The following is a 55,945-nucleotide window of genomic DNA, read 5'->3' as shown; positions in this document are numbered from 1 at the left end:
TTGGCCGCGGGATCGGTGGCGAAGTGCCGCTCGATGGCGTCGAGGAGGCGGCCGCCGAGGCCGTGGCGTCGCATACGGGGATGGACGATGAGCTTGGCGATCCTCGCCGTACCGGTCTCGTCGATCTCACCCCGTACGGAGGCGACCACTTCACCTCCGAGCCGGGCCACGAGGGCGTGCCCCCGGGCGAGTTCGGCCGTCAGGTCGTCGAGCGACTGGGTGAGGGGCTCGATGGTGTAGTCGCCGTAGAGTTCGGCTTCGCTCTGGTAGCACAGGTACTGAAGCTTGAGGATCTGTTCGGCGTCCTGCGCGCCTGCCGCTGAGATGGTCACGCTCATGCCCATGTGTGCATGCCTCCGGCTCACCTGATCGCCCTGTCGGTCTACCGCACCTTTCCCCGATGTTCAGGAACGGCAACCTCTGCCGCCAGCATTCTGCGCAGGCATCCCAGGCAACGGGAACGCATTGGCCCCAGACTGCCCTGTGAGATACCCAACTCTCCTGCGATTTCGCGGTAGGTGGGGTCGTTGGGGGACAACATCGCGGTCAGCAGCCGACGGCAGTGGCCCGGGGACCTGCGGACGGCGGCCCGCAGCGCCCGGCGCCGTTCGGCGACGAGGGCGGCGTGCTCCGGCCCGGCCTCCGAGGGCGGCTCGCCGTCGTAGGGCCGTTCGCGGACGGCGGTGCGCCGCGCCCGGCGGGCCTCGTCGCGGACGGCCCGGCGCAGCCAGTCGGCGGGCCGGTCGGGGACGCCGGGACCGTCAGGGGCTTCGAGGCGCTCCAGCAGCCTGAGCCATACGGCCTGTTCGATGTCGTCGGGTTCGACGCCCGCGGCCGCGGCCTCCGCCCGCGATTCGGCGGCGAGCAGCGGGGTGAGGGCGCCGACGAGTTCGGAAACGGCGGGCGGACGGTGCGTCAGGGGCTCTTCGGCAGGGGTCATGCCGGGCACGACACGCCGAGGGCCCGGGCGGTTGCCCGGTGGGGCGCAAACCGCCCGTTGGGGCGGGCGATGAGGCGTGTGGGTGACGCGGGCCGGTTCCTCCCTGGTCGGCCCGCGCGTTGCGAACCTCCGCCGGCCGCCCCGGACGGGCGGCATCCCTCCGCCGGCACCCCTCCGACGGCCGCCCGGGGCGGCCGTCGGCGCGGGCGGGTCAGCGGTCGCGGAAGTCCGCCGCCGCCAGCAGACCGGTATCCGGGTTGTCGGTGAAGATCCCGTCTATACCGGTGGCGAAGTACGCCGCGAACGCGCCGAACGCGTCGCCGTACGCCGCCGGGTCCGTGCCGCGCCGGAACTCGGCGGGCAGGAAGGTGTTCTCGTTGCGCATCGTGTACGGGTGGAGGATCAGGCCCTTGGCGTGGGCGTCCCGTACCAGGGTGGTGGGCTTGCCCAGCTTCCCGCCCGCGTCCCTGGGGATGATCAGGTCGAGGGTCGGGCCGATGCCCTGCGCGTACGTGGCCATCCACGCCAGGCCCTCGGGCGTGACCAGGTCGGCGACCGTACGGGGGTCGCCCGCCTCGGTGAAGTCCCAGGGCCGGGAGGTCGCGCCGGACAGCAGGACCACCCGCGGCGAGGAGACCAGCCGGGCCATGCGCCGCATGCTGCTGGGCTCGAAGGACTGGAGGAAGACCGGGGAGTCGGCGCGGTGGCGGCCGTGGCGGCGCAGCAGCTTCGCGAGGGGCTCCTCCAGCCCGAGGCCGAGCTTGCGGAAGTAGGAGGGGTGCTTGGTCTCGACGTGCAGCCAGACCGGACGGCCACGGCGACGGCCCTCCCTGTCGGCCCAGCGCAGCACCTCTTCGAAGGTGGGGATCGTCCAGCGCCCGTCGTACAGGGTGTTCTCCTGCCGGGTGGCGGGGATGCGCTCCTTGGCGCGCAGCGTCCTCAGTTCGGCGAGGGTGAAGTCCTCGGTGAACCAGCCCGTGAGGGAGGTGCCGTCGACCGACTTGGTGGTCCGGCGGGAGGCGAACTCGGGGTGGTCGGCGACGTCCGTCGTCCCCGTGATGTCGTTCTCGTGCCGGCAGACCAGATGGCCGTCCTTGGTGGGCACCAGGTCCTGCTCCACGACGTGGGCGCCCATGTCGAGGGCGAGCTGGTAGGAGCCCAGGGTGTGTTCGGGGCGGTTGCCGCTGGCCCCGCGGTGCGCGATGACCGTCGGTACGGGCAGGTGCCGGTACGAGCCCGGTGCCGAGGCGGCCTCCGCGCCCGTCCCCGCCCGCGCGGTGCCCCCGGCCCCGAGGGAGAGGGCGGCCGAACCGAGCACCGCCGCCCCGAGCAGGGACCGGCGGCCCGGGCTTGTGCGCGCACCCTGTGTCATGGAGGCTCCTTCGTGGCATACATGCCTGGCGTATGGATGAGCTGGTCTTTTCCGGACTGCTGAGCGAGGCCCGATGGTAGACAGCCGCGCCCTCGATTCGGGAGACCCAGGACGAACGAGTGGAAAACACAGGTCAACAGTGCGTATCGACTCGGTGAACCCGATGTGCGATCGCAGGTGACCCGCGAGTATCGTCCTCATCTGCACTTAACAACTGCACGGACTTTCGTCGGCCGTGACCGACCGCCACGACACCGGAGGACTCGTTGTCCCGCTTCGCCCTCATCAAGGCAGTGCTCGGCCCGGTCATGCGCCTGATGTTCCGCCCACAGGTGGAAGGGGCCGAGAACATCCCCGGCACCGGGCCGGTCATCCTGGCGGGCAATCACCTGACGTTCATCGACTCGATCGTCCTGCCGATCGTCTGCGACCGCCAGGTCTGCTTCATCGGCAAGGACGAGTACGTGACCGGCAAGGGGCTCAAGGGCCGGCTGATGGCCTGGTTCTTCACCGGTGTCGGCATGGTCCCGGTGGACCGGGACGGGGCCAACGGCGGTGTGGCCGCCCTGATGACCGGCCGCCGGATCCTGGAGGACGGCCGTATGTTCGGTATCTACCCGGAGGGCACCCGCTCCCCCGACGGCCGGCTCTACCGGGGCCGTACCGGCATCGCCCGGCTGACACTGATGACGGGCGCGCCGGTGGTGCCGTTCGCGATGATCGGCACGGACAAGCTGCAGCCGGGTGGCGCGGGGCTGCCGCGTCCCGGCCGTGTGACGGTGCGCTTCGGTGAGCCGATGGAGTTCTCGCGCTATGAGGGCATGGACCGCGACCGGTATGTGCTGCGGGCGGTGACGGACTCGGTGATGGCCGAGGTCATGCGGCTCTCGGGCCAGGAGTACGTCGACATGTACGCGACGAAGGCCAAGGCCGCCTAGGAAAGGTCCGGTCAGGGCGCAAGCCTCCGGGTGGGCCCGGGAGGATCCCGGCGTGCCGCCCGGGAGACCTCCGGTCCGTACCGTCGGAGACGTCCGGGCCGTACCGTCGGAGACGTCCGGGCCGTACCGTACGGAAAAGGGCCGCGCCCCGAGGGGCGCGGCCCTTTACGTCGTCCGGTCACGGATGTCCGACGCCGTTCTCCAGCTTCTGGCCCCGCAGCAGGAACCAGGCCGCGACCGCCGTCGCCATCAGCACGGCCGCGCCGACGCCCGCCGCTATGCGCAGCCCCTCGGCGAACGCGTCCTGCGCGGCGGTGACCAGGGCGGTGGCCGTGGCGTCCGGCAGGCCCTGGGCCGCCTCCACGGCGCCCCCCAGTGACTCATGGGCCGCCGAGGCGATCGGGGCCGGCACGTCCGGCGGGGTCGCGAAGTCCCGGTAGACGCCGGTCACGATGGAGCCCAGGATCGCGATGCCGAGCGCCGCGCCCAGTTCGTACGCCGTCTCGGAGACCGCCGAGGCCGACCCCGCCTGCTCCTTGGGGACGCTGGAGAGGATCACGTCGGCGGTGACGGTGAAGGAGAAGCCGGCGCCGAGGCCGACGACCAGGAGGGCCGCGCCCAGCAGCGGGTAGCCGGTCTCCCGGTGCACGAGGGTGATGACGGCGAGCGCGACGCCGATCGCCCCCAGACCTCCGGCCACCACGGTGCGGACCGAGTACCGCCGGGCGTAGCGGCCCGCGATCAGACCGGTGACCACGGCGCCCGCGGCGGCGGGGAGTTCGGCCAGTCCGGCCTCCAGCGGCTCACGGCCCTGGACGAGCTGCAGGAACTGGGAGAGGAAGAAGACCAGTCCGGAGAGCCCGAAGACGGTGAGCAGATCGGCCAGGACGGCCCCCGAGAAACCCCGGTGCCTGAACAGCCGCATGTCGAGCAGCGGCGCGCTCAGCGCGTACTGGCGGCGGACGAAGGCGTACAGGGTGGCCACGCCGATGGCGAGGGCCACGGCGACCTCCCAGGTCGGGCCGTGGGCTGCGACTTCCTTCACCGCGTAGACGACGCCGATGACACCGACGAGCGAGAGGCCGACGCTTGCCAGGTCCCAGGGGCCGGCGACGGGGTTCTTGGACTCGGGCAGCAGCTTGACGCCGACCAGGACCAGAACGGCCATCACGGGCAGGTTGATGAGGAAGACCGAGCCCCAGTAGAAGTGCTGGAGCAGTGCTCCGCCGATCACCGGCCCGATGGCGGCACCCGCCGAGGCGGTGGCGCCCCAGATGCCGATGGCGAGGCTGCGCTCCCTGGGGTCGTGGAAGATGTTGCGGATCAGCGCGAGGGTCGACGGCATCAGGGTCGCGCCGGCCACACCGAGCAGCGCTCGGGCCACGATCATCATCTCGGGGCTGGTGGCGTACGCGTTGAGGACCGAGACGGCGCCGAAGGCGGTCGCGCCGGTCAGCAGGAGCTTCTTGCGGCCGATCCGGTCGCCGAGGGAGCCCATGGAGACGAGCAGTCCGGCGATGACGAAGGAGTAGATGTCGCCGATCCACAGGAGCTGGGTCCCCGACGGCTTGAGGTCCTCGCTGAGCGAGGGTGTGGCCAGCCCGAGCACGGTGGCGTCGACCGCGACCAGCAGGACGGCCAGGACGAGCACGGAGAGCGCGAGCCAGCGCCCGGGGCTCTTCGTCTCCGCCTCCGTCGCCGTCATCGTGCTCGCGTGCCGGGTCCCGCTCATGTCTCCACGCTCCGTCGTGCGCCGCCGAGCAGCAGCTCGGTGATCATGTACTGAAAGTCGTTGGCGGCGACCCGCCCGTCCATGACGGACCAGGCACAGGTGCCGATGAGGCCGTAGAGGGCCTCGGTGAGCCAGGCAGGGCTCAGATCGATCCGGAAGGTGCCTTCCTCCTGGCCGCGCCGGAACAGGGCGCCGACCCTGGCGTCGAGCCTGGCCCAGCCCTCGTTGACCTGGTCGCCCTCGAAGAGCTGGTTCTCGGTGACGAGGAAGGCCAGCAGCTGGGCGCAGGGCTCGGCCTCGGCGACCAGTCTGCGCAGCGCCTGGTCGGCCGGCCCCTCGTGGAGGTGCGCGGCGTCGAGGGCGGCCTCGAACTCCTGGATGCCCATCTCCTCCAGCGCCCTGACCAGCGCGTCCCGCCCGGCGAAGTGCCGGTGCAGGGTGGCACGGCCGATGCCGGCGGCCCGCGCGACCTCGTCCATGGTGGCGGTCGATTTCCGGGAGAGCAGAGCTGCGGCGGCGCGGAGCATCTGGGTACGGTCGACTGACATGAGACAACCATACACCGAATGAGACATTCATGTCTCACTCGATGCTTCGACGCCTCACCGGACCGGGGAAAGGAGCGCCCTGGGCAGGACGGAACCGCCGCGGGTACGACTCGACCCGTGTACGGGCCAGGGTGCCCGCACCCGCCACGTCTGCGATCCGGCGCGGGCGACGACCGGGAAGAGCGGAGGCGAGCCGGTGCCCCGAGCCCTCCAGGGCGCGGGGGAGGACGGGTCCGCACCTCGGGCCGCCCGGGGCCCCGGCGGCGAGCGGCCCCGGATACGCGGAAAGGCCCCTCGCGGGACCTTCCGGAAGACGCCATGTGTCGTGGAGTGCGCGGCCTCGCGGCCGTTCGCCCGGGTGGACGGCGACATCACGCCGTGTACGACCCGCGCAGGGGGAGCAGCAGGTGACGCCGGTGCGGTTACTTCTTGGCGGTGGCCCAGGCGTGCTGGATCACCAGGTCGGCCTTGACCTCGGCGAGCTGCACGGCGACGGCGGAGGGAGCGGTACCGCCCCGGCCGTCGCGGGAGGCGAGGGCGCCCGGCACGTTCAGGACGGTACGGACCTCGGGGGTGAGGTGCTCGGAGATCTTGGCGAACTGCTCGTCGGTGAGCTGGTCCAGCTCGATCCCCCGGGCCTCGCACTCCTTGACGCACTCGCCCGCGACCTCGTGCGCGACCCGGAACGGCACGCCCTGCTTGACCAGCCACTCCGCGATGTCGGTGGCGAGCGAGAACCCGGCCGGGGCCAGCTCCTCCATCCGCTCGCGGTTGACGGTCAGCGTGGCCATCATGCCGGTGAAGGCGGGCAGCAGGACCTCCAGCTGGTCGCAGGAGTCGAAGACCGGCTCCTTGTCCTCCTGGAGGTCTCGGTTGTACGCGAGCGGAAGGGCCTTGAGCGTGGCGAGCAGGCCCGTCAGGTTGCCGATGAGGCGGCCGGACTTGCCGCGCGCGAGCTCGGCGATGTCCGGGTTCTTCTTCTGCGGCATGATCGACGAGCCGGTGGAGAAGGCGTCGTGCAGGGTCACGAAGGAGAACTCCTTCGTGTTCCAGATGATGACCTCCTCGGCGATCCGGGAGAGGTTGACACCGATCATCGCGGTGATGAAGGCGAACTCGGCGACGAAGTCCCGCGAGGCCGTGCCGTCGATCGAGTTGCCCGCGCTGCCGTTCTCGAAGCCGAGGTCCTTGGCGACGGCCTCCGGGTCGAGACCCAGCGAGGAGCCGGCCAGCGCGCCGGAGCCGTAGGGCGAGACCGCCGTGCGCTTGTCCCACTGCCGCAGCCGCTCGGCGTCCCGGGAGAGGGACTGCACATGGGCGAGCACATGGTGGGCGAAGAGGACCGGCTGCGCGTGCTGGAGATGCGTACGGCCCGGCATCGCGACGTCGGGGTGGGCCTCGGCCAGGCCGACCAGCGCGTCCTGCAGCTCGGCGACGAGGCCGCCGATGATCCGGGCGTGGTCGCGCAGGTACATCCGGAAGAGCGTGGCGACCTGGTCGTTGCGGGACCGGCCGGCCCGCAGCTTGCCGCCGAGGTCCGCCCCGAGCCGCTCCAGCAGGCCCCGCTCCAGGGCGGTGTGGACGTCCTCGTCGGCGATCGTGCCGACAAAGTCGCCCGCGGCCACGTCCGCTTCGAGCCGGTCCAGCCCGGCCAGCATGCGCGTCAGTTCGTCCTCGGTGAGCAGGCCCGCCTTGTGCAGCACACGGGCGTGGGCGCGCGAACCGGCGATGTCGTACGGCGCGAGGCGCCAGTCGAAGTGCACCGACGCCGACAGCTTCGCCAGCGCCTCGGCCGGACCGTCGGCGAAGCGGCCGCCCCACAGCCGGACGTCACCGTTGTTGCTGCTCACAGCTCAAGCTCCTCAAGAGGGTGGAGGTGGGGCCCTCCCCCGCGGCCGCGCCCGGGGAGGGAGGGCCGCCTCCCCGCCGTGCGGGCCGGGAGGCGGTTGTGCACAGGGCGGATCAGGCCAGGTCGCGCTTGGCGGCGATCTTCGACGAGAGGCTGAAGATGTCGATGAAGCCCTGCGCCTTGGACTGGTCGAACGTGTCGCCCGAGTCGTACGTCGCCAGGTTGAAGTCGTACAGCGACTGGTCCGACTTCCGGCCGGTGACCACGGCGCGACCGCCGTGCAGGGTCATCCGGATGTCACCGGTGACGTGCTGGTTGGCCTCGTTGATGAAGCCGTCCAGGGCGCGCTTGAGCGGGGAGAACCACAGGCCGTCGTAGACCATCTCGCCCCAGCGCTGCTCGACCTGCCGCTTGTAGCGGGCCAGCTCGCGCTCGACGGTGACGTTCTCCAGCTCCTGGTGGGCGGTGATCAGCGCGATCGCGCCCGGCGCCTCGTACACCTCGCGGGACTTGATGCCGACGAGCCGGTCCTCCACCATGTCGATCCGGCCGATGCCCTGGGCGCCGGCCCGCTCGTTGAGCTGCTGGATCGCCTGGAGGACGCTGACGGGCTTGCCGTCGATGGCGACCGGGACACCCTCCTTGAAGGAGATGACGACCTCATCGGCCTCGCGCGGCGTGGCGGGGTTGGAGGTGTACTCGTAGATGTCCTCGATCGGCGCGTTCCAGATGTCCTCGAGGAAGCCGGTCTCGACGGCCCGGCCGAAGACGTTCTGGTCGATGGAGTACGGGGACTTCTTCGTGGTGGCGATCGGGAGGTCGGCCTTCTCGGCGAAGGCGATCGCCTTGTCCCGGGTCATCGCGTAGTCACGGACCGGGGCGATGCACTTCAGGTCGGGGCCGAGGGCGGCGATGCCGGCCTCGAAGCGGACCTGGTCGTTGCCCTTGCCGGTGCAGCCGTGGGCCACGATCGAGGCGTTGTGCTTGTGGGCCGCGGCCACCAGGTGCTTGACGATCGTGGGCCGGGAGAGCGCCGAGACCAGCGGGTAGCGGTCCATGTACAGGGCGTTGGCCTTGATCGCGGGGAGGCAGTACTCGTTCGCGAACTCGTCCCGGGCGTCCGCGACCTCGGCCTCGACCGCACCGCAGGCGAGCGCACGCTTGCGGATGACGTCCAGGTCCTCGCCGCCCTGGCCGACGTCCACGGCGACGGCGATGACCTCGGCACCCGTCTCCTCGGCGATCCAGCCGATGGCGACGGAGGTGTCCAGGCCGCCCGAGTAGGCGAGTACGACGCGCTCGGTCACGGGATTCTCCTTACGGTGCATTCACTGACGGGTATAACTATGCAGTCCTCCGTATGTTTTGTCAACGCGCCCCCTCGGAGGCCGGAACGCCCCGGAGACGGCCGCCGGTCCGCGCGAACAGCGTGACCGGCGCCGCCGCTCCCGCCGCCCCGGACCGGCCGAGGCGGCCGCCGGACGCCGCCGGTCACCCGCATCACCGGACCTTCACGTCCCCGGGGAAGTACGGGATCCCCGCATACGGAGCAGCGCGGGCGTGGTGGCGGGCGGCGGGACACGGGCGTGCGTACGGTCCTGGACCATGCGCCCCGCACTCGCACTCGGCTCCGCCCTGCTGCTCCTGGCCGCCGGAGCCGTCGCCGCCGCCGGAACCGCCACGGGGACCGCTGCCGGGACCGGCCGTCCCGGCGTGGGCGGCGAGCAGCGCCGGACGCTGCCCGAGCGGATGGACGACACCGGTGGCGGGTCGCAGCTCATCACCGCCCGGGCCGCGGGCATCCGTTCCACGACGGGGACGGTGACCTGGTGGGACCGGCACCGGGGGCGATGGGTGAGGGCCGGGTCCGCCTCGGCGCGGTTCGGCTCGGGCGGCCTGGTCGAGGGCGTCCTGCGCCGGCAGGGCACGTCCACGACCCCGACGGGCCTGTACGACCTGCCGTTCGCGTTCGGCATCGCGGCCGCACCGTCGGGCACCCGGGTCGCCCACCGCCCGGTCACCCGCGATTCCTGGTGGTGCCAGGACAACCGGTCGCTCTCCTACAACCGCTGGGTGGAAGGACTGCCCCGGCACTGCCGCGCGGCCGAGTCCGAGCGGTTGGTCTCGTACGACCCCCAGTACAGACACGCGCTGGTGATCGGCTTCAACTACCACCGGCCGGTGCGCGGCCGCGGCGCCGGGATCTTCCTGCACGTCCACGGCGAGGGCTCGACGGCCGGCTGCGTGTCCGTGTCCGAGGACGCCATGGCGCGGATCCTGGCCTGGGTCCGGCCGCACCGGAATCCGCACATCGCGATCGGCACGGACGGGGGGCCGACGGCGATCACCCGCTACTGAGTCCAGCCCCGGGGTCCGCCCCCCGTCCGGCCGCCCGGCACCGGCCGTCGGCCGAGCCGTCCACGCGCCGGCCCGGACGCGCGCCACGCAGTGCGCCGCGGAACCCTGTGTAGCAACCACATATCGAGACGGTCTTGCGCTCCCCGCCGGGACGGGCGTTGCATCACGGCGTGCAGAGCGAACAGTTGAGCCCTTCTCGGATTCCCCGCCCCGCCGACCGCGCCGCACGGCGGGCGGTGACCGTCTTCCCGGTCCTCGTGCTGGCCGCGGGCGCCGTCGGCCTCCTGACCCCGGGGACCTTCGACGGGTGGAAGACGTCCGTGCCGTATCTGCTCGGCGTCGTGATGTTCTGCATGGGCCTGACGATGTCGCCGGAGGACTTCCGGGGCGTCGCCCGCCGGCCGTGGGCGGTCGGGCTGGGCCTGGTCGCGCACTACGTGATCATGCCGGGGCTGGGCTGGCTGATCGCCCATGCCCTCGATCTGCCGCCGCAGCTGGCCGCGGGCGTGATCCTGGTCGGCTGCGCGCCCAGCGGGACCGCGTCCAACGTGGTCACCTATCTGGCCCGCGGCGACGTGGCGCTGTCCGTCTCGGTCGCCACCGTCTCGACGGTCCTCGCCCCGCTGGTCACTCCCCCGCTGACGCTGCTGCTGGCGGGCGAGTACCTGCCGGTCGACGCGGGCGCGATGGTCGCCGACATCCTCAAGACCGTGCTGCTGCCGGTGCTCGCCGGTCTCGCCGTACGGCTCCTGGCGGGCCGTCACGTGGACCGGGCGATGGGCGCCCTGCCCTGGCTGTCCGCCGCGACCATCGCGGTCATCGTGGCGGTCGTCGTGGCCGGCAGCGCGGCCGCCATCAGGTCGGCCGCGCTCGTGGTGCTGCTCGCCGTGGTGCTGCACAACGGGCTGGGGCTGACGCTCGGTTACGGGGCGGGCAGGCTCGCCGGCCTCGGAGGGCCGGCCAGCCGGGCGATGGCGTTCGAGGTGGGCATGCAGAACTCCGGTCTGGCCGCGTCGCTGGCCACCGCCCACTTCAGCCCGCTGGCCGCGCTGCCGTCGGCGGTGTTCTCCGTGTGGCACAACGTCTCGGGCGCCCTGGTGGCGGCCTGGATGGCGCACCGGGCCCGGCGGGAGGACTGACCGCCCGTCAGGAGAGGCCCCGGGTGGCGTCCGGGCCGTGCGAGCGAAAGGGCGCCCCACGCCCGGAAGGCGGGGGACGCCCGTCGCGACGGCCCGTCAGGGCCTCTCGTCCGGATCCTGCCGGGCCGGTCGAGAAGACACTCCCTAACGGTCCTTCTGGGCCAGCCGCAGCAGGTGGTCGGCGAGGGCCTGTCCGCCCGCCGGGTCACGGGAGATGAGCAGCAGCGTGTCGTCGCCCGCGATGGTACCGAGGATCGCGTGCAGTTCGGCCTGGTCGATGGCCGAGGCGAGGAACTGCGCGGCACCCGGCGGCGTACGGAGGACGACCAGGTTGGCCGACGCCTCCGCCGCGATCAGCAGTTCGCCGGAGAGGCGCCGCATGCGCTCCTCCTTGGCCGACTCGCCGAGCGGCGCCTGCGGGGTGCGGAAGCCGCCCTCGCTGGGCACCGCGTAGATCAGCTCGCCGCCGGTGTTGCGGATCTTCACCGCGCCCAGCTCGTCGAGGTCGCGTGAGAGCGTCGCCTGGGTGACGCTCAGTCCGTCGTCCGCGAGGAGCTTGGCGAGCTGGCTCTGCGAGCGCACCGGCTGCCGGTTGAGGATGTCCACGATCCGGCGGTGGCGTGCCGTGCGGGTCTGCGGAACGGACGGCCCGCCGTTCTCGGTGTCCTGCGCATCGGTCATCGTCGTCTCATTCTCCGGCTTGTCCTTCCCCGTGCACGGTGCTGAGGACGCCCGGCAGCGCCCGGAGGAAGGCGTCCACCTCTTCGTCGCCGATGATCAGCGGCGGCATGAGCCGCACGACATCGGGGGCGGGCGCATTCACCAGGAGTCCGGCGTCCTGAGCCGCCTGCTGCACCCGGGGTGCGAGGGGCTCGGTGAGCACGATACCCAGCAGAAGGCCCGCACCACGGACGTGGGAGACCAGCGGGTGGCCCAGCCCCTCGATTCCGTTGCGCAGTTTCTCGCCGAGACGCTTCACCTCGTCCAGCGCCGCCCCCGCCGCGAGCGTGTCCAGTACGGCGAGTCCGGCGGCGCACGCCACGGGGTTGCCGCCGAAGGTGGTGCCGTGCTGGCCGGGCTTCAGCAGCTCGGCCGTCTCGCCGAACGCGACGGTCGCGCCGATCGGCAGTCCGCCGCCCAGCCCCTTGGCCAGGGTGACGATGTCCGGCTCCACACCGTGCGCCTGGTGCTCGAACCACTGGCCGCAGCGGCCGATACCGGTCTGCACCTCGTCGAGGACGAGCAGGGTGCCGGTGGCCCGGGTGATCTCGCGGGCTGCCCGCAGATAGCCCTTGGGCGGCACGACCACACCGTTCTCGCCCTGGATCGGCTCGATGATCACGAACGCGGTGTCCTCGGTGACGGCCGCGCGCAGCGCGTCGGCGTCCCCGAAGGGCACATGCGTGACATCGCCGGGCAGCGGCAGGAAGGGCTGCTGTTTGCCGGGCTGGCCGGTGAGGGAGAGCGAACCCATGGTGCGGCCGTGGAAGCCCCCGGTGGTGGCGACCATACGGGTACGGCCCGTCAGCCGGCCGATCTTGAAGGCGGCCTCGTTCGCCTCGGCACCGGAGTTGCAGAAGAAGACCCGGCCCGGACGGCCGAACAGCTGGAGCAGCCGCTCGGCGAGCGCGACGGGCGGCTCGGCGACGAAGAGGTTCGAGACGTGGCCCAGGGAGGCGATCTGCGTGGAGACCGCCTCGACGACGGCGGGGTGGGCGTGGCCCAGCGCGTTCACCGCGATACCGCCGACGAAGTCGAGGTACTCGGTACCGTCCGCGTCCCAGACCCGCGCGCCCGCGCCGCGCACCAGGGAGAGCTTCGGTGTGCCGTAGTTGTCCATCAGCGCGCCCTGCCAGCGCTGCCGCAGTCCCTCGTTGCTCACTGGGCCTCCTCCTGCTCGTCCGGCACGACCATGGTGCCGATGCCCTCGTCGGTGAAGATCTCCAGAAGGATCGAGTGCTGGACACGGCCGTCGATCACCCGGGCGGTGGTGACCCCGTTGCGCACGGCGTGCAGACAGCCCTCCATCTTCGGGACCATGCCGCTGGAGAGATCGGGCAGCAGTCTCTCCAGCTGGGTGGCGGTGAGGCGGCTGATGACCTCGTCGCTGTGGGGCCAGTCCTCGTAGAGGCCCTCGACGTCCGTGAGGACCATCAGCGTCTCGGCGCCCAGCGCCGCAGCGAGTGCCGCAGCCGCCGTATCAGCATTGACGTTGTAGACATGTCCGTCGTCCTGGGAGCGGGCGATCGAGGAGACGACCGGGATGCGGCCGTCGGCGAGCAGCGCCTCGATCGCGCCGGTGTCGATGGCCGTGATCTCGCCGACCCGGCCGATGTCGACCAGTTCGCCCTCGATGCGTGGCCGGTGCTTGGTGGCGGTGATGGTGTGGGCGTCCTCACCGGTGAGACCGACGGCCAGCGGGCCGTGCTGGTTGAGCAGGCCGACGAGCTCGCGCTGGACCTGGCCGGCGAGGACCATGCGCACGACGTCCATCGCCTCGGGCGTCGTCACCCGCAGTCCGGCCTTGAACTCGCTGACCAGGCCGTGCCGGTCGAGCTGGGCGCTGATCTGCGGGCCGCCGCCGTGCACCACGACGGGCTTCAGACCGGCGTGCCGCAGGAAGACGACGTCCTGGGCGAAGGCGGCCTTCAGGTCCTCGTCGATCATGGCGTTGCCGCCGAACTTGATGACCACGGTCCTGCCGTGATGGCGGGTCAGCCAGGGCAGGGCCTCGATGAGGATCTGCGCCTTCGGCAGTGCGGTGTGCTTTCGTGTGCTCATGAGCTGTACGCGCTGTTCTCGTGGACGTAGTCGGCGGTGAGGTCGTTGGCCCAGATGACCGCCGACTCGTTTCCGGCCGCCAGGTCGGCGGTGATCCGCACCTCGCGGTAGCGCATGTCGACGAGGTCCCGGTCCTCGCCCACGGACCCGTTCCTGCAGACCCAGACGTCGTTGATGGCGACGTTCAGCCGGTCGGGCTCGAAGACGGCACCGGTCGTACCGATGGCGGACAGCACCCGTCCCCAGTTGGGGTCCTCGCCGTGGATGGCGCACTTCAGCAGGTTGTTCCGCGCGATGGAACGCCCGACCTCCACGGCGTCCTCCTCGCTGGCCGCGTTCACCACCTCGATGCGGATGTCCTTGCTGGCACCCTCCGCGTCACCGATCAGCTGGCGGGCGAGGTCGTCGCACACCGCCCGGACCGCCTCGGCGAACTCGGCGTAGGCGGGAGAGACCCCGGCCGCCCCCGACGCCAGCAGCAGCACCGTGTCGTTCGTCGACATGCAGCCGTCGGAGTCGACCCGGTCGAAGGTGAGACGGGTCGCGTCCCGCAGGGCCCGGTCCAGGGTGGGAGCGTCCAGATCGGCGTCCGTGGTGAGGACGACCAGCATGGTGGCAAGACCGGGTGCGAGCATGCCCGCGCCCTTGGCCATGCCGCCCACCGTCCAGCCGTCCCGGGTGACCACGGACGTCTTGTGCACCGTGTCGGTGGTCTTGATCGCGATGGCGGCCTTCTCGCCCCCGTGCGCGGAGAGCTCCTTCGCCGCCTTCTCCACGCCCGGCAGCAGCTTGTCCATGGGAAGCAGCACGCCGATCAGCCCGGTGGACGCGACCGCGACCTGGCCGGCGCCGACCTCCAGCACCTCGGCGGCCTTCTCGGCCGTGGCGTGGGTGTCCTGGAAGCCCTTGGGGCCGGTGCACGCGTTGGCGCCACCGGAGTTGAGCACCACCGCGGCCAGCTCGCCGCCCTTGACGACCTGCTCGGACCAGAGCACCGGCGCGGCCTTGACGCGGTTGGAGGTGAAGACGCCCGCAGCCGTGCGGCGGGGTCCGTTGTTGACCACGAGGGCCAGGTCGGGGTTGCCGCTCTCCTTGATCCCGGCGGCGATACCCGCCGCCGTGAATCCCTTGGCCGCCGTGACACTCACTGTGCTTCTCCCCTCGCCCCGCCGCGGTCACGGCCGGTGTCGCTGTCGCCGGCACGCCCCGAAGGCGCGCCCGTCGTCCTCATCAGCGGCCCGTCGGCCGCGCGTCCTCCCCCAGCTGCCGCTGGGCGGTACCCCTGGCTCACGGGGCGATCCCCACCGCGGAGAGCCCCGTGCCCTCGGGAAGCCCGAGAGCGATGTTCATGCTCTGCACCGCGCCGCCCGCGGTGCCCTTCGTCAGGTTGTCGATGGCGCTGATCGCGATCACCCGCCGCGCTGCCTCGTCGTACGCCACCTGGACGTGAACGGCGTTGGAGCCGTACACCGACGCGGTGGCGGGCCACTGGCCCTCCGGCAGGAGCTGGACGAACGGCTCGTCGGCGTACGCCTTCTCGTAGGCCGCCCGCACCGCGTCGGCCGTCGTGCCGGGCGCGGCCTTCGCGCTGCACGTGGCGAGGATGCCGCGGGCCATCGGGGCGAGTGTCGGCGTGAAGGAGACGGTGACCCGCTCGCCGGCCGACGCACTCAGGTTCTGGATCATCTCGGGGGTGTGGCGGTGGCCTCCGCCGACGCCGTACGGCGACATGGACCCCATGACCTCGGAGCCCAGCAGATGCGGTTTGAGCGCCTTGCCCGCCCCCGAGGTGCCGGTGGCGGCGACGATCACCGCGTCCGCCTCGACCAGGCCGTTCCCGTACGCGGGGCAGAGCGCCAGCGACACCGCCGTGGGGTAGCAGCCGGGCACCGCGATCCGCCTGGTCCCCGCCAGCGCGGCCCGTGCGCCGGGCAGCTCCGGGAGGCCGTAGGGCCAGGTACCGGCGTGCGGCGAGCCGTAGAAGGCTTCCCAGTCGGCCGCGTCCCGCAGCCGGAAGTCGGCGCCCATGTCGACGACGAGCACCTCGTCGCCGAGCTGTTCGGCGACTGCGGCGGACTGGCCGTGCGGCAGGGCGAGGAAGACCACGTCGTGCCCCGCCAGCACCTTGGCCTCGGTCGCCTCCAGCACACGTCCGGCGAGCGGCACCAGGTGGGGCTGGAGCGTCCCGAGCCGCTGGCCCACGTTCGAGTTGCCGGTCAGGGCGCCGATCTCGACCTCGGGGTGACCGAGGAGCAGGCGCAGCACCTCGCCGCCCGCGTACCCGCTCGCACCCGCCACTGCTGCTCGTACTGCCATCGGACCCTCCTCATCGATGGCATGACTATACGCATCTCTGCAGTTTTATGCAAAGGTATGCGGACGGTTTCCGGCCGGATCGCCGAGGGCCCGCACGGCACACGGCGTCGGGAGGCGAGGACGGGCGGCGGCCGGCCGGGACCCGTCGGGGCCATGGACCGCGTCCCCCCGGTCGCCGAGAAGCCCGGACGTCCACAGGGACATCCGGGCTTCTCCACGGCCGGGCACGGCCTCCAGGGGGTCAGGAACGCGGGGCGCCTGAACCCTCGCCGCGCTCCGCGTTCTTCTCCTTGATGCGCGCCGCTTCCTTGCGGACCTCTGCCTGGGTGGCCCGCTCCTTCTGGAGCCACTCGGGAAGGTCCTTCTTCAGCGCGTCGATCTGCTCCGTGGTGAGCGCCTCGGTGATGCCGCCGCGGGCGAGGCCGGCGATGGAGACGCCCAGCTTCGCCGCGACCACCGGGCGGGGGTGGGGGCCGTTGCGGCGCAGTTCCACCAGCCACTCGGGCGGGTCGGACTGCAGCGCGTTCAGCTCGGTGCGCGAGACGACACCCTCCTGGAACTCTGCGGGGGTGGCCTCGAGGTACACACCCAGCTTCTTCGCCGCGGTCGCGGGCTTCATCGTCTGGGCGGTCTGGTGCGACTTCATGGTGTCCAGGGTATCGAGCGTGTGCGCTATCTCCGACCACGGCCGGTAACCTGGCAGGGTGACAGGCTCGGAAGTATCCCCCTCGTTCCGGCTCGCGTACGTCCCGGGAGTGACGCCCGCCAAGTGGGTGCGGATCTGGAACGAGCGGCTGCCCGACGTCCCGCTGGCCCTCGTCCCGGTGACCGCCGGCGACGCGTGCGACCTGCTGCGGGGCCGTGACGCCGACGCGGGTTTCGTACGGTTGCCGGTCGACCGTACGGATCTCAGCGCGATCCCCCTGTACACCGAGACGACCGTGGTCGTGATCCCCAAGGATCACGTCGTGGCTGCCGTCGAGGAGGTGTCCGCCGAGGATCTCGCCGACGAGGTCCTGCTGCACCCCCTGGACGACGTCCTCGGCTGGGAGCGTCCGCCGGGGCGGCCCGCGAACGAACGCCCGGCCACGACCGCGGACGCAATCGAACTGGTGGCGGCGGGAGTGGGCCTGCTGGTCGTCCCGCAGTCGCTCGCCCGCCTGCACCACCGCAAGGACCTGATGTACCGGCCGCTCACGGACGCGCCCGAGTCGCGGGTCGCGCTGTCGTGGCCCGAGGACGAGACCACCGACCTGGTGGAACAGTTCATCGGGATCGTCCGCGGGCGGACCGTCAACAGCACCCGGGGACGCACACCGACGCCGCCGCAGCCCAAGGCCAAGCGCCCCGACAAGGACGGCGCGCGACGCAAGCCCGCGGCCGGCAAGGCGACCGGGAAGGCGACCGGCAAGAGCCCGCGAGGCGCTTCCGGCGGCCCCAAGGGTGGTTCCCGTGGCGGCTCGAAGGGCGGATCCGGCGGCGGCAGGCGCGGAAAGCCCGGCCGCCGGTCCTGACCGGCCCTTGTCCCTGATCCCCGCGGAGGACGACATGGGCGGTACGGGGATCCGATGCCCCGTACCGCCCATGTCGCGCGCCCTCCCGCCTCCGCGGCCGGTGACAGGCGGGTCCGCCGTCACGAGGTGGGCGACTCACCCGCCACCGGCGAGGAGGGGGACTCACCCGTCGTCGGCGACGCGGGCGACCGGCTCGTGCTCGGCGAGGAAGGCGACCGGCTCGCCTCGGGCGAGGACGACACCGGGACGGGCAGGTTGTACACATGCCCGGGTGTCACGATCCGTGTGATCGCCTGGCCGAAGAGGGTGCTGGGTTCCACCTGGCCCACCGTGCTGTCGGTGTTGAGGAGGACGACCAGGGTCGCCCGGGCCTCGGGCAGATAGATGGTGAGCGACTCGTACCCCGGCAGCGAACCGTTGTGGCCGATCCAGCCCTGCACATCGAAGATGCCCAGGCCGTACCCGACTCCCGTGATGGGCGTCGAGCCGGTCTTCAGACGCTCGGCCTGGGTCTGCGGGGTGAGCAGCGTGCCGGTGGCGACGGTGCGGGCCCAGGATCGCAGGTCGGTGAGGTCGGAGATCATCGCCCCCGCCGCCCAGCCCCAGGAGGGGTTCCAGTCCGTGGCGTTGCGGATCCCGCCCGACGCGGTCTCGAGCTGGTCGGTGTAGCCCTGGGGGTGGGGGTCGGGGAACGCGGCATCGGTCGGGAAGACGGTGTGGCGCAGCCCGGCCGGCTCCGTGACGTTCTGCTCGATGAACTCGTGCAGCGGCTGACCGCCGGCCTTCTCCACCACCAGGCCCACCAGGATGAGATTGGTGTTGGAGTACTCGAACCTCTCACCCGGCTGGAACTGGATCGGGTGCTTGAAGGAGTAGTCCAGCAACTCCCGCGGGCTGTAGGGCCGTCGGGGGTCGGCGGTCAGGGCCTCGACGAAGCCCTCGTCCTCCGAGTAGTTGAACAACCCGCTGCGCATGCCGGCCAGATCGCGCAGGGTGATCCGGTCGCCGTTGGGCACACCGTCGACGTACTTCGAGATCGGGTCGTCCAGGCCGACCTTCTTCCGGTCGACGAGTTCGAGCAGCGCGGTCACGGTGAAGGTCTTCGTCTCGCTGCCGATCCTGAAGTTCATATCGGTCTTCATGGGGGCGCCGGTGGCCTTGTCGGCGACGCCGAACGCGCGGACGTACTCCCCCTTGCCGGGGGCCGACAGTCCGACGACCACGCCCGGCACCCGCGTCTCGCGCATGACCGCCTGGATCGCGGCGTCCAGGCGCGCGGTGACGGCCTGGCCGAGCGGGGGGAACGCGGAGTCGGCGGACGGGGGAGCCGAGACGGAGGGGGACGGTTCGGGAACGGTTGCGCCATGGGCGCCTGCGCCGGCCGTCGGTACGGCGAGCATTCCGGCCGTGGTCAGTCCCACGCATGCCCTGCGCCAACGCGACTGAGTGCACCTCACGGGAGCCTCCTGCCAGACGAGGACGAAGTCCTTCACCAGGCTAGGCCGGGCCTGGGTCACCCGCATGGCGGCCCATCGCCGCGCGGCGCGCGGCCACGGCGCCGGCGGGCGGGGGCCCGGTCCCGGGACCACCGGTCCCGGCCGCGACGAGGGGACGCCCCGCCCGCGGTGACCGGTGCCGGCCGTGGCGGCCGGTACGGGCCGCAGGCGCGCGGCGGCCGCCGGGACGGCCGGCCCGTTCGTGATGCTGGGCGCCCTGCTGCTGGCGGCCGCGGGCCTGGGAGCCCGTCAGGGGCGGGACCCCGGCCCGCCCGGCGGGCGGGCCTCCGCCGCTCCCGGCCACCCGGCCGCCCCCGGGCGGGCCGTGAGCACCCGGGGCGCTGTCACGGGCGTCGGCCGGGCCACCGGTGCCGGCGCCGACAGCGGCGAGCGCGCCGCCGGGCGGCACCCGGGCGCGGAGCCGCGCACGGACCCGGAAGCCTCCGCTCATCGCATGTGATCACAGCCGAAACACATAGAGGGAAGCTACAAACCATGAACACCGGAGTCCGTGGTTCCCCGCATCCGTGTATACCCATCCACCTTGGCAGAGTGGGCGTCACGTTGATCAACTCCCCGCACACAAGCACGCGGGGAGTTGTATCTCCACTACAAAGGAGCCTCATATGAGTGCACGGAGCAACGATGTGGTGGTCACGGGTCTGGGAGCCACGACGCCGCTCGGCGGTGACGTCGACTCGACCTGGTCCGCGATGCTGGCCGGGCGTTCCGGCATCAGCGCCATCGAGGACGACTGGGCGGCCGCACTGCCCGTACGCATCGCCGGCCGGCTGGCGGTCGAGCCGACCGCGAGCCTGGACCGGGTGCAGGCCCGCCGGATGGACCGCTGCGAGCAGACGGCCCTGGTCGCCGCCCGTGAGGCGTGGGCCGACGCGGGTGCGCCCGTGGTCGAACCGGAGCGGCTGGCCGTGGTGATCGGCACGGGTACCGGCGGCGCGCTGACCATGCTGGGCCAGGACGATGTGCTGGAATCCTCCGGGGTACGACGTGTATCGCCGCACACCGTGCCCATGCTGATGGCGAACGGTCCCGCCGCGTGGGTCAGTATCGAGCTCGGCGCGCGCGGCGGCGCCCACACGCCCGTCAGCGCCTGCGCCTCCGGTGCCGAAGCGATCGCGATGGGCCTGGATCTCATCCGTCTCGGCCGGGCGGACGTGGTCGTGGCGGGCGGCACCGAGGCCTGCATCCACCCCCTGCCCCTGGCCGGGTTCGCCCAGGCCAGAGCCCACTCCACCCGCAACGACTCGCCCGAGCTGGCGTCCCGGCCCTTCGACGTCGACCGGGACGGATTCGTCATCGGTGAGGGCTCCGCCGTGGTCGTCCTGGAGCGGGCCGAGTTCGCCGCCGCCCGCGCCGCCCGCCGCCACGCCACCCTGGCGGGCGCCGCCGTCACGTCGGACGCCCACCACATCACGGCCGCTCACCCGGAGGGCCAGATCCGTGCCATGCGCCTGGCCGTGGCCTCGGCGGGGCTGTCCCCGGCAGACGTCGACCATGTCCATGCCCATGCGACGTCCACCCCCTCGGGCGATCTCGCCGAGGCCCGGTCGATCACCGAGGCCATCGGCACCCACCCGGCGGTCACCGCGACCAAGTCGATGACCGGCCACCTGTTCGGAGCGGCGGGGGCGATCGGCGCGATCGCGGCGATCCTCGCGGTCCGCGACGGCGTCGTCCCCGCGACCCGGAACCTCGACACCCTCGACCCGGAGGTGAAACTCGACATCGTGACGGGAGCGCCCCGGCGGGGCCCGGTGGGCGCGGCACTGACGAACTCCTTCGGGTTCGGCGGCCACAACGCCTCACTGGTCTTCACCCCCTAGGGAGGCTCCGGACAGTATCGGCGTCCGCCCGGAGGGCGGGGGCCGCGGCGTCCGGTGCGTGCGATCGCACGGCGCAGGAGGGAGTCGACGCGGCGGGGGTACCCCCGTGCCCGGAGGGCTGCGAGACGCGTCGGCGACCGTCGACCGACGACAACGCGGCGTGGGGCACCTCCCGTGCCCGGAGGGCTCCGGGGGAGAGCGTGCGGGGCGTCGCGGTCAACGCGAGACCTTCCGGACCCGGCCCAGGGATCGTCACCCCGCAGGGGGCGCTGCTCGGGCGGGGGCCGCCGGCCGTACGGCGCGGGGACCGCGGCGCGGTGGTCCCCGGACGGCCGCCCGCCTGCGGGGTCGGGCGCGCGGCACGGTGGGGGCACCGGTCCGCCGCGCCTGCCCGCCGGGGCCGGGTCCCGGGTCGTCCCGGCCCGGGGGACCGCGTCGGCCGGGTGGGCCGGGTGGGCGGGTCCGGCGCGCTCGGTTGCTGATGCGGACACGGCTGCCCGCCCCGCGGGGGCTGTTGTCCTGGCCCCAGGGGTGGCAGCCTCGGACAGGGGCGCCGGCCGGTCCACGGGGCCCGGGGGCCTTCGTCCAGGGCGGCACGGAAGCGGAAGCAGGGGTGACGATCACGGTGACCGGCACGACGGCCCGGATGGCGGATATCGCGCGCGCTGCGGCCGGCGGCCCGAGCGGCGCGCTGTGGAGTCTCGACGCCGAGGAACGGCAACTGGACGCGCGCCTGGTCCGGCTGGCTCCCGGGGCCGGGGCCGACGCGTGCGCGCGGGCCGGCACCGACGTACTGCTGTATGTCGTCGAGGGCACCGGCCGGCTGGGTGACGGCCCGGACGCCCAGCCGCTGGAGCCCGGGTGCGCGGTGTGGCTTCCGCGCGGGGAGAGCCGCGCCGTGCGGGCGGGGCCGGACGGTCTGGCCTGCCTCACGGTGCGCCGCCGCCGTCCCGGGCCCCTGGCACCGGAGGCCGGGGAGCGGGAGGGTGGTGAGCCGCCCTGTCTGCTGGACCGGGTGTGTCCCGAGTGCGGACGGCTCGCACCGGACGGGACCGATGTCGGATATTGCGGTCGGTGCGGGACGCGGCTCGCCCCGGAGTGACCGCCGTGACGCGGCGACGCGGCCGGGCTGGGCCGCGTCGCCTCGGCTCACTTCTTCACGGCCCTCAGCACGACGAACTTGGAGTCGCTGGCGACCAGCTCGCTGTTGCCGAAGATGCGCCGCAGCGTCACATGGTGGCCGAGGTGCCGGTTGCCGACGACCCACAGCTCGCCGCCGGGCCGCAGCGCGTGCCGGGCGCCCTGGAACATGCGCCGGGCCGTCATGTCGGTCATCGCCTGATGGCTGTGGAACGGCGGGTTGTTCAGGACCAGGTCGACGGAGTCCGCGGGGAAGCCCGCGAGGCCGTCACCCACCATGAACTCCGCCGTGGCGCCGGGTCGCGCGTTGACCCGGAAGGTCTCCTCCGCCGACGCCACCGCCTGGTACGACTCGTCGATGAAGGCCAGTCCGGCGTCCGGATCGGCCAGCGAGACGGCGAGGCCCACCACGCCGTTGCCGCATCCCAGGTCCACGACGCGGGCGTCGCCGAGCCCCTGCGGCAGGTGCCGCAGGAAGAAGCGGGTGCCGATGTCGAGGCGGTCGGCGCAGAAGATCCCGGCGTGGTTGACAGTGGTGCGGCCCCCGACGGTGGCGGCGTCGTCGGGCAGCTCATAGCGGTGGGGCCAGGGGCTCGGGGTCCGCGCCCGCCCCGGGTCGGGCGTACAGAAGATGAGACGCGCCTTCTTGACCGCCAGCGAGGTGCGGGTCGGCCCGATGATCCGCTCGAACAGCTTGAGGGTGGAGGTGTGGATCTCCTTGACCATGCCGGTGCCGACGACCAGCGTCCCGGCGTGCACGGCGGGGGCCAGCCGGTGCAGCTGGTCCTCCAGGAGCGCGAGGCTCTTGGGGACGCGCACCAGCAGGACGTCGATCCGCTCGGGCGGCGCGTCCCGGGTGGTCAGCAGCCGGACGGCCGACGCGTCGACACCGTTGCGCGCGAGGTTGGCGCGGGTCGCCTCGCGGGTGAGGAAGGAGTCGGTGATCTGTACGGGGTGGTGCTCGGCGAGGGAGGTGACCAGGGCGCCCCACCGGTCGCCGACCACCGCGACGGTGCCGGAGAGCCGGGGGACGTCGGGTTCGGCCAGATGCCTCAGCAGGTACTCGTCGGCCGCGTCCCAGGCGCGCAGGGTGTCGCGCGGGTCCTCGGGGAAGCGGGCGAGGTCGAAAGCGCCATAGGACGTGGTCAAGCGGTTCATCGTGCCCTCAGGCTAGCCGGTCGCCCCCCGGAGGGCCCGTCCGGGCTCGCGAGGGGGCGGCGGACTCCCCCGAGCCCGGGGGACGGACCCGAGCCCGGGGGACGGAAACCCGCGAGGGCGAGGTCCTGCTCCTCCCGGGCGCTCGGCACCCGCTCTCCGCGGGAGGGGGTGGTCAGCGGGTGAGTTCCTCGTAGGCGGTGCGCAGCCTGTGTACGCCCTCGGCGATCTCGGGCGGCCCCGCCACGCCCGCGAAGCTCAGCCGCACATGGCCGGCCGGGCGCTCCGCGCAGAAGTACGGCCGGCCGGGGGCGACGGCCACGCCAGCGCGCAGCGCAGCGGCGACCAGGGCGGGCTCGTCGGCCGTGTCGGGCAGGCGCAGCCAGAGGTGGTAGCCCCCGGAGGGGACGTGGGGCAGGAGAAGGTCGGGCAGGTTCATGGCGAGCGCGGCGGTCATGGTGTCGCGGCGGTGCTTCAGCTCGGCCGAGACGGCACGCAGGTGCCGGCTCCAGGCGGGAGAGCCCACCAGTTCGAGGGCCGCCTCCTGGAGGGGCCTCGGTACGAAGAAGCTGTCGACCACCTGGATGGCGCGCAGCCGCTCCAGCACCGGCCCCCGGGCGGTCAGCGCGCCGACCCGCAGGCTGGGGGAGGTCGGCTTGGTGAGCGAGCAGACGTGGACCACGACGCCGTCCGGGTCGTCGGCGGCGAGGGGCGCGGGGAGCTGCCCCGCGTCGTCGTGCACGAGGCGGCGGGCGAAGTCGTCCTCCACGACGAAGGCGCCCGCCTCGCGTGCGATGCGGACCACCTCGCGACGCCGCTCCCCGGCGAGGACCGCGCCGGTGGGGTTCTGGAAGAGGGGCTGGCCGACGAAGACCCGGGCGCCGGTGGCCCGGAAGGCGGCGGCGAGCAGGTCGGGGCGCACTCCCTCGGCGTCGGCCGGCACGGGAACGGGGCGCAGCCCCGCGGCGCGGGCGACCGCCAGCATGCCGGGGTAGGTGGGGGACTCGACGAGGACCGGAGCGCCGGGCGGGGCGAGGGCGCGCAGGGCGGTGGTGATCGCCGACTGGCCGCCCGCGGTGATCAGCACCTCGGCCGCGGTGACGGTGCCGCCGATCTCCCGGGCGAACCATTCGCGCAGTTCGGGCAGGCCGTCGGTGGGCGGTCGGCCCCAGGCGCCGGGGCGCCGGCCGGCTCGGGCGAGCGCGGCGGCGAGCGCCCGTTCGGGCTGGAGGGTGGGGTGGAGGTAGCCGCCGTTGAACTCGATGACACCGGTGTGGGGTGCGGCCAGGGTGACCAGGACGCCGGACGCGTCGACGGAGCGCGGGACCAGCTCCTGCGCGGAGTCGGCGCTGAGCGCCACCTCCTGCCAGGAGGTGTCACCCGGCGCGGGCGTCCCGGTGCGGGGCCGCGACCGGAAGGCTCCCGCGCCGGGCCGGGTGGTGACGAGACCCTCGGCGGCGAGCTGGGCGAGGGCGCGGGAGACCGTCACCGGCGAGACCCGGTGCCGCTCCACGAGCGTCCTGCTCGACGGTAGCTTCTCACCTGGCGAGTAGCGGTTCAGCTCTCGCCTCAGGGAATTCGCCAGTTCAGCCACACTGCTACGCTCTTGCATGACAGCACAGGATAGCGCTACTCGTACAACGCCGATAGCGGTCGGCAGCGGCACCCTGCTCGCGGGCCTGGGGGTCGTCGCCTTCTCGCTCACCTTCCCGTCCACCGTGTGGGGGCTGGAGAGTTTCGGACCCTGGTCGCTGGTGGCCGTGCGCAGCACGCTCGCCGCCCTGATCGCAGGCGGGTTCCTGCTGGCGTTGCGCGTGCCGCTCCCGGCCCGTCGCCACTGGGCAGGTCTGGCGGTGGTCGGAGGCGGAGTGGTGATCGGCTTCCCGTTGCTCACCACACTCGCGCTGCAGACCTCCAGCACGTCGCACGCCGCCGTAGTGGCGGGGCTGCTGCCGCTGACGACCGCCGCGTTCGCCGCCGTACGCACCGGGCGGCACCCCTCGCGCACCTTCTGGCTGGCGGCCCTCGCCGGGGCGGCGGTGGTCCTCACGTTCACCGTGTGGCAGAGCGGAGGCGGCCTGTCGACCGGTGACCTCTATCTGTTCGGCTCCCTGCTGGTGTGCGCCGCCGGGTACACCGAGGGCGGCCGGCTGGCCCGGGTGATGCCCGGCTGGCAGGTGATCGGCTGGGCCCTGATCATGTGCCTGCCCCTGGCCGTCGCCGGGTCGGCCGTCGCGCTCTCCTTCGAGCCGGTGCGGCTGACCGCCCACGGGGTGATCGGCCTCGTGTGGGTGGCCGCCGGGTCCACGTTCTTCGGCCTGTACGTCTGGTACCGCGGCATGGCGTCGATCGGTATCGCCAAGGCCAGCCAGCTCCAGCTGGCCCAGCCCCTGCTCACCCTCGTCTGGTCGGTGTTCCTGCTCGGCGAGCCGCTGGCCGCCGCGGCCCCGGTGGCGGCCGGAGCGGTCCTGGTGTGCATCGCGGTCACCCAGCGCACCGACGCCTGAAGTGACGCGGACCACACCTGCGGACGTAGACTCCCCCTACGGAACATGGAACGACCCACGGACCATGGAACGACTCCGAGAACGCAACCACGTACCACCGGCGCGAGGAGGTCACCCCCGATGCAAGCAACTGTGGGCGACACCTTGCTGGTCCACGGCAGGACCGTCGGCCAGCACGACAGGACCGCGGAGGTCGTCGAAGTCCTCGGGACGAACGGCACTCCCCCGTACCGCGTCCGCTTCGCGGACGACGGGCACGAAGCCCTGATGTCCCCGGGCCCCGACACCGTCGTACGCCACAAGGAACCCGGCTAGGGTCTTCCGTCTCTTCCGTTTCGGACGACTACGCGGCGAGGCGCGGTGCCGGACTTCGCGAGCCCGGCGGGAACCGACGCCCTGTCCGCGGCCCGGTCCGCCCGGGTCAGCGTTCACGCGGGCGGGCCCGGACCTCCGCCGGGTAGTGATCGGCCACCACCCTGGCCATCGCCCCGATGCGATCCGTCATGACCTCCTTGGCGGCGAAGAAGACGTGGCCGTCCACGTTCTCGTACTCGGCGGCCAGGGTGAGGTGGCGGGAGAGTTCGGCCGGGTCCTGCCAGGCTGCGGGCTGGCCGGTGGCGCCGGCCTTGTACAGCGCCTCGCCGATGCGGAGCGTGACGCCCGTGCCGTGCACCACGTCGTTCCACCAGGGCACCAGCTTGGCGTAGTCGGCGGCCGCGAAGCCGATGTTCCAGTAGAGCTGGGGCACGACGTGGTCGATCCAGCCCTCCCGGACCCATCTGCGCGTGTCCGCGTACAGGTCGTCGTAGGTCTGCACCCCGGCCCTGGTGTCCGAGCCCAACGGGTCGGTGTCGGCGTTGCGCCAGACCCCGAACGGGCTGATCCCGAACGCGACGTCCGGCTTGATCTCCTTGATCCGTACGGACATCTCGGACACCAGCAGATCGATGTTGTTCCGCCGCCAGGCCGCCCGGCCGGGGAAGCCCGAGCCGTGCTCCGCGTACGCCGCGTCGTCGTCGAAGACCTGCCCGGCGACCGGGTAGGGGTAGAAGTAGTCGTCGAAGTGCACGGCGTCGATGTCGTAGCGGCGTACCGCGTCGAGCATCGCGTCCTGGACGAACCGCCGGACCTCGGGCAGCCCGGGGTTGTAGTAGAGCTTCCCGCCGTAGGGCAGCACCCAGTGCGGACGCAGCCGGGCCGGATGGCCCTCGGCCAGCTTCGCCGGGTCGGTGTGCGTGGCCACCCGGTACGGGTTGAACCAGGCGTGCAGCTCCAGACCACGCCGGTGGGCCTCCGTGACGGCGGTGCCGAGGGGGTCCCAGCCGGGGTCCTTGCCGGGTACGCCGGTCAGGTACTGCGCCCACGGCTCGTATGACGAAGGCCACAGGGCGTCGGCGGTGGGCCGCACCTGGAAGACAAACGTGTTCAGCCGTCGCTCCACCGCCGTGTCCAGGTGGGCCAGCAGCTCCGCGCGCTGCTGGTCGGCCGTGAGCCCTGGCTTGGACGGCCAGTCGCGGTTGGCCACCGTGGCGAGCCACACACCGCGCGTCTCCGCGTCACCGGCCTGCCCTCCCCCGCCGCCGGCGCGGCGCCCGTGCGGCTTCCCGGCCCCGCCCGCCTCCCCGCCCGGCCGCCGGCCGGACGCCGCCGCGCCGGCGTCCGCGCCGGTCAGCATCGCGGCCAGCGCCCCGGCCGCGCCGGCCATGATGCCGCGCCTGCCAATTCCACCCGAACGTCGCATTCCTCACCCCTCACCGGTCGGATCGCCCCGCCGTACGCGCAGAGCATGCCCGGCCCGGGGGGCCATCCATCCGTGCGAACGGAGTAACGTCGTGGCGTCGAGGCGGGCGCCGGAATCACACGGGGGACCCGCCGCACGGAAGACCAGTGAAAGGCACGAGGTGACGGACACAATGGCCGACATTGCACGCGTCGGAGTGGTGGGCTGCGGCCAGATGGGCGCGGGCATCGCGGAGGTGTGCGCCCGCAGCGGCCTCGAGGTGAAGGTCGCCGAGACCACCGGCGAGGCCCTGGAGATCGGCCGTACAAGGCTCTTCAACTCGCTCTCCAAGGCCGCCGAACGCGGCAAGATCACCGAGGAGGAGCGCGACGCGACGCTGGCCAGGCTCAGCTTCACGACGGACCTCGGGGAGTTCGCCGACCGTGACCTGGTCATCGAGGCGGTCGTCGAGAACGAGCAGGTCAAGACCGAGATCTTCCAGATCCTGGACCAGGTGGTGACCCGGCAGGACGCCATCCTGGCCTCCAACACCTCCTCCATCCCGCTGGTGAAGCTGGCCGTCGCGACCTCCCGCCCCGACCAGGTCATCGGCATCCACTTCTTCAACCCGGCCCCGGTGCAGCAGCTCGTCGAGCTGATCCCGGCCCTGACCACCTCCGAGGGCACCATCAGCCGCGCCCAGGCCGTTGTCGAGAAGGTCCTGAACAAGCACGCGATCCGTGCCCAGGACCGCTCCGGCTTCGTCGTGAACGCGCTGCTGATCCCCTACCTCCTCTCCGCGATCCGGATGTTCGAGTCGGGCATCGCCAGCCGTGAGGACATCGACAACGGCATGGAGATGGGCTGCGCCCACCCGATGGGCCCGCTCAAGCTGTCCGACCTGATCGGCCTGGACACGGTCGCCTCGGTCGCCGACTCGATGTACGCCGAGTTCAAGGAGCCGTTGTACGCCGCTCCCCCGCTGCTCCAGCGGATGGTGGACGCGGGGCGCCTGGGCCGCAAGACCGGTTCCGGCTTCTACCCGTACCAGTAGGGCGCCCGGCCGGAGCTCCTCCGGCCGGGGGGTCGGACCGCGTTCCGCGGCTCAGGCCAGCCGCAGATGGTGCAGCATCAGCAGCCCGGCCGCCATGCCGGCGGCCGGGATCTCGCCGCGGGCGATCATGTCGGGCACCAGCTTCAGCGGTATCCACTCGCGGCGTGACGACTCGAAGTCGTCCTGCGGAGGGCCGGTGTAGGTCGCCTCCTCCGCCCAGTACAGATGGTGACGGGCGTCGGTGAGCCCGTTGGACGGCTCGACGGTGAGGAGATGCTGGAGCGGGCCGGGACGCCACCCCGTCTCCTCCTCCATCTCCCGGGCCGCCGCCGCCTCGATGTCCTCACCGTCCTCGACGACGCCGGCGGCGAGTTCCCAGCCCCAGCTGTCCGTGATGAATCGGTGCCGCCAGAGCAGTAGCACCTCGTTCGCCTCGTTGACCACCGTCGCCACGGCGACCGGCCTGAGCCGGATGAGGAAGTGGTCGAGGTGCCGGCCGTCGGGGAGAGCGACATCCGCCAGGTTGACCTTGAACCAACGGTTCTCGTACACAGTTTGTTCGTTTAGATTCGTCCACTGCACTTCTCTGCCACCTTCCGACAAGTAGATGGCAATATCGCAGCAGGCGCACGCTCACAGCGGAACGCGCAGAGCGCCGTCGATGAGCTCGGCCGCCTCGTGTGCTTCACCGCACCCGCTCGCCACCAGATGCTCACGTACCACGCGGAGCCGGTCCCTCAGTCGCTGGGACTCCATCCCTCGGGCCCTCTCTGCCATTTCGACCGCCGTCCGCGCGGCCCGGTCGTCCTCGCCCTGCCGCAACTCGATCTGGCTCAGCATGGCGAGCCGGTGGACCCTGCCCCGGTCGTGCGCCGGTGTCCGCACGGCGGCCGTGGCGTGCTCGTGCGCGGCCGCCAGATCACCCAGACACGACAGCGCTTCCGCGACCTGGACGTTGACCAGGCCCGGCTGGACGTACCCGGTCTCGTCCGGCTCATGACCCGGCCGGATCCGCTCGGCCTCCGTCTCCGCCCGCCGGATGCACCGCAACGCCCCGGTGCCGTCGCCGAGATGCGCGTACGACTTCGCCTGCATCGCGTGCAGGTCCGCGGCCAGGGCCGGGGTGATCTGCCGCCCGGCGGCGCGCAGTGCCGCCTCCGCGAAGGCCACCGCCTGCCGGTACTCCCCCATGAACAGCGACTGGTTGACCAGCAGCGCGATCACATAGGCCCCGAGCCCGCGGTCCCCGCTCGCCTTCGCCAGCCGCAGCGCCTGGTGGAAGTAGCGCTGGGCCAGTCCGTGCGCGTCGGAGTCGTACGCGCAGATGCCGGCCACCGCCACCAGGCCGCCCGTCGCCCGGTGCAGCTGCCGGCCGAGCGAGTCGCTGTAGCCGCCGCGCAGCAGGGGAGCCGTCTCCGCGTTGAGGAACCCGACGATCCGGGCCCGGGTGGCGATGCCGCCGGCCCTGCGGTACATCAACTCGTAGTGCGCGCGGGCGGCGCGCAGCATGGTGACGTCGGACATGCTGACGCGGTTCCGGCCGTCCCGCGAGACGTCCGCGTCCTCCGGCGGGTTCTCCCACTCCCAGACGGGCATCACGGCGGGCGTTCCCGTCATGGCCTGCGCCCCGAGTATGTGCGGCCGTTGCTGTTCGTCGGAGCGCCACAGGGCGGTGGCGCGTTCCACGAAGCCGCAGAGCGGCGATCCGTGGGGGACGGCCTCACCCGGCACACCGAGCCCGATGTCGTCGAGGGTGACGGCCCGGCGCAGACGGGCGGCCAGCACCTCGCAGATCAGATCCGGCACCTGGCCGCGCGGTCGCTGCCCCTTCAACCACCGGGCCACGGCCGTGTGTTCGTACCGCAACGCCAGACCCCTCGCCCGGCCCGCGTGGTTGACGTGCGCGGCCAGTCCGGCGTGAGAGATCCCCGCCTCGTCGAGCAAGGCATCGAGCAGGGTGTTGGGCTGCATGGGCCCCTCCGGTGGCTCGGCGGCCCCAGGGTAGTGGAGCCGGATTCGCACGGGGTGTGAACGGAATGCCCGTATCCGTGCCCCGTGCGCTCTGCCGCCATGCGCCCCGCACCGGTTGACTGAACCTCTCTCACGGAGGAGCTGCTTCCCTCGGAGGCACTGCCTCTACGGAGGAGCCGCCTCCCGCGGAGGCGGCCGGGCCGCCGGCTCCCCCTCGTAACAGTACGGCGGCCCGTTCGGCGCCGTCCGTCCTGCTGGTCTGCCCGACACTCCGCGGCAGGACGGACGGCGGCGGCAGGTGCCCTACGGCCCGGACCCGGCTCGCGCACGGGGGCCGGCGCGCATGGTCACGACAGGGAGAAAGGAGCCGATGCGAAGGGACGAGGCACGGCGGACGCGTGCCCGGCGACGCGTCCCGCCGGGCACGGTCCGAAAGGATGCCACCGCACCCCGTGGACGGCCCCTGGTGGGGAGCGTGCGGGGCGTCGCGGGCCCGGCACGATCGGCGAGACACCCCCCTAGCGGCTGAAGGGCGCGGGCCGGGTGCGGCACGGTCCCGGTTCCGCGGACTGCGGCGCCGCCCGGGGCCGGTCGTTCCGCAGGACCAACAGGGCCACGTCGTCGGCGAGCCGCCCGCCGGTGTGGCGCAGCAGCGCCGAGTGCACGCGGTCGATCACGGCTGCCGGAGCCGTCGGCGCGCCCAGGGCCGTCTCGGCCAGCACCTCTTCGAGGCGGAAGAACCGCCCTGCCGCGTCCCGGGCGTCCTCCGCCCCGTCGGTGTGCAGGAAGAGCGCCTCGCCGGGCAGCAGCCGCGTGCACCGGTGCTCGGGCAGGTCGTCCGGCAGCGGGAAGGTGCCGAGCGGCGGCAGCGGGTCGCCCGCCGCGAGGCGTTCGGCGCGCGTGCCCAGCCGGTAGGGCCACGGGTGCCCGCAGTTCAGGGCCAGCACATCACCGGCCTGGCAGATCTCCAGCAGCAGAACGGTGACGAACTCCTCCGCCGAGGGGCTGTTCGGATCCCGTCCCCCGGACACCGGGTGCTCGTCGCGGGCCCGCTCCCTCAGATGCCGTGCGAGGGCGCGGTCCAGCCGCCGCAGCACCCCGCCGAGTTCGGGCTCGTCGTGCGCGGCCTCGCGGAAGCTGCCGAGCACCGCGGCGACCACGCCCAGCGCCGACAGCCCGTGCCCCCGTACGTCCCCGATGACCACACGTACGCCGTAGGGGGTGATCACCGCCTCGTACAGGTCACCGCCCACCGCCGCGCCCCGGGCCGAGGAGAGCTGGCTCGCGGCGATCGACAGGCCGTCCAGACAGGGCGGCAGCGGCCGCAGCAGCACCTGCTGGGTGGCGTGGGCGATGGCCTTGACCTGCTTGAGCTCCCGGGCCGGGCCTCGCCGGATGCCCCAGACGAGGCCGGTGCCGACGGTGAAGAAGACGACGCTCGTGGCGATCCGGGTGGCCAGCCCGTCCTGCTGGGCCAGCGGACAGGTCAGCCTCCAGGTCACGGCGACGGCCCCCCAGACCGCCGGCAGGGCCAGGGGCGCCAGCCGGCCCAGCCAGGAGCGGCCTCGTACCGCTCGGCGTCGCCGCGGCGCGAGGAAGGCGTTCCAAGACCTGCAACGAATCATGCGGACGGCCCCTTCTCCAGGCGCCTTGTCGAGGCACCATCCTCAAGGCCCTGCAGCCGCAAGCCCGCCCCTGCGGCCGGGACGATTCTGTCGACCGCCCCGGCCGCGGGGGAACAGCAACCGGACATCTCACCTGAAAGAGTGAGCAACGCCGCCTGGTGCGGAAAGGCCCGAAGGGCGGGTCCGGTGGCCCGGACCCGCCCTTCGGGGACGCTCTACGACGTTCAGGCGCCGCGCAGCACCGCGCCGGTCCGCTCGGCGGCCAGGGCCACCGCGGCGTCACGGGCGGCGGACGCCTCCTCGACGGTCAGCGTGCGGTCCGCGGCACGGAACCGCAGCGCGTACGCCAGGGACTTGGCGTCCTCGCCGATCTGCTCGCCGGTGAAGACGTCGAACAGCCGGATGGACTCCAGCAGCTCGCCGGCGCCCTCGCGCAGGGCGCTCTCGACGTCGGCCGCGGGCACGTCCCGGGCGACGACCAGGGCGACGTCCTGGGTCGCGACCGGGAACGCCGAGATCCGCGGCGCGCGCACCGGGCCGGCCGAGGCCCGCTCGACGAGGTCGAGGTCGAGCTCCATCGCACTGGTGCGGGCGGGCAGGCCGAGCGCCTTGACGACGCGCGGGTGGAGCTCACCGGCGTGGCCGACGACGCGCTCGGTGCGCTCGTCGTCCTCGGTGACCACGACGGCGAGCTGGGCGCAGCGGCCCGGGTGCCACGGTCCGTACTGGCCCTGCCGCACGATCAGCTCGGCACCGGCCTCGCGGGCGACGGTCCGGGCGGCCTCGACGGCGTCGGCCCAGTCGGCCGGGCGGCCCTTGCCCCACCAGCCGGCCTGCTCGCGCGCCCCGGCCATGACCACGGCGGCGTACCGCGGCTGCTCGGGCAGGACGGCGTTGACGCCGGCGATCTCCTCGTCGGTGGGCCGGCGGTCGACGGGCAGCCGTACCGCGACACCCGGCTGCGCGGGCGCGCGGAAGACCAGACCGGTCTCGAAGAGAGCCAGGTCGTGGCTGCCACGGCCGTCGTTGCGGCGCAGCGCGCCGAGCAGGCCCGGCAGGAGCGTGGTGCGCAGCGCGGGCTCTTCGTCGGAGAGCGGGTTGACGAGCCTGACGAGCCGGCGGGCGGTGTCGTCCGCCGGGATGTCCAGCTGGTCGAGGACCTGCTCGCCGATGAACGGGTAGTTCAGCGCCTCGACGTAGCCGGCCCCGGCGAGGGCGCGGCCGACGCGGCGGTGGGTCCGCTGGCGCTCGGTGAGCCCGCGGCCGGCCGGGGGCCTGGGGAGCGTGGAGGGGAGGTTCTCGTACCCCTCCAGCCGGATGACCTCCTCGGCGAGGTCGTTCGGCTCGTTGAGGTCGGGCCGCCAGGACGGGACGGTGACGATCAGTTCGTCCTGCCCGTACACGTCGCAGCCGACCTCCTGCAGCCGGCGCACGACGGTCTCGCGGCCGTAGGCGACGCCCGCGACACGGTCCGGGTGGTCGGCGGGCATCGTGACGGTGCGCGGGGCGCCCGGCGCGATGACCTCGGTGACGCCCGCCTCGGCGGTGCCGCCGGCGAGGAGCACCAGCAGGTCGACGGTGCGCTGCGCGGCGGCGGCCGCGGCCTGCGGGTCGACGCCGCGTTCGAAGCGCTTGGACGCCTCGGAGGACAGCTTGTGGCGGCGGGCCGTGCGGGCGACGGAGATCGCGTCGAAGTGCGCGGCCTCGATGACGACCTCGGTGGTGCCCCTGACCTCGCCCGTCTCGGGGTCGGTCGCGGAGTCCGCGATCTCGGTGTTGGCGCCGCCCATGACGCCCGCGAGGCCGATGGGCCCGCGGTTGTCCGTGATGACCAGGTCGGCCGGGTCGAGGACGCGGACCGTGCCGTCGAGGGTGGTGAGCTTCTCGCCCGCCTCGGCGCGGCGGACCCCGATGGGGCCGTCGATCCGGGTGCGGTCGTAGGCGTGCAGCGGCTGGCCGAGCTCCAGCATCACGTAGTTGGTGACGTCGACGGCCAGCGAGATCGGGCGCATGCCCGCCTTCTCCAGGCGGCGGCGGAGCCAGATCGGGGAGCGGGCCTCGGGGTCGAGCCCGACCACGGTGCGCGCGGTGAAGCGGGAGCAGCCGATCGGGTCGGAGATCTTGACCGGGTAGCCGTACGCGTTGGGCGCGGGCACGTCGAGCAGCGCCGGGTCGCGCAGCGGCAGGCCGTACGCGGTGGCGGTCTCGCGGGCGACGCCCCGCAGCGACAGGCAGTAGCCGCGGTCGGGCGTGACGGCGATGTCGAGGACCTCGTCGAACAGCTCCAGCAGCGCGGTGGCGTCGGTGCCGACCTCGTGCTCCGGCGGCAGCACGATGATGCCGTGCGTGCCGTCGTCGCCCATGCCGAGCTCGTCGCCGGAGCAGATCATGCCGCGGGAGACGCGGCCGTACGTCTTGCGCTCGGCGATCCGGAAGTCGCCGGGCAGCACGGCGCCGGGCAGGGCCACGACGACCTTGTCGCCCTCGGCGAAGTTGCGCGCGCCGCAGATGATCTCCTGCGGCTCGCCGGTGCCGTTGGCCCGGCCGACGTCCACGGTGCAGAAGCGGATCGGCTTCTTGAACTCCGTCAGCTCCTCGATGGTGAGCACCTTGCCCACGACGAGGGGGCCCGTGAGGCCGGCGCCGAGCCGCTCGACGGTCTCGACCTCCAGCCCGGCGGAGACAAGCTTCGCCTGTACGTCACGGCCGGTTTCCGTCACCGGCAGGTCGACGTACTCCCGCAGCCAGGAAAGCGGGACCCGCATCAGATCTCCATCCCGAACGGCCGGGTGAACCGGACGTCACCCTCGACCATGTCTCGCATGTCTTCGACGTTGTGGCGGAACATCAGCATCCGCTCGATGCCGAACCCGAAGGCGAATCCGCTGTACTTCTCGGGGTCGACGCCGCAGGCGACGAGCACCTTCGGGTTGACCATGCCGCAGCCGCCCAGCTCGATCCAGCCCTCGCTGCCGCAGGTGCGGCAGGGCCGGTCCGCGTTGCCGACGGACTCGCCGCGGCACACGTAGCAGAGCATGTCCATCTCGGCGGACGGCTCGGTGAACGGGAAGAAGTTCGGCCGCAGCCGGGTCTTCATGCCGGGCCCGAAGAGCGCCTGGACCATGTGGTCCAGGGTGCCCTTGAGGTCGGCCATGGTGAGGCCCTCGTCGACGGCGAGCAGCTCGATCTGGTGGAAGACCGGGGTGTGCGTCGCGTCGAGCTCGTCGGTGCGGTAGACGCGGCCGGGGCACACGACGTAGACCGGCGGCTCGCGGTCGATCAGCGTGCGGGCCTGGACCGGCGAGGTGTGCGTGCGCAGCACGATGCCGGACTCGTCGCCCGTGGTGGCCTTGCCGTCCTGGGAGGCGCCCTCGACGAAGAAGGTGTCCTGCATCTGCCGGGCCGGGTGGTCCGGGACGAAGTTGAGGGCGTCGAAGTTGAACCACTCGGCCTCGACCTCGGGGCCCTCCGCGACCTCGTAGCCCATGGAGACGAAGACGTCCGCGACGCGCTCCATGAGGGTGGTCAGGGGGTGGCGGGCGCCGGCCGGTACGCGGTCGTGGGGCAGCGTGACGTCCACCGCCTCCTCGACCAGCACACGGGCGTCGCGCTCCGCCTCCAGCTCGGCCTGGCGGGCGGCGAGGGCCTTGCTGACGGCACCGCGGGCCTGGCCCACGCGCTTGCCGGCTTCGGCCTTGGCCTGCGGCGGCAGGGCGCCGATCTCGCGGTTCGCGAGGGCGAGCGGCGAGGTTCCGCCGGTGTGCGCGACCTTCGCGTGGGCGAGCGCGTCGAGGTCGCCTGCGGCGGCGAAGGCGGCGAGCGCCTCGTCCCGCATGCGCTCGATCTCATCCGGTTTCAGTGCCTCGACCTCAACAGGGTCGTACGACTTATTGGGTGCCGACATGTCTTCCCGTACTTCCGATGGGCTGGCTGGGGCCCCCGCTCGACGACCGAGGACGCAAAGGTGCCAAAGGACGAGTCTAACGGGGAGTGGGGATGCGGATGAGCCCGCGGGTCTCAGGCCAGGTAGGCCGGGGTGCCCACGGGCAGCGTAAATCGGAACTCGGCGCCGCCGCCGGGTCCGCGGCCGACGGTGATCGTTCCGCCGTGCGCCTCGACGATGCCCTTGACGATGTACAGGCCGAGCCCGGTGCCGCCGCGCTTGCTGCCCCGCCAGAAGCGGGTGAAGACGCGGCTCATCGACTCCTCGGGGATGCCGGGGCCTTCGTCGCTCACGGTGACCGCCGTTCCCTTCTGGTCGTCCTGCGCGCAGGCGGGTGCCACTTCGATGGTGACGGTTCCCTCGCCGTGCCGCACCGCATTTTCGAGCAGGTTGCCGAGCACCTGGTCGATCTTGTCGGGGTCGGCCCACAGGTCGGGCAGGGGACGGCGGACGCGGACGAAGAAGCGGTCCGGGGACTGGCCGCCGGCGGTGTGCGCCTGGATGTGGCGGCCGACGGCGGCCGCGATGTCGACGGGCTGCCGGCGCACCTCCAGGCGGCCGGAGTCGATCCGGGAGATGTCGAGGAGCTCGGCGATCAGCCGGGTGACGCGGTTGGCGTCGGCGTCGACGGTCTCCAGCATCAGCCGCTTCTGGTCGTCGGTGAACCGCTCCCACTTGGCGAGCAGGGTCGCCGTGAAGCCCTTGACGGAGGTGAGGGGGGAGCGCAGTTCATGGGCGACGGTGGCGATCAGCTCGGCGTGGCTGCGTTCGGTGCGCCGCCGCGCCTCCGTGCCGCGCAGCGTGACGATCACCTTGCGCACGGGCCCCAGAGGGTGTTCGCGCACGTAGCGGGCGGCGACCAGCACCTCGCGTCCGCCGGGCAGCAGCAGATTGCGCTCGGGCTGGCCGGCCCTGATGGCGAGCCCGCCGTACGGGTCGGTCAGCAGCCACCAGCGGCGCCCCTTGAGGTCCTCCAGCGGCAGGGCCTGGTCCAGCGGACGGCCCAGTGCCTCGTCCGGGGACACCGCGGTGATGCGGGCCGCCGCGGCGTTGAAGCAGACCACCCGGCCGTGCTCGTCGGCGACGACGAGGCCGTCGGGGAGGTCGTCGGGATCGATCCCGGTCGCGCCCGCGGCGGCGCCGTCGCGCAGTAAGGCGTTCCGCGGCTGCGCGGGCCCGCTCGTCCCGACCGTCATCCCCGTACCCCACCCCTTCGTCAGCGCAGTGGGCCCCCGAGCCCGCCACCCTACTAGCTGGAGGTGACGGAGCGGCACCCTCCGGCAGCACGCTGCGCACGGGCGGACGCGTACAGACATACGGCCGCGGCGGTCGCGAGGTTCAGGCTCTCGGCCTTCCCGTGGATCGGCACGCGCACCACGGCGTCCGCCAGGGCGCGGGTCTCCTCCGGAAGACCCCACGCCTCGTTGCCGAAGATCCAGGCGGTGGGGCCGCCCATGGTGCCCGCGTCCAGCTCGGCGTCGAGGTCGTCGTCGCCCGCCCCGTCGGCGGCCAGGATCCGCACGCCGGCGCCCTGGAGCCCGGCGACGGCCTGCTCGACGGGGACGCCGACGGCGACCGGGAGGTGGAAGAGCGAGCCGACCGAGGCGCGCACGGACTTCGGGTTGTACAGGTCGACGGAGGCGTCCGTGAGGACGACGGCGTCGGCGCCCGCCGCGTCGGCGCAGCGCAGTACGGTGCCGGCGTTGCCGGGGTCGCGCACATGGGCGAGGACGGCGACCAGCCTGGGACGGCCCCTGAGGATCTCCTCGAAGGGCGAGTCGAGGAAGCGGCAGACGCCGAGGAGGCCCTGCGGGGTGACGGTCTGGGACACCTCGGCCAGCACGGCGTCGGAGGCGTGGTGGACGCGGGCGCCGGTGGCGCGGGCGGCCTCGACGATGTCCGCGTACCGCTCGGCCGCCTCGACGGTGGTGAACAGCTCCACCAGGGTCGGCTCTCCCCCGGTGCGGTGCTCGACGGCCTCCCGCACGGCCTGGGGCCCCTCGGCGATGAACCTGCGGTCCTTGCCCCTGAAGTTGCGCTTGGCGAGCCGCCGGGCGGCGACGACGCGCGGGGAACGCGGGGAGATCAGCTCGGGGGTGCCCATGGTGGTCGGCGGCTCTCTTTTCGTACTGACGCGGGGGTGGAACACGCCGGACCCGCAGGCGCGGGGCCTGCGGGTCCGGGCGGAAGAACTGCGGCCTGCGTGATCAGGCAGCGGCCTTCGGAGCGTTGACGTCGCTCGGGAGGGCCTTCTGGGCGACCTCGACGAGGGCGGCGAACGCGTTGGCGTCGTTGACCGCGAGCTCGGCCAGGATCTTGCGGTCCACCTCGATGTTGGCGGCCTTCAGACCCTGGATGAGGCGGTTGTACGTCATGCCGTTCAGGCGGGCAGCGGCGTTGATGCGCTGGATCCACAGCTGACGGAAGTCGCCCTTGCGCTTCTTGCGGTCGTTGTAGTTGTAGACCAGGGAGTGGGTGACCTGCTCCTTGGCCTTGCGGTACAGGCGCGAACGCTGGCCGCGGTAGCCGCTGGCCTGCTCGAGGATCGCCCGGCGCTTCTTGTGGGCGTTGACTGCCCGCTTGACGCGTGCCACTTGTTAACTCCTTGCAGCGGGGCCGTGGACGGACTCACACGACCCGGAAACGAATGGGTCCCGGTTTCGGGCTCCGCCCTCGGTCACCGAGGGCGTGACAGTCAGATGCCGAGCATCTTCTTGATCTTGGCGGCGTCACCCGGGGCCATTTCGGCGTTGCCGGTGAGGCGACGCGTCAGCTTGGACGACTTGTGCTCGAGCAGGTGGCGCTTGCCGGCGCGCTCGCGGAGCACCTTGCCGGAGCCGGTGATCTTGAAGCGCTTCTTGGCACCGCTGTGCGTCTTGTTCTTCGGCATCGCGCCGTTATCTCCTCGTCAGTGGCGCTCCCGGCCGGTCCGTGGACCGGCGTACGGGAGCGTCAGTTATGTCGGTTGAAACCTGGGCGGGCTTGCCCGGGAATCACGCCTCGGCAGGCTCCTCGGCGGGCGTCTCGACGGCTTCGCCGTCCTCCGCCTGCGCGGGCTGGCCCTGGCGCTCCGCCTTGCGGGCGGCCTGCGCCTCGCGGGCCTCGGCCATTGCCTCGGTCTTCTTCTTGTGCGGACCGAGAACCATGATCATGTTTCGGCCGTCCTGCTTCGGGTTCGACTCGATGAACCCGAGGTCCTGGACATCCTCCGCCAGGCGCTGCAGCAGTCGGTAGCCGAGCTCCGGCCGGGACTGCTCGCGACCACGGAACATGATCGTGATCTTGACCTTGTCACCCTGCTTGAGGAACCGGACGACGTGACCCTTCTTGGTGTCATAGTCGTGCGGGTCGATCTTCGGCCGGAGCTTCATCTCCTTGATGACCGTGTGCGCCTGGTTCTTGCGCGCCTCACGGGCCTTCATGGCCGACTCGTACTTGAACTTCCCGTAGTCCATGAGCTTGCAGACCGGCGGACGGGCGTTCGCCGCCACCTCGACCAGGTCGAGGTCGTACTCCTGCGCAAGCTCCAGGGCCTTGGCAAGCGGGACAATCCCGACCTGCTCGCCACTGGGACCGACAAGTCGCACCTCGGGAACGCGAATCCGGTCGTTGATGCGGGGCTCGGCGCTGATGGATCCTCCTCGGTAGCACCACGCGACCGTCTGGCGGACGGACGCGTAACGTCTGTTGTAAGACCAACCGCGCCGGTACATGAAAAACGCCCCGGACGGGACACAGGCGGGGCTCCTGATGAATACCGGAGCACCGCCGCGATCAACCGCGGGGCGCACATCGGACGGCTCCATCGTCCGTACGGAACGATGGTGGCCGTCTGACCGGTGACCCGCCGCCCGCGAGGGCAGCCAGGTGGGAGATCGGAGCCTCCACTTGTGGGCCGGTCACGTGAGTGTCCGGCCGGTCGTCACACAAGGTTAGCAGCTTCCGGGGGGTGGGGCTAACGGACACGCGGGGCGCATATCGTGTGGGCATGAGTGACGCCACGCCGAGCAATGAATCGCCCGACTTCAACACCATGACCCGCGACATCGCGGAGGTCCCCGCGGTCGAGGTGATCGTGACGGTCGCCGTCAACCTGATGAGCGCCGCAGCGGTCAAGCTCGGGCTCACCGAGGAGGGCGACGCCTACAAGGACCTGGACGAGGCCCGCAAGCTGGTGCACGCGCTGGCGGGCCTGCTGGACGCCGGGGCCACCGAGATCAGCTCGTTCCACGCGGCGCCGCTGCGCGACGGTCTGAAGTCGCTGCAGCTGGCCTTCCGCGAGGCGTCGATCGTGCCGGACGAGCCGGGCCAGGGGCCGGGCGAGAAGTACACGGGCCCCGTCTTCGGCTGAGCGGCCCCCGCGCGGGACTACCCGCGTTCCCGTACGTAGAAGGGCTCGCCCGGAGGCGTGGCCTCGGCCGGCAGCAGCGCCAGGTCCAGGCCCCGCACCAGGCGGGCCCTCAGTGTCTCGTCGCCCGCCAGGGCCCCGGCGACCCGCTGGGCCGTCTCGACGGGCACCGCCCCCGGGTCCAGCACCAGGGCGAGCGTGCCGTCGGCGGTGCCCGGACCGAGGTGGGCGCGGAGCACCGCGGGCTCGGCGGCGACGACGGCCCGTACGGCGGCCGTGACGGCCGGATCGGCGAGCGGGTCCGTGCTGGTGCGGCCCTCCGCGAGGGCGAGCAGCGCGGGGCCGGTCAGCTGGTACGGCACGGGGCCGGCGAGGTCCAGCACGACGGTGTCGGCCCGTTCGTGGGCCGCGGCCTGGAGCGCCTGGTGCAGGGGCACGGCGACGGGACGGGCGGCCGGGTCCCAGCGGGCCAGTGACGCGGTGGAGGTGAAGGCGGGCAGCGCCCTGCGGTCGCCCGCGGTGAGCGTCGGCACGGCCATGTCGCTGGTCTTCTCACGCCGCAGGCCGTTCTCGTCCTCCTCGACCTCGCCGAGCACGGCGACGATCGGGACCAGCAGCCGGGCGCCCTTGAGCGCCTCCAGCACGCGCGGCTCCGCGGCCCGGTCCACGGCCCAGGCGGCGAGCGCCTCGGTGAGCCGGGGATCGGCCGAGCCGTCGTCGTCGGAGAAACCGGGATCAGGAATGTTCTTGAGCGCCACGCGACGAGCCTAGCCGCCGTCCGGGGACGCCCCGGTCAGCGGGGCGCCGTCGGGCGGCCGCCGCGCCACAGGACGGCCGCCGCGGCCAGCAGCAGGACGCCGATTCCCCCGGCGACCGGCGCGAACAGGCTCATCGGCCCGTCGTCCTGCGGGGCCGCCACGGGGCCGCTGCCGAAGTAGCGCGCCCGGTAACCGGAGGTGGACGCCTTGACGTCGGCGGGACGGAGTTTCGCGCCCGCCTCGATCGCGGCGACCGGGTCGACCGTGCCGTACCCCTTGTCGTCGTCATGGCCGTCTCCCCCGGGGCGCTCCCCGGCGGTGTCCGACAGGAGCTTCTTGATCTGCGCGGGGGTCAGTCCCGGGTGCGCGGAACGGACCAGGGCGACCGCCCCGGAGACGAACGCCGACGCGGCGCTGGTGCCCCAGCCCTGGTAGTACTTCCGGTCGGGATCGGCGATCACGATGTCGACGCCGGGCGCGTTCACCGTGGCGTACCAGCGGCTGGTGGAGAAGGCGGCGTGGGTGCCGAAGCGGTCCACCGCGGTGACCGCGATGACGCCCGGGTAGGCCGCCGGATAGGAGATGTGGTCGCCCTTCTCTCCGCCGTTGCCGGCCGAGGCGACGACGACGGCGCCCTTGGAGAGGGCGTACTGGACTGCGGCGTCCTCGCCCGCGTCGGCGTGGGCCGACTCGCTGTCGTCCCCGAGCGAGAGGTTGATGACGTCGGCGCCGTGGTCGACCGCCCAGCGGATGCCCTCCGCGAGGGCGGTGCCCCGGGTGTTGCGGGCCTTGTTGCGGGCGGGGTCGGTTCCTTCGAGGATGACCCGGACCGGCAGGATCTTCGCCTCCGGCGCGATGCCGAGCACACCGTCCTCGCCGTCCGTGCCGTGTCCGTGGCCCGCGACGATGCCCGCCATCGCGGTGCCGTGGCGGGCCCACGCGCGGTCACCGCTCTTCGCGCCGAAGCCCACGAGGTCCTTGCCGGGCAGCACGTTGCCCACCAGGTCGGGGTGGGTCGCGTCGACGCCGGTGTCCAGGACGGCGACGGTGACGCCCCCGCCCTTGGTGGTGCGCCACGCCTCGGTGGTGTGCAGGGCTTCGAGGCCCCACTGCTGGACCCGGATCCCGTCGGCGCGCGCGGGGGTCGCGGGCAGCAGGGCGAACGCGCAGGCCGCGAGGGCGGCGACGACGGCACGGGGACGGTGGTGGCCGCGGATCACCTTCGCTCCTCGGTGGCGGTGCCGGCCTCCTTGCGCAGACCGCGCTCGACGCGGTCGGCGATGCCCTTGGCCTCGTGGCCGAGGCCCGCCTGGGCGGGGGCGGTGGTCTGGCCCTCGGCCATCGCCTCGGCGGCGGGCTGGGGTTCGGCGACCGAACGGCCGTCGGCGAAGCCGGACACCGCGTAGACCACCACCGGCACCTCGGTGAGGACGCTCACCCGCCAGCTCGCGCGCTGCCGGTCGCCGAACCCGGCGGCGACCGTGCCGGGGGCGGGCAGGGTACGGGGCAGCAGGTCCGTGCGCTCGTCCAGGCTCTCGTCGGAGAAGCGGGTGTGCAGGGCGGTCATGCCGTCGGCGTCGGTCTCGGTGAAGACGATGCCGACGGTCGTGACGCTGGTGGCGGTCGCGTCGGTGTAGGTGGCGCGCAGCAGGCGCAGGCAGCCGACCGGCTGCAGGGCCCTGGCGAGCAGCGGGTCCAGCGCCTGGGCGCAGGGTCCGTCGGGTGCGACGGCGACGCGTGTCCAGACCCGGTCGGCGCCACCGGGGCCCGCGCCGTCGCCCTTGAGGGTGCGCGGGAAGAGCGTGTCGACGGGGAGGCTGTGCCACAGGGAGCGGGCCTCGGTGTAACCGGTGCGGGCGGACGGCTCGGCGGCCGGGTCGCCGACCAGCCAGGTCCCGGCGGCCGCCCCGCCGACGAGCCCGAGCCCGAGGACGACGGAGGCGACCGCCGCGGCCGTGCGCGCGGGGTGCCGGGTGCGGACGGGCCGCAGCCGGGTGGTGGTCTCGGCGGGTGCCTCGGGCGGCATCGGGTACGCGCGCGCGGACGCGGCCCCCGGCGGGACGGCGCCCGGACGCGGGGTGAGGTCCACGGCTCCGACGGGCCGCCGCCGGGTGGGCGCGGACGCGGTGGCCCCCGGCGCCCGGGGGGCGGGCGCGTCGGAGCGACCCGCGCCGGACTGCTCGGCGGGTGCCTGCGGCCGGATGGGCCGCAGGCGGGCGGTGGTCTCGGCCGGGGTGGGCGCGGTGGCACGTCCCGGTGCGGCCGGGCGGTCGGCGCCGGGCCGCTCGGCGGCGGTCTGCGGCCGGATGGGCCGCAGGCGGGCGGTGGTCTCGGCCGGGGTGGCCCGGGGCGCGGACCGGGGCGCCCGGGACGGCGTGGCCGTGCGGGCCTGCGGCTGCGGCCCGGCCGGTGGCCGCGGGTCGGGGACCCCCGGGCGGGGGGCGCCGCCGGCCGGTATGCGCGGAGGTGCGGCCGCCGCGGGAGGCCGTGCGGGCGGCAGCGGCGCGCGTACGGCGGGCGGGAGCGGACGGGACGGGGCGGGCGGGGGCACGCGGTTCGGGGCGGGCTGCGGCCGGCCGTCGGCCCCGGGCGCGGGGGCGCCGGAGGGCGCGGGAGGCGGAAGCGGACGGGACGGGGCGGGCCGCGGCTCGGACGGTGCCGCGGGGCGACGTCCTTCGGGGCGCGGTACGGCGGACGGCGGGGCCGCGGGCGCGGGCGGTTCCTCCGAGGGGTCCGGCGGAAGCAGGGCGTCCGTGATGCGCGAGGACGGGCGTCGTGCTTCGGTGCTCATACGCCCCCTCGTTGTCGTCCGGATCGCCTTTCGGGGCAGGCCCGTTCGTCAGCGTGTGGGCGTCACTCTACGGGCTGGGCGCGCTTCGGCGGGAACGAGGTCGCAGGTCGGGGCGGATCTGACCGGAACGTCCCCCTACCCCCGGGTAGTCGGTTCTGGCAGGCTCGGGCCATGACTCCCCGTGCCGCCGACCGCGCCCGGTACGACCGGGCCACCGCTCATCTCGACGCCCCCGTCGCCGTCGTGGACCTGGAGGCGTTCGACGCGAACGCCGACGATCTGGTGCGCCGCGCGGGCGGCAAGCCGATCCGGGTCGCCAGCAAGTCGGTCCGCTGCCGCGCGTTGCTGGAACGGGTGCTGGCGCGGGAGGGATTCGCCGGGATCATGTCGTTCACCCTGGCGGAGTCGATCTGGCTGGCCAGGGCGGGGTTCGACGACGTCCTGCTGGCCTACCCCTCGGCGGACCGGTCCGGCTTCGCCGAGCTCGCCGGTGACGCCAAGCTCGCGGGCGCGGTGACCGTCATGGTCGACGACCCGGTGCAGTTGGACCTGATCGACCGGGCGCGCGACGGTGGCGGTGAGGAGATCCGGGTCTGTCTGGAGCTGGACACCGGCCTGCGCCTGCTGGGCGGCCGGGTGCGGATCGGGGCCCTGCGTTCACCGCTGCGGGAGCCGGCGCACCTGGCCGAGCTCGCCAGGTCCGTCGACCGGCGGCCGGGGTTCCGGCTGGTGGGCCTGATGGCGTACGAGGGGCATGTGGCCGGGGTGGGCGACTCCGTCGCGGGGCGGCCGGTGCGGTCGCGGGCCGTCCGGCTGATGCAGTCGGCGGCCCGCAGGGAGCTGGCGGTGCGGCGGGCGGCCGTCGTGCGGGCGGTCAGGGCGGTGGCGCCCGGTCTGGAGTTCGTCAACGGCGGCGGTACCGGCAGTGTGCAGCACACGGCGGCGGAGGCAGCGGTGACCGAGATCGCGGCGGGTTCCGGGCTGTACGTGCCGCGGCTGTTCGACAACTACACCGCGTTCGCGGGCCGTCCGGCGGCCCTGTTCGCGCAGCCCGTGGTGCGCCGGCCGGGCGTCGGCGTGGTGACGGTCCTCGGCGGCGGCTACCCCGCGTCCGGGGCACCCGGGGCCGACCGGCTGCCCGTCCCGTACCTCCCGGAGGGGCTGCGCTACGACCGGGACGAGGGTGCCGGGGAGGTGCAGACGCCGCTGCTGGGCTCCGCCGCCGACGATCTGCTGATCGGTGACAAGGTGTGGTTCCGGCACGCGAAGGCCGGTGAGCTGTGCGAGCGCTTCGACGAGTTGCGGCTGATCGAGGGCGACCGGATCACGGCGACCGTGCCGACGTACCGGGGCGAGGGCCGTACGTTCCTCTAGGGGGCGTCACGTCTCGCCCTGACCGCGGCTTCCTGTGCCGCGCCGGGCCCCGCGCGGGCGGCCGGCGGCGTGCCCGGTGGCGGTGGCCGTCCTCCGTACGGCTCAGGGCCGCGCGGGGGACGCGTGGTTGCCCGGGAGCGGGTGCGCGGCCTCGCGCAGCCAGGCGTCGAGGGCGGCGAAGTCCGCGACCGTGAGGCCCTGCCAGGCGGCGACGCGGTGGAGCAGGGCCGGGCCCCGGTGGTGCGCCGCCACCCATGCCCGGTCGGCGTCGGTGATCTCGTCGTCGACCCAGGCGAAGGGGCGCCCGGCGGCCCGGTCGAGGATGGCGGGGGTCTTCCAGTGGAGCCCGGCCGGCCCGGCCTCGCCGGGCGTCTCGGTCGGGGTCAGGACGGGCAGACTCGGCAGGCCGAGCCGGGGTGCGACGCACTCGTTCGCCTCCGCCATCCACGTCGTGGCCCACACCAGCTCGCAGGGCAGGTGGCGCAGTCGGGCTCCGTGCGCCGGGTCGATCCTGGTCAGCAGCGGATGGGCGTCGGTGCCGCGGGGCGTCCCCGGCACCGGGGGGAAGGCCGGGTACCCGTCCGGCAGCTGCCGGCCCGTCGCGCCGAAGGGGATGAGCGGCCCGTCGACGTCGAGGAACAGCAGCGGCAGGGGTGCGGGGCGGGTCATCCTCGCACCGTAGCGCTCTCCCGGGCGGCGCGACGGCGGTCCGGGCGCCGGGCGGGAGCCCGGGGGTGCGAGCCGGGCACGGTGGTCAGGGGGCGATCGTGCTGCCGACGCCGCCGCCGGTGGAGCTGCCGAGGGGACGGATGCCCTTCATGATCTCGTCCATGGTGGCGAGCGGCGGTCCCTCCGGTCCGGCCTCGAAGGCGAACCGTACGACCACCGGCGCCTGGCTGCCCAGGGACGAGGGGAAGACGACCGACTGGACGTAGCCGCCGGGGCCGGTGCCGGTGGTGACCTGCCAGCGGACCAGGTGGCCGGTGCGTCCGGCGACGACGACGGGACGGGAGTCGAGCACCTTGTGCGAACGGATCCCGCCGTAGAGCTGGTTGCCGAAGGCGTCCTCGCCGAAGGCGCGTTCGGCGGCCTCCTCGATGTCCTGTCCGGCCATCGCCTCGGTCGTGGTCGCGCCGCTCCCCGTGACGGTACGGGAGGACACCGTGCCGCGCGGGCAGTCGCGCAGGGCGGCGCCGGGGCACCCGCCCTTGGCGACGGTGGTGACGGTCGGTGTGTCGTCGGCGGTGCTGCCCGGCTTCTCCCAGCCGTCGGGAATGGGCAGGGTGATGCCGTTGAGGTGGTCCACGACGACCGTCGCGTCCTCGGAGGGCGAGGGGGACGGTGCGGCCGGCGGGGCCGCGGCGGGGCTCTGCGGGGCGGACGCGGTGGCGGAGGCGCCGGGCGAGGCCGGGGGCCCGGCGCCGGCCGCGCCGTCGTCGCCGGACCCGATGAGGACGGCGGCGGCGGTGACCGCCGCCGCGAGGGCGACGCCCGCGACGGCGAGCGCGACGACGCGTCCGGTGCGCTTCGGGGGGCCGCCGGCGGAGCGGGTGTGCTCGCCCCAGTTGTTCCCGTCCCACCAGCGTTCGGTGGCGGGGACCTGGGGGTCCGGGTACCAGCCGGGCGGCGTCGTCATGCTCATCCGGCCACCATAGAGGGCCGCCGCCGGGCGTGGACGCCGAGTCCCGCCCGGGCTCCGGGCGGGCGCGTTCCCGGGCCTCCCCCTTCGCCGGGAACAGCCGGGCGTCATGACGGCGCCCGGCTGCCGGGGCGGATGGGGGCGGTCCGTCGGGGCTACAGCGGTGTGACGTACGCGCCGGCGATCCCGCCGTCGACGAGGAAGTCGGTGGCGTTGATGAACGAGGAGTCGTCGCTGGCGAGGAACGCGACGGCGGCGGCCAGCTCGTCGGCCTCGGCGAAGCGGCCGGCCGGGATGTGGACGAGGCGGCGGGCGGCCCGCTCGGGGTCCTTGGCGAACAGCTCCTGGAGCAGCGGGGTGTTCACCGGGCCGGGGCACAGCGCGTTGACGCGGATGCCCTCGCGGGCGAACTGGACGCCCAGTTCGCGTGACATCGCCAGGACGCCGCCCTTGGAGGCGGTGTACGAGATCTGGGAGGTGGCCGCTCCCATGAGCGCGACGAAGGAGGCGGTGTTGATGATGGAGCCGCGGCCCTGGCGCTGCATGTAGGGGATGGCGGCCTTGCAGCACAGGTAGACGGAGGTGAGGTTGACCTCCTGGACCCGCCTCCACGCCTCCAGGCCGGTGGTGAGGATGGAGTCGTCGTCGGGGGGTGAGATGCCCGCGTTGTTGAAGGCGATGTCGACGCTCCCGTAGGTGTCGAACGCGGTCCGGAAGAGCGCCTCGACCTGTTCGGCGTCGGTGACGTCGACCCGTACGAAGGTCCCGCCGACCTCGTCGGCCGCGGCCTTTCCGGCCGTCTCGTCGATGTCGCCGCAGACGACGCGGGCGCCCTCGGAGGCGAGACGGCGCGCGGTGGCGAGGCCGATGCCGCTGCCGGCGCCGGTGATGACGGCGGTGCGGCCGACGAGTCGGCGGCATACGTTCTCGGTGGCTCGGGGGCCTGCCCCCGGAGAAGCGACGGTCTCGGTCATGGTGGTCAGGCCTCCGTGCTGATGAAGACGTTCTTGGTCTCGGTGAAAGCGGTGAGGGCGTCGGGGCCCAGTTCGCGGCCGAGGCCGGACTGCTTGTAGCCGCCGAACGGCGTCCAGTAGCGGACGCTGGAGTGGGAGTTGACGGAGAGGTTCCCGGCGTCGACGGCGGCCGAGACCCGCAGGGCACGGCCGACGTCCCGGGTCCAGATCGATCCGGAGAGTCCGTACTCGGTGGCGTTGGCCAGCCGGACGGCGTCCTCCTCGTCCTCGAAGGGGAGGAGGACGGCCACGGGCCCGAAGACCTCCTCGACGGCGGCCGGCGCGTCGGGGGCCAGGCCGGTGAGCACGGTCGGCGGGAACCAGAAGCCGGGTCCCTCGGGGACGGTGCCGCGTACGCCGTCCAGGCCCTCGGGGACGTAGGACCGTACGCGCTCCCGCTGCGCCGCGGAGATCAGCGGGCCCATCTGGGTCTTCTCGTCGGAGGGGTCGCCGACGACGATCTCCCGGAGGGCCGGTGCGAGCAGGTCCAGGAAGCGGTCGAACACGGAGCGCTGGACCAGGATGCGGGAGCGGGCGCAGCAGTCCTGGCCCGCGTTGTCCAGGAAGGACATGGGGGTGGCGGCGGCCGCGGCCTCGATGTCGGCGTCGGCGAAGACGATGTTGGGGCTCTTGCCGCCGAGTTCGAGCGTCACGCGTTTCACGCGGTCGGCGCACTTGGCCATGATCCGCTTGCCGACCCGGGTCGATCCGGTGAAGACGATCTTGGCGACGCCAGGGTGTTCCACGAGGGCGTCGCCCGCGACGTCGCCGGCGCCGGGCAGCACCTGGAAGAGGCCCTCGGGGAGGCCCGCCTCCAGGGCGAGCCCGGCCAGCCGCAGCGCGGTGAGCGGAGTGGTCTCGGCGGGTTTGAGGAGGACCGCGTTGCCCGCCGCGAGGGCGGGGGCGGTGCCCCAGGCGGCGATGGGCATGGGGAAGTTCCAGGGCGCGATCACCCCGATCACGCCGAGCGGTTCGAGCATGGTGACGTCGAGACCGCCGGGGACGGGGATCTGCCGGCCGCCCAGCCGCTCCACTCCCCCGGCCGCGTAGTCGAGGAGGTCGCGGACGTTGCCCGCCTCCCAGCGGGCGTTGCCGATGGTGTGGCCGGCCTCGCGCACTTCCAGCAGGGCGAGTTCCTCGCGGTGGTCGTCCACGACGGCGGCGAAACGGCGCAACAGCCGGGCCCGGTCGGCGGGGGCGGCGGCGGCCCAGCCGCGCTGGGCGGCCGCGGCACGCAGGACGGCGGCGTCGACCTCCGCGGCGGTGGTGGCCGGGACGGTGGCGATGACCTCCTCGGTGGCCGGGTCGAGTACGTGGTGTTCGACGGTCGGCTCGGCTGACGGGTCCACGGACAAGAGGTGCCTCACATGCGTTCGAAGGAGCGGCGCAGCTCCCAGTCGGTCACCGCGGCGTCGAAGGCGTCCAGTTCGACCCGGGCCATGTTGCGGTAGTGCGCGACGACCTCGTCACCGAAGGCCGCCTTGGCGATGGGGCTGTTCTCCCAGAGCTCGGCCGCTTCGCGCAGCGTGGTGGGGACGTGCTCGAAGTCGGCGTCGTACGCGTTGCCGGCGCACGCCTCGGGGAGTTCCAGCTGCTGCTCGATGCCGTGGAGACCGGCCGCGATCAGACCGGCGACGGCGAGGTGGGGGTTGACGTCGCCGCCGGGCAGGCGGTTCTCGAAGCGCATCGAGCGGCCGCGTCCGACGACCCGGAGCGAGCAGGTGCGGTTGTCGTGGCCCCAGGCCACGGCGGTCGGCGCGAAGGATCCGGGCTGGAACCGCTTGTAGGAGTTGATGTTCGGGGCGTAGAGGAGGGAGAAGTCGCGCAGCGCGGCGAGCTGCCCCGCCAGGAAGTGGCGCATGACGGGCGACATGCCGCCCGGGTCGTCCCCGGCCATGACGTTGCGCCCGTCGGCGTCCTGGAGCGAGAGGTGGATGTGGCAGGAGTTGCCCTCGCGCTCGTTGTACTTCGCCATGAAGGTGAGCGAGACGCCCTCCTGGGAGGCGATCTCCTTGGCACCGGTCTTGTAGACGGCGTGCTGGTCGCAGGTGACGAGCGCCTCGTCGTACTTGAACGCGATCTCGTGCTGGCCGGGGTTGCACTCGCCCTTGGCGGATTCGACGGTGAGTCCGGCGGCGGCCATCTCGTTGCGGATGCGCCGCAGCAGCGGCTCGACGCGGCCGGTGCCGAGGACCGAGTAGTCGACGTTGTACTGGTTGACGGGGGTGAGACCGCGGTAGGCCGCGTCCCACGCCTGCTCGTAGGTGTCCTTGAAGACGATGAACTCGAGCTCGGTGCCGACGTGGGCGGTGAAGCCGTGCTCCGCGAGGCGCTCCAGCTGGCGCCGCAGTATCTGGCGGGGCGCGGCGACGACGGGTGAGCCGTCGTGCCAGGCGAGGTCGGCGATGAGCAGGGCCGTGCCCTCGTTCCAGGGGACGCGGCGCAGGGTGGAGAGGTCGGGGCGCATGGCGAAGTCGCCGTAGCCGCTGGACCAGGACGACATCTCGTAGCCCTCGACGGTGTTCATCTCCGCGTCGACGGCGAGGAGGTAGTTGCAGCCCTCGGTGCCGTGCTCCAGCACGTCGTCGAGGAAGAACTGTGCGGCGAACCGCTTGCCCTGGAGCCGCCCTTGCATATCGGGGAAGGCCAGGACGACTGTGTCGATCTCACCGTTGGCGACGAGGATACGCAGGTCCTCGACGGCAAGCGGGGGTTTACGGTCTGCCACGGGGTTGTGCCTCCTTGGATCAGCCGGGAGCCATAAGGTATTGCGGAAGACCATTGCTTGGGAAGGGGAAACCGCGAGGTGGCGAAGAACAGCGAACCGGCGGACCGGCTGACGCCCGTGCTGCGCCCGGTACGGGCGGGCAACGGTTTCGAGGAGGCGCTGGAGCAGATCCTCCAAGTGGTCCGTCTCGGCCTGGTCCCGGGCGGCGAGCGGCTGCCCGCGGAGCGCGAGCTGGCGGAGCGGATGGGGATCAGCCGGGTCACCCTGCGCGAGGTGCTCAAGGTCCTCCAGGACCAGGGACTGGTCGAGAGCCGGCGCGGCCGCTACGGCGGAACGTTTGTCCTGCACCGCGACCGCTCCCCGGGCGAGGAGGAGCTGCGCCGCCGGATCGCCGCCGTCGACGTCGAGGACACCCTGCGCTTCCGCGAGGTGCTGGAGGTCGGCGCGGCCGGGCTGTGCGCCGCGTACGGCCTGACCGAGGAGGGCGTGGAGCGGCTGCGTACGGCCCTGGGCGCGACGCACGACGCGCCGCTGGACGACTACCGGCGCCAGGACACGCTGCTGCACCTCACCCTGGCCGAGCTGTCCGGATCCCCGACGCTCACGGCCCAGTACGCGGCGGTGCGGGCCACGATGAACGACCTGCTGGACTGCATCCCCCTGCTCGTACGGAACCTGGAGCACTCGCAGTACCAGCACACCGCGCTGGTGGAGGCGGTGCTGGAGGGGGACGCGGACGCCGCGCGGGAGGTGATGCGGGAACACTGCGGGGGCACGGCGGCGCTGCTGCGCGGCTTCCTGACGTGACCCGTCCGCCGGCCGTCGGTGCGGCCCCCGTCGGAGCGTCCGCCGGGTCGTCGACGCGCCCGGCCCCTCCGTTCCGGAGCCCGTCGGCGTAACGCGAACGTAACGCAGAGGGCTTGCGCTCCGGCCGACCCACCGCAAAGGTATGGGTCCATTCCATTGGGCCCGACGGCGGGAGCTCTGCTGCCATGACGCTGGAAGACACCGACGACAGCCGCACATCCCCATCGGACGACTACCTCAAGCGGCGGGCGCTGCGCCGCGGAAGCGCGGGCTGGCTGCTGCTCACCGGCCTCGGCGTGGGCTACGTCGTCTCCGGCGACTTCTCCGGCTGGAACATCGGCCTCGCCAAGGGCGGCTTCGGCGGGCTGGCGATCGCGACCCTGCTCATGGGCGTGATGTACGCCTGCCTGGTCTTCGCGCTCGCCGAACTGTCCGCCATCCTCCCCGCGGCGGGCGGCGGCTACGGCTTCGCACGCCGGGCGCTCGGCACCTGGGGCGGCTTCCTCACCGGCACCGCGATACTGATCGAGTACATCCTGGCCCCGGCCGCCATCTCCATCTTCATCGGCGACTACGTCGAGTCGCTCGGCCTGTTCGGACTCGAATCGGGCTGGCCGGTCTACCTCGCCTGCTTCGTCGTCTTCATCGGCATCCACCTGTGGGGCGTCGGGGAGGCCCTGCGCTTCAGCCTGATCGTGACGGCCATCGCGGTGGCGGCGCTGCTGATCTTCGCGGTGGGCGCCTTCACCGAGTTCCGGGGCGGCGGTCTGGACGACATCCCGGTCACCGACGCGTTCGGGGCGAACGCGTGGCTTCCCTTCGGTCTGCTGGGGATCTGGGCGGCGTTCCCGTTCGGGATGTGGTTCTTCCTCGGCGTGGAGGGCGTACCGCTCGCCGCCGAGGAGGCCAAGGATCCGGTGCGGTCCATGCCCCGGGCGCTGTCCCTGTCGATGTTCATCCTGGTGGTGCTCGCGGTGGTGACCTTCTTCGCGTCGACCGGGGTCCGGGGTTCGGCCGCCATCCAGGACGCGGGCAACCCGCTGGTGGTGGCGCTCCAGGGGGACGGCGGCCCGACCGCGCTCAGCCGTTTCGTCAACTACGCGGGGCTCGCCGGCCTGGTGGCGTCCTTCTTCTCCCTCATCTACGCCGGTTCCCGCCAGCTGTTCGCGCTGTCCCGCGCCGGGTACCTGCCGCGCTTCCTCTCCCTGACCAGCCGACGCAAGTCGCCCTACCTGGGGCTGCTGATCCCCGGCGCGATCGGATTCGCGCTCGCCGCCGGGACGGGCAACGGCGCGCGCATGCTGAACATCGCGGTGTTCGGCGCCACCATCAGCTACGCGCTGATGGCGCTCTCCCACATCGTGCTGCGGCGGCGCGAACCGGACCTGCCGCGCCCCTACCGCACGCCCGGTGGCGTGCTCACCTCCAGCGTCGCCTTCGTCCTGGCGCTGTCCGCGCTGGTGGCGACCTTCCTCGTCGACAAGGACGCCGCGTTCATCGCGCTCGGCGTCTATGTCGTCGCACTCGCCTACTTCGCCTTCTACAGTCGGCACCGGCTCGTCGCGAACGCCCCCGAGGAGGAGTTCGCGGCGCTGGCGGCGGCCGAGGCCGAGCTCGAACGCAACTGAGAGGACCTTTCCCGTGCCCAAGCCGCTCATCGGTGTGACGACCTACCTCGATCCCGCCAGGTGGGGCGTGTGGGAGATGCCCGCGGCGCTGCTGCCCGAGGCCTATCCGCGTCTGGTCCGGGCGGCGGGCGGCGTCGCCGCGATGCTCCCCCCGGACGGACCGTCCGCGGCCGCCGATCTGGTCGCCCGTCTCGACGGTCTGGTGATCGCGGGCGGCGCGGACGTCGATCCCGCACGGTACGGGGCCGAACGCGATCCCCGGACGGGCCCGCCGGCGCGGGAGCGGGACGCCTGGGAGCTCGCCCTCATCGAGGCGGCCCTCGCCACGGGAACGCCCCTGCTGGGCATCTGCCGCGGCATGCAGCTGCTGAACGTGGCACGCGGCGGCACCCTCGTGCAGCACCTGGACGGGCACGTCGACGGGGTGGGCGTGCCGGGGCTGCACAAGGTGGAGCCGGTGCCGGGAACGCTGTACGCGTCGCTGGTCCCGGAGACGGCGGACGTGCCGACGTACCACCATCAGGCGGTGGAATCGCTCGGCGACGGCCTCATGGCGTCCGCCCACGCGGTGGACGGCACGGTGGAGGCGGTCGAGCTGCCGGGTCCGGCCTGGGCCCTCGGGGTGCAGTGGCACCCCGAGATGGGGACGGACCTCCGGGTGATGGAGGGGCTGGTCCGGGCGACCTCGTCCGCGGACGGACCGCCCCCGGGCGGCACGGACCGGCCGACGGCCGTCGGGTCCGCGGCGTAGGGCCGTCGGGTCCGCGGCTCGCCGGGCCGTCGGCCCGCGGACACCTGGGGGCGGTGCCCGGGGGCGGATTCCGGGGCGCGCCCCGGCGAAGGGCGGCGCGAGGCGGTCAGGAGCCGCCGCGCGCCAGTGACAGCAGGTCCCTGGCCGGGCCCGTCGGGCGCGGGCCCGTCGGCCAGACCGCCCGCAGGGCGCGGCGCAGGTCCACGCCCTCCACGGGGACCTCGACCAGGCGGCGGGAGGAGAGCTCCTCGGTGACGGCCAGCTCGCTGAGGACCGCGGGGCCCGCTCCGCTGACGGCCGCGGCCTTGACCGCCGTGGTGGAGGCGAGCTCCAGGAGTGGATCGGCGAGCCCGCCGTGCGCGGCCAGCGCGGAGTCCAGGACCTGACGGGTTCCGGAGCCGTACTCGCGCAGGATCAGCGGGGTGGCCGCCAGCTCCGCGGGGGTCAGCGGCGCGCGTCGCTGGGTCCACCGGTGGGACGGAGCGGCGACCACGACGAGCCGGTCGTGCCCGACGACCACCGCGTCCAGGCCGTCCGGCACGGAGAGCCCCTCGACGTAGCCGAGGTCCGCCTCGCCGGCCAGCAGGCCGGCGGCGACCGCAGTCGAGTTGCCGGCCCGGAGCGAGACGGCCGTGTCGGGCCGCTCGGCGCGCAGGGCTATCAGCCAGCGCGGCAGCAGGTATTCGGCGATGGTCATCGACGCCGCGACCCGCAGCCGTGAGTCCCGGCTGTCCCGCAGCGCCTGCGCACCCGCGTCGAAGGCCTCGGCGGCCTCCACGACGCGCCGGGCCCAGTCGGTCACCAGGGTGCCCGCGGCGGTGAGCCGGGAGCCCCGCGGCGAACGGTCGACCAGGGCGACCCCCAGCTGCCGTTCCATGGACCGGACGCGGCTGCTGGCGGCGGGCTGGGTGATGCCGACCTCGCGCGCCGCCCGGCCGAGGCTGCCGTGCCGGGCGACGGCGAGGAGCAGTTCCAGGGCGCCGAGATCGGGCACACGATGGGAGAGGCTCATAAAATCAGCTTATGGGGTCATAGGTGCAAGAGTCCTGGTGGGGGGCGTTTCGGCGGGCGAGCATGAGGCCATGGCACCCCTCGCACGACACCTCCCCCTCAGTCGGACCCCGGCCTTCCGTCACCTCGGCCCGAACTGGTACGCCGCGGTGATGGGGACCGCGGGCGTCGCCAACGCGGGCGCCACGCTGCCCTTGGACGCCCCCGGCCTGCGGGGGGCGTGCGCGGCTCTGTGGACGCTGTCCCTGCTGGCGTTGCTGATGCTGCTCGCCGCTCGCGCCCTGCACTGGGCGCACCACCGCGACCAGGCGCGGGAGCATCTGCTGGACCCCGCGGTGGCCCCGTTCTACGGCTGCCTGTCGATGGCCCTGGTCTCGGTCGGCGGCGGCGCGCTGATCGTGGGCCACGACTGGATCGGCCTCCCGGCGGCGGTGCGGCTCGACGCGGTGCTGTTCGCCGCCGGGACCGGAATCGGCCTGGTGGCGGCGGTGGTGGTCCCGTATCTGATGGTGGTGCACCACAAGGTGGAGAGCGCGTCGCCGGTGTGGCTGGTGCCGGTGGTGGCCCCCATGGTGTCGGCGGCGCTCGGTCCCCTGCTGGTGCCCCATCTGCCGGCGGGCCAGTGGCAGCAGACGCTGCTGGCCGCCTGTTACGGAATGTTCGGACTGAGCCTGCTGGCGACGCTGGTGATGCTGCCGCTGGTCTTCGGGCGGCTGGTGACCGGCGAGCCGCTGCCCGCCGCGCTCACTCCGACCCTGTTCCTGGTGCTGGGGCCGCTGGGCCAGTCGACGACCGCCGCGAACACGTTCGCCGACGCCGCGCCGGGGCTGCCGTACGCGCCCGCGCTCGCCGTGCTGTACGGCGTGCCGGTGATGGGCTTCGCCCTGCTGTGGCTGGCGCTGGCCGGGGCGATGGCGTTGCGGGCCCGGCGCCGGGGCATGGGCTTCACGATGACCTGGTGGGCGTTCACGTTCCCGGTCGGTACGTGCGTGACGGGCGCGGAAGGGCTGGCGCAGCACACCGGGCTCGCCGCCCTGCGCTGGCTGGCGGTAGGGCTGTACGTCCTGCTGGTGGCCGCCTGGCTGGTCGCCGCCGAGCGGACGCTGCGCGGGCTGCTCAGCGGAGCGCTGCTCGCAGCGCCGCGGGTGCCTCGGC

Annotated in this window: 53 protein-coding genes (3 of these 53 running past the window's edge); 16 read left to right on the top strand and 37 right to left on the bottom strand. The window is 73.1% G+C overall.

The genetic code is table 11. The annotated features are described in order from the left end of the window. The 3 genes from PUR26_RS09040 to PUR26_RS09030 all read right to left on the bottom strand — a co-directional run. A protein-coding gene (locus PUR26_RS09040) for a GNAT family N-acetyltransferase (RefSeq protein WP_329870942.1) crosses the window boundary here: on the bottom strand, positions 1-344 show its 5' portion. It extends 133 nt beyond the left edge of the window; only the first 344 of its 477 coding nucleotides appear in the window; it begins with the start codon at positions 342-344; the stop codon falls past the left edge of the window. 38 nt (positions 345-382) lie between these two features. Continuing rightward, the gene (locus PUR26_RS09035; protein WP_329870940.1) at positions 383-940 is read right to left on the bottom strand and encodes a sigma-70 family RNA polymerase sigma factor; all 558 of its coding nucleotides are present in this window, start codon (positions 938-940) and stop codon (positions 383-385) included. A 211-nt stretch (positions 941-1,151) separates the two neighbouring features. Then, the gene (locus PUR26_RS09030) at positions 1,152-2,312 is read right to left on the bottom strand and encodes a glycerophosphodiester phosphodiesterase (protein ID WP_329870938.1); all 1,161 of its coding nucleotides are present in this window, start codon (positions 2,310-2,312) and stop codon (positions 1,152-1,154) included. Positions 2,313-2,620: 308 nt separating this feature from the next. Here PUR26_RS09030 and PUR26_RS09025 point away from each other — a divergent pair, with 308 nt between their 5' ends. Next, the gene (locus PUR26_RS09025) at positions 2,621-3,250 is read left to right on the top strand and encodes a lysophospholipid acyltransferase family protein (RefSeq protein ID WP_329871063.1); all 630 of its coding nucleotides are present in this window, start codon (positions 2,621-2,623) and stop codon (positions 3,248-3,250) included. 178 nt (positions 3,251-3,428) lie between these two features. Here the strand turns inward: PUR26_RS09025 and PUR26_RS09020 are convergent, their stop codons facing one another. The 4 genes from PUR26_RS09020 to PUR26_RS09005 form a co-directional block, all read right to left on the bottom strand. Next, complete coding sequence (locus PUR26_RS09020; RefSeq protein ID WP_329870936.1) at positions 3,429-4,982, bottom strand: MFS transporter; 1,554 nt, start codon at positions 4,980-4,982, stop codon at positions 3,429-3,431. Further along, positions 4,979-5,530 carry a TetR/AcrR family transcriptional regulator gene (locus tag PUR26_RS09015; protein WP_329870934.1) on the bottom strand — a complete coding sequence of 184 codons (552 nt, stop codon included), beginning with the start codon at positions 5,528-5,530 and terminating at the stop codon, positions 4,979-4,981. Before PUR26_RS09015 ends, PUR26_RS09020 begins: the two co-directional genes overlap by 4 nt. Positions 5,531-5,952: 422 nt before the next feature. Beyond that, complete coding sequence (argH, locus tag PUR26_RS09010; RefSeq protein WP_329870932.1) at positions 5,953-7,380, bottom strand: argininosuccinate lyase; 1,428 nt, start codon at positions 7,378-7,380, stop codon at positions 5,953-5,955. A 112-nt stretch (positions 7,381-7,492) separates the two neighbouring features. After that, a complete protein-coding gene (locus tag PUR26_RS09005) occupies positions 7,493-8,686 on the bottom strand; it encodes an argininosuccinate synthase (protein WP_329870930.1) in 1,194 nt (397 codons plus the stop codon). A gap of 298 nt (positions 8,687-8,984) precedes the next feature. On the opposite strand from PUR26_RS09005, the gene PUR26_RS09000 reads away from it, so the two are divergent. Both PUR26_RS09000 and PUR26_RS08995 read left to right on the top strand, forming a co-directional pair. Further along, positions 8,985-9,737, top strand: a complete 753-nt coding sequence (locus PUR26_RS09000) for a L,D-transpeptidase family protein (protein ID WP_329870928.1) — start codon at positions 8,985-8,987, stop codon at positions 9,735-9,737. Positions 9,738-9,907: 170 nt separating this feature from the next. Next, entirely contained in the window at positions 9,908-10,876 is a 969-nt protein-coding gene (locus tag PUR26_RS08995) for a bile acid:sodium symporter family protein (protein WP_329870926.1), read from the top strand. Between the two features lie 144 nt (positions 10,877-11,020). Here PUR26_RS08995 and PUR26_RS08990 read toward each other — a convergent pair whose 3' ends face one another. The 6 genes from PUR26_RS08990 to PUR26_RS08965 all read right to left on the bottom strand — a co-directional run bounded on the left by PUR26_RS08990 (position 11,021) and on the right by PUR26_RS08965 (position 16,619). Beyond that, the gene (locus tag PUR26_RS08990) at positions 11,021-11,557 is read right to left on the bottom strand and encodes an arginine repressor (protein WP_329870925.1); all 537 of its coding nucleotides are present in this window, start codon (positions 11,555-11,557) and stop codon (positions 11,021-11,023) included. Between the two features lie 7 nt (positions 11,558-11,564). Next, positions 11,565-12,758 (bottom strand): acetylornithine transaminase, encoded by a 1,194-nt coding sequence (locus PUR26_RS08985; RefSeq protein WP_329870923.1) that lies wholly within the window; start codon positions 12,756-12,758, stop codon positions 11,565-11,567. Further along, positions 12,755-13,657 carry an acetylglutamate kinase gene (gene argB, locus PUR26_RS08980; RefSeq protein WP_329870921.1) on the bottom strand — a complete coding sequence of 301 codons (903 nt, stop codon included), beginning with the start codon at positions 13,655-13,657 and terminating at the stop codon, positions 12,755-12,757. The genes PUR26_RS08985 and argB overlap by 4 nt, the downstream gene beginning before the upstream one ends. Next, positions 13,654-14,805 carry a bifunctional glutamate N-acetyltransferase/amino-acid acetyltransferase ArgJ gene (argJ, locus tag PUR26_RS08975; RefSeq protein ID WP_329870919.1) on the bottom strand — a complete coding sequence of 384 codons (1,152 nt, stop codon included), beginning with the start codon at positions 14,803-14,805 and terminating at the stop codon, positions 13,654-13,656. Before argJ ends, argB begins: the two co-directional genes overlap by 4 nt. A 139-nt stretch (positions 14,806-14,944) precedes the next feature. Then, the gene (argC, locus tag PUR26_RS08970; RefSeq protein WP_329870918.1) at positions 14,945-15,973 is read right to left on the bottom strand and encodes an N-acetyl-gamma-glutamyl-phosphate reductase; all 1,029 of its coding nucleotides are present in this window, start codon (positions 15,971-15,973) and stop codon (positions 14,945-14,947) included. Positions 15,974-16,214: 241 nt separating this feature from the next. Next, positions 16,215-16,619, bottom strand: coding sequence for a DUF5997 family protein (locus PUR26_RS08965; protein WP_329870916.1), 405 nt, complete (start codon positions 16,617-16,619; stop codon positions 16,215-16,217). Positions 16,620-16,677: 58 nt separating this feature from the next. Here PUR26_RS08965 and PUR26_RS08960 point away from each other — a divergent pair, with 58 nt between their 5' ends. Beyond that, a complete protein-coding gene (locus PUR26_RS08960; protein ID WP_329870914.1) occupies positions 16,678-17,487 on the top strand; it encodes a LysR family substrate-binding domain-containing protein in 810 nt (269 codons plus the stop codon). Between the two features lie 119 nt (positions 17,488-17,606). Here PUR26_RS08960 and PUR26_RS08955 read toward each other — a convergent pair whose 3' ends face one another. Beyond that, on the bottom strand, positions 17,607-18,887 hold the full coding sequence (locus PUR26_RS08955; protein ID WP_329871061.1) for a serine hydrolase domain-containing protein: 1,281 nt from the start codon (positions 18,885-18,887) through the stop codon (positions 17,607-17,609). Between the two features lie 241 nt (positions 18,888-19,128). On the opposite strand from PUR26_RS08955, the gene PUR26_RS08950 reads away from it, so the two are divergent. The 3 genes from PUR26_RS08950 to PUR26_RS08940 all read left to right on the top strand — a co-directional run bounded on the left by PUR26_RS08950 (position 19,129) and on the right by PUR26_RS08940 (position 21,929). Then, a complete protein-coding gene (locus PUR26_RS08950; RefSeq protein ID WP_329870912.1) occupies positions 19,129-19,443 on the top strand; it encodes a hypothetical protein in 315 nt (104 codons plus the stop codon). A gap of 166 nt (positions 19,444-19,609) precedes the next feature. Beyond that, entirely contained in the window at positions 19,610-20,827 is a 1,218-nt protein-coding gene (locus PUR26_RS08945) for a beta-ketoacyl-[acyl-carrier-protein] synthase family protein (RefSeq protein WP_329870910.1), read from the top strand. A gap of 613 nt (positions 20,828-21,440) precedes the next feature. Next, positions 21,441-21,929, top strand: coding sequence for a cupin domain-containing protein (locus PUR26_RS08940; protein WP_329870908.1), 489 nt, complete (start codon positions 21,441-21,443; stop codon positions 21,927-21,929). A gap of 47 nt (positions 21,930-21,976) precedes the next feature. Here the strand turns inward: PUR26_RS08940 and PUR26_RS08935 are convergent, their stop codons facing one another. Then, positions 21,977-23,125: a methyltransferase gene (locus PUR26_RS08935; protein ID WP_329870907.1), complete on the bottom strand. Its 1,149-nt coding sequence runs from the start codon at positions 23,123-23,125 to the stop codon at positions 21,977-21,979. Positions 23,126-23,297: 172 nt separating this feature from the next. Beyond that, on the bottom strand, positions 23,298-24,734 hold the full coding sequence (locus PUR26_RS08930; protein ID WP_329870906.1) for an aminotransferase-like domain-containing protein: 1,437 nt from the start codon (positions 24,732-24,734) through the stop codon (positions 23,298-23,300). Between PUR26_RS08930 and PUR26_RS08925 the strand changes: the two genes are divergently transcribed. Both PUR26_RS08925 and PUR26_RS08920 read left to right on the top strand, forming a co-directional pair. Next, positions 24,733-25,629, top strand: a complete 897-nt coding sequence (locus tag PUR26_RS08925; protein WP_329870904.1) for a DMT family transporter — start codon at positions 24,733-24,735, stop codon at positions 25,627-25,629. The genes PUR26_RS08930 and PUR26_RS08925 overlap by 2 nt on opposite strands. Positions 25,630-25,749: 120 nt before the next feature. Then, the gene (locus PUR26_RS08920) at positions 25,750-25,944 is read left to right on the top strand and encodes a DUF1918 domain-containing protein (RefSeq protein ID WP_329870902.1); all 195 of its coding nucleotides are present in this window, start codon (positions 25,750-25,752) and stop codon (positions 25,942-25,944) included. A gap of 106 nt (positions 25,945-26,050) precedes the next feature. Here PUR26_RS08920 and PUR26_RS08915 read toward each other — a convergent pair whose 3' ends face one another. Next, complete coding sequence (locus tag PUR26_RS08915; RefSeq protein WP_329870899.1) at positions 26,051-27,370, bottom strand: glycoside hydrolase family 10 protein; 1,320 nt, start codon at positions 27,368-27,370, stop codon at positions 26,051-26,053. 172 nt (positions 27,371-27,542) lie between these two features. On the opposite strand from PUR26_RS08915, the gene PUR26_RS08910 reads away from it, so the two are divergent. Beyond that, the gene (locus PUR26_RS08910) at positions 27,543-28,403 is read left to right on the top strand and encodes a 3-hydroxybutyryl-CoA dehydrogenase (protein WP_329870897.1); all 861 of its coding nucleotides are present in this window, start codon (positions 27,543-27,545) and stop codon (positions 28,401-28,403) included. A gap of 51 nt (positions 28,404-28,454) precedes the next feature. Here the strand turns inward: PUR26_RS08910 and PUR26_RS08905 are convergent, their stop codons facing one another. From PUR26_RS08905 to infC, 10 genes are all read right to left on the bottom strand, one after another. Then, positions 28,455-28,985, bottom strand: coding sequence for an NUDIX hydrolase (locus PUR26_RS08905; protein WP_329870896.1), 531 nt, complete (start codon positions 28,983-28,985; stop codon positions 28,455-28,457). Positions 28,986-29,036: 51 nt separating this feature from the next. Continuing rightward, positions 29,037-30,374, bottom strand: a complete 1,338-nt coding sequence (locus PUR26_RS08900) for a transcriptional regulator (protein WP_329870894.1) — start codon at positions 30,372-30,374, stop codon at positions 29,037-29,039. 518 nt (positions 30,375-30,892) lie between these two features. Beyond that, positions 30,893-31,999 carry a PP2C family protein-serine/threonine phosphatase gene (locus PUR26_RS08895; RefSeq protein ID WP_329870892.1) on the bottom strand — a complete coding sequence of 369 codons (1,107 nt, stop codon included), beginning with the start codon at positions 31,997-31,999 and terminating at the stop codon, positions 30,893-30,895. 224 nt (positions 32,000-32,223) lie between these two features. Next, on the bottom strand, positions 32,224-34,764 hold the full coding sequence (pheT, locus tag PUR26_RS08890; RefSeq protein ID WP_329870890.1) for a phenylalanine--tRNA ligase subunit beta: 2,541 nt from the start codon (positions 34,762-34,764) through the stop codon (positions 32,224-32,226). Next, the gene (pheS, locus tag PUR26_RS08885) at positions 34,764-35,903 is read right to left on the bottom strand and encodes a phenylalanine--tRNA ligase subunit alpha (protein WP_329870888.1); all 1,140 of its coding nucleotides are present in this window, start codon (positions 35,901-35,903) and stop codon (positions 34,764-34,766) included. Before pheS ends, pheT begins: the two co-directional genes overlap by 1 nt. A gap of 113 nt (positions 35,904-36,016) precedes the next feature. Continuing rightward, positions 36,017-37,138, bottom strand: a complete 1,122-nt coding sequence (locus tag PUR26_RS08880) for a sensor histidine kinase (protein ID WP_329870886.1) — start codon at positions 37,136-37,138, stop codon at positions 36,017-36,019. Between the two features lie 53 nt (positions 37,139-37,191). Beyond that, positions 37,192-38,046: a TrmH family RNA methyltransferase gene (locus PUR26_RS08875; protein WP_329870884.1), complete on the bottom strand. Its 855-nt coding sequence runs from the start codon at positions 38,044-38,046 to the stop codon at positions 37,192-37,194. 103 nt (positions 38,047-38,149) lie between these two features. Then, positions 38,150-38,536, bottom strand: a complete 387-nt coding sequence (gene rplT, locus PUR26_RS08870; protein ID WP_329870882.1) for a 50S ribosomal protein L20 — start codon at positions 38,534-38,536, stop codon at positions 38,150-38,152. Between the two features lie 101 nt (positions 38,537-38,637). Continuing rightward, positions 38,638-38,832: a 50S ribosomal protein L35 gene (gene rpmI, locus PUR26_RS08865; protein ID WP_019884943.1), complete on the bottom strand. Its 195-nt coding sequence runs from the start codon at positions 38,830-38,832 to the stop codon at positions 38,638-38,640. Positions 38,833-38,935: 103 nt separating this feature from the next. Then, the gene (infC, locus tag PUR26_RS08860) at positions 38,936-39,655 is read right to left on the bottom strand and encodes a translation initiation factor IF-3 (protein ID WP_329871059.1); all 720 of its coding nucleotides are present in this window, start codon (positions 39,653-39,655) and stop codon (positions 38,936-38,938) included. A 275-nt stretch (positions 39,656-39,930) separates the two neighbouring features. Here infC and PUR26_RS08855 point away from each other — a divergent pair, with 275 nt between their 5' ends. After that, positions 39,931-40,293 (top strand): DUF1844 domain-containing protein, encoded by a 363-nt coding sequence (locus PUR26_RS08855; protein WP_329870876.1) that lies wholly within the window; start codon positions 39,931-39,933, stop codon positions 40,291-40,293. A gap of 17 nt (positions 40,294-40,310) precedes the next feature. Here the strand turns inward: PUR26_RS08855 and PUR26_RS08850 are convergent, their stop codons facing one another. Genes PUR26_RS08850 through PUR26_RS08840 form a run of 3 tightly spaced genes read right to left on the bottom strand, consistent with a single transcriptional unit; the run spans position 40,311 to position 43,137 of the window. Further along, the gene (locus PUR26_RS08850; protein ID WP_329870874.1) at positions 40,311-41,048 is read right to left on the bottom strand and encodes an SseB family protein; all 738 of its coding nucleotides are present in this window, start codon (positions 41,046-41,048) and stop codon (positions 40,311-40,313) included. 35 nt (positions 41,049-41,083) lie between these two features. Next, a complete protein-coding gene (mycP, locus tag PUR26_RS08845) occupies positions 41,084-42,265 on the bottom strand; it encodes a type VII secretion-associated serine protease mycosin (RefSeq protein ID WP_329871057.1) in 1,182 nt (393 codons plus the stop codon). Beyond that, entirely contained in the window at positions 42,265-43,137 is an 873-nt protein-coding gene (locus PUR26_RS08840) for a hypothetical protein (protein ID WP_329870872.1), read from the bottom strand. Before PUR26_RS08840 ends, mycP begins: the two co-directional genes overlap by 1 nt. Before the next feature lie 873 nt (positions 43,138-44,010). Here PUR26_RS08840 and PUR26_RS08835 point away from each other — a divergent pair. Beyond that, positions 44,011-45,213: an amino acid deaminase/aldolase gene (locus tag PUR26_RS08835; RefSeq protein WP_329870870.1), complete on the top strand. Its 1,203-nt coding sequence runs from the start codon at positions 44,011-44,013 to the stop codon at positions 45,211-45,213. A gap of 102 nt (positions 45,214-45,315) precedes the next feature. Here the strand turns inward: PUR26_RS08835 and PUR26_RS08830 are convergent, their stop codons facing one another. The 5 genes from PUR26_RS08830 to PUR26_RS08810 form a co-directional block, all read right to left on the bottom strand. Next, a complete protein-coding gene (locus PUR26_RS08830; protein ID WP_329870868.1) occupies positions 45,316-45,882 on the bottom strand; it encodes an HAD domain-containing protein in 567 nt (188 codons plus the stop codon). 85 nt (positions 45,883-45,967) lie between these two features. Beyond that, positions 45,968-46,855 (bottom strand): DUF2510 domain-containing protein, encoded by an 888-nt coding sequence (locus PUR26_RS08825; RefSeq protein WP_329870866.1) that lies wholly within the window; start codon positions 46,853-46,855, stop codon positions 45,968-45,970. Between the two features lie 152 nt (positions 46,856-47,007). Further along, positions 47,008-47,826, bottom strand: coding sequence for a 3-oxoacyl-ACP reductase (locus PUR26_RS08820; RefSeq protein ID WP_329870864.1), 819 nt, complete (start codon positions 47,824-47,826; stop codon positions 47,008-47,010). Positions 47,827-47,831: 5 nt separating this feature from the next. After that, positions 47,832-49,214, bottom strand: a complete 1,383-nt coding sequence (locus PUR26_RS08815) for an aldehyde dehydrogenase family protein (RefSeq protein ID WP_329870862.1) — start codon at positions 49,212-49,214, stop codon at positions 47,832-47,834. Positions 49,215-49,228: 14 nt separating this feature from the next. Beyond that, on the bottom strand, positions 49,229-50,593 hold the full coding sequence (locus tag PUR26_RS08810) for a glutamine synthetase family protein (RefSeq protein WP_329870860.1): 1,365 nt from the start codon (positions 50,591-50,593) through the stop codon (positions 49,229-49,231). A gap of 78 nt (positions 50,594-50,671) precedes the next feature. On the opposite strand from PUR26_RS08810, the gene PUR26_RS08805 reads away from it, so the two are divergent. From PUR26_RS08805 to PUR26_RS08795, 3 genes are all read left to right on the top strand, one after another. Next, positions 50,672-51,400 (top strand): FadR/GntR family transcriptional regulator, encoded by a 729-nt coding sequence (locus PUR26_RS08805; protein WP_329870858.1) that lies wholly within the window; start codon positions 50,672-50,674, stop codon positions 51,398-51,400. A 185-nt stretch (positions 51,401-51,585) separates the two neighbouring features. After that, positions 51,586-53,028 (top strand): ethanolamine permease, encoded by a 1,443-nt coding sequence (eat, locus tag PUR26_RS08800; RefSeq protein WP_329870856.1) that lies wholly within the window; start codon positions 51,586-51,588, stop codon positions 53,026-53,028. A 13-nt stretch (positions 53,029-53,041) separates the two neighbouring features. Continuing rightward, positions 53,042-53,779, top strand: coding sequence for a gamma-glutamyl-gamma-aminobutyrate hydrolase family protein (locus tag PUR26_RS08795; RefSeq protein WP_329870854.1), 738 nt, complete (start codon positions 53,042-53,044; stop codon positions 53,777-53,779). A 106-nt stretch (positions 53,780-53,885) separates the two neighbouring features. On the opposite strand, the gene PUR26_RS08790 is transcribed toward PUR26_RS08795, so the two are convergent. Then, positions 53,886-54,791: a LysR family transcriptional regulator gene (locus tag PUR26_RS08790; RefSeq protein WP_329870852.1), complete on the bottom strand. Its 906-nt coding sequence runs from the start codon at positions 54,789-54,791 to the stop codon at positions 53,886-53,888. 70 nt (positions 54,792-54,861) lie between these two features. Between PUR26_RS08790 and PUR26_RS08785 the strand changes: the two genes are divergently transcribed. Further along, positions 54,862-55,945, top strand: partial view of a TDT family transporter gene (locus tag PUR26_RS08785; RefSeq protein WP_329870850.1) — the 5' portion only. The gene runs 23 nt beyond the window's last position; only the first 1,084 of its 1,107 coding nucleotides appear in the window; it begins with the start codon at positions 54,862-54,864; the stop codon falls past the right edge of the window. Continuing rightward, a protein-coding gene (locus PUR26_RS08780; RefSeq protein ID WP_329870848.1) for a helical backbone metal receptor crosses the window boundary here: on the bottom strand, positions 55,907-55,945 show its end. 675 nt of this gene lie beyond the right edge of the window; the window shows 39 of its 714 coding nt (coding positions 676-714); its start codon lies off the right edge, out of view; its stop codon occupies positions 55,907-55,909. The two genes, PUR26_RS08785 and PUR26_RS08780, sit on opposite strands and share 62 nt — an antisense overlap.

It is taken from the genome of Streptomyces sp. SP18CS02 (assembly GCF_036322365.1).
Lineage (GTDB): Bacteria > Actinomycetota > Actinomycetes > Streptomycetales > Streptomycetaceae > Streptomyces.
Note: the sequence above shows the minus strand (reverse complement) of the source record. Positions and strands in the feature narration are given on the sequence as shown.

Coding starts and splice junctions, on each gene's coding strand:
- PUR26_RS08925 (WP_329870904.1), top strand. CDS start 24,733: ATGACAGCACAGGATAGCGCTACTCGTACAACGCCGATAGCGGTCGGC.
- PUR26_RS08825 (WP_329870866.1), bottom strand. CDS start 46,855: ATGAGCATGACGACGCCGCCCGGCTGGTACCCGGACCCCCAGGTCCCC.
- infC (WP_329871059.1), bottom strand. CDS start 39,655: ATGTACCGGCGCGGTTGGTCTTACAACAGACGTTACGCGTCCGTCCGC.
- pheT (WP_329870890.1), bottom strand. CDS start 34,764: ATGCGGGTCCCGCTTTCCTGGCTGCGGGAGTACGTCGACCTGCCGGTG.
- PUR26_RS08920 (WP_329870902.1), top strand. CDS start 25,750: ATGCAAGCAACTGTGGGCGACACCTTGCTGGTCCACGGCAGGACCGTC.
- PUR26_RS08900 (WP_329870894.1), bottom strand. CDS start 30,374: ATGCAGCCCAACACCCTGCTCGATGCCTTGCTCGACGAGGCGGGGATC.
- PUR26_RS08910 (WP_329870897.1), top strand. CDS start 27,543: ATGGCCGACATTGCACGCGTCGGAGTGGTGGGCTGCGGCCAGATGGGC.
- eat (WP_329870856.1), top strand. CDS start 51,586: ATGACGCTGGAAGACACCGACGACAGCCGCACATCCCCATCGGACGAC.
- PUR26_RS08835 (WP_329870870.1), top strand. CDS start 44,011: ATGACTCCCCGTGCCGCCGACCGCGCCCGGTACGACCGGGCCACCGCT.
- PUR26_RS09020 (WP_329870936.1), bottom strand. CDS start 4,982: ATGAGCGGGACCCGGCACGCGAGCACGATGACGGCGACGGAGGCGGAG.
- argC (WP_329870918.1), bottom strand. CDS start 15,973: ATGGCAGTACGAGCAGCAGTGGCGGGTGCGAGCGGGTACGCGGGCGGC.
- PUR26_RS08930 (WP_329870906.1), bottom strand. CDS start 24,734: ATGCAAGAGCGTAGCAGTGTGGCTGAACTGGCGAATTCCCTGAGGCGA.
- PUR26_RS08880 (WP_329870886.1), bottom strand. CDS start 37,138: ATGACGGTCGGGACGAGCGGGCCCGCGCAGCCGCGGAACGCCTTACTG.
- argB (WP_329870921.1), bottom strand. CDS start 13,657: ATGAGCACACGAAAGCACACCGCACTGCCGAAGGCGCAGATCCTCATC.
- PUR26_RS08990 (WP_329870925.1), bottom strand. CDS start 11,557: ATGACCGATGCGCAGGACACCGAGAACGGCGGGCCGTCCGTTCCGCAG.
- PUR26_RS08945 (WP_329870910.1), top strand. CDS start 19,610: ATGAGTGCACGGAGCAACGATGTGGTGGTCACGGGTCTGGGAGCCACG.
- PUR26_RS09000 (WP_329870928.1), top strand. CDS start 8,985: ATGCGCCCCGCACTCGCACTCGGCTCCGCCCTGCTGCTCCTGGCCGCC.
- PUR26_RS08820 (WP_329870864.1), bottom strand. CDS start 47,826: ATGACCGAGACCGTCGCTTCTCCGGGGGCAGGCCCCCGAGCCACCGAG.
- PUR26_RS08965 (WP_329870916.1), bottom strand. CDS start 16,619: ATGAAGTCGCACCAGACCGCCCAGACGATGAAGCCCGCGACCGCGGCG.
- PUR26_RS08790 (WP_329870852.1), bottom strand. CDS start 54,791: ATGAGCCTCTCCCATCGTGTGCCCGATCTCGGCGCCCTGGAACTGCTC.
- PUR26_RS08935 (WP_329870907.1), bottom strand. CDS start 23,125: ATGAACCGCTTGACCACGTCCTATGGCGCTTTCGACCTCGCCCGCTTC.
- PUR26_RS09015 (WP_329870934.1), bottom strand. CDS start 5,530: ATGTCAGTCGACCGTACCCAGATGCTCCGCGCCGCCGCAGCTCTGCTC.
- PUR26_RS08955 (WP_329871061.1), bottom strand. CDS start 18,887: ATGCTCGCCGTACCGACGGCCGGCGCAGGCGCCCATGGCGCAACCGTT.
- PUR26_RS08855 (WP_329870876.1), top strand. CDS start 39,931: ATGAGTGACGCCACGCCGAGCAATGAATCGCCCGACTTCAACACCATG.
- PUR26_RS08915 (WP_329870899.1), bottom strand. CDS start 27,370: ATGCGACGTTCGGGTGGAATTGGCAGGCGCGGCATCATGGCCGGCGCG.
- rpmI (WP_019884943.1), bottom strand. CDS start 38,832: ATGCCGAAGAACAAGACGCACAGCGGTGCCAAGAAGCGCTTCAAGATC.
- PUR26_RS08875 (WP_329870884.1), bottom strand. CDS start 38,046: ATGGGCACCCCCGAGCTGATCTCCCCGCGTTCCCCGCGCGTCGTCGCC.
- PUR26_RS09030 (WP_329870938.1), bottom strand. CDS start 2,312: ATGACACAGGGTGCGCGCACAAGCCCGGGCCGCCGGTCCCTGCTCGGG.
- PUR26_RS08895 (WP_329870892.1), bottom strand. CDS start 31,999: ATGATTCGTTGCAGGTCTTGGAACGCCTTCCTCGCGCCGCGGCGACGC.
- PUR26_RS09025 (WP_329871063.1), top strand. CDS start 2,621: ATGCGCCTGATGTTCCGCCCACAGGTGGAAGGGGCCGAGAACATCCCC.
- PUR26_RS09035 (WP_329870940.1), bottom strand. CDS start 940: ATGACCCCTGCCGAAGAGCCCCTGACGCACCGTCCGCCCGCCGTTTCC.
- pheS (WP_329870888.1), bottom strand. CDS start 35,903: ATGTCGGCACCCAATAAGTCGTACGACCCTGTTGAGGTCGAGGCACTG.
- PUR26_RS08830 (WP_329870868.1), bottom strand. CDS start 45,882: ATGACCCGCCCCGCACCCCTGCCGCTGCTGTTCCTCGACGTCGACGGG.